The organism is Brevibacterium sp. AGC70, from assembly GCF_057334195.1.
Map to the genome: position 1 here is coordinate 152,754 of NZ_JBHFIH010000009.1, position 40,856 is coordinate 193,609.

At 62.9% G+C, this 40,856-nt stretch carries 39 protein-coding genes and 1 tRNA gene; 12 read left to right on the plus strand and 28 right to left on the minus strand.

The window, feature by feature from the left end:
* Positions 1–48 precede the first annotated feature (48 nt).
* Positions 49–831 (minus strand): polyprenol monophosphomannose synthase, encoded by a 783-nt coding sequence (locus ACE03M_RS06140; protein ID WP_485933349.1) that lies wholly within the window; start codon positions 829–831, stop codon positions 49–51.
* A 284-nt stretch (positions 832–1,115) separates the two neighbouring features.
* Complete coding sequence (locus ACE03M_RS06145) at positions 1,116–2,069, minus strand: metal-dependent hydrolase (RefSeq protein WP_485933350.1); 954 nt, start codon at positions 2,067–2,069, stop codon at positions 1,116–1,118.
* A gap of 77 nt (positions 2,070–2,146) precedes the next feature.
* Here ACE03M_RS06145 and ACE03M_RS06150 point away from each other — a divergent pair, with 77 nt between their 5' ends.
* Positions 2,147–3,862 (plus strand): 5'-3' exonuclease H3TH domain-containing protein, encoded by a 1,716-nt coding sequence (locus ACE03M_RS06150; protein WP_485933159.1) that lies wholly within the window; start codon positions 2,147–2,149, stop codon positions 3,860–3,862.
* A 42-nt stretch (positions 3,863–3,904) separates the two neighbouring features.
* A complete protein-coding gene (gene secA2, locus ACE03M_RS06155) occupies positions 3,905–6,166 on the plus strand; it encodes an accessory Sec system translocase SecA2 (RefSeq protein WP_485933160.1) in 2,262 nt (753 codons plus the stop codon).
* A 73-nt stretch (positions 6,167–6,239) separates the two neighbouring features.
* Here secA2 and ACE03M_RS06160 read toward each other — a convergent pair whose 3' ends face one another.
* From ACE03M_RS06160 to ACE03M_RS06180, 5 genes are all read right to left on the minus strand, one after another.
* A complete protein-coding gene (locus ACE03M_RS06160; protein WP_143921671.1) occupies positions 6,240–8,963 on the minus strand; it encodes a DEAD/DEAH box helicase in 2,724 nt (907 codons plus the stop codon).
* A 7-nt stretch (positions 8,964–8,970) separates the two neighbouring features.
* Positions 8,971–9,798, minus strand: coding sequence for a twin-arginine translocase subunit TatC (gene tatC / locus ACE03M_RS06165; RefSeq protein WP_485933161.1), 828 nt, complete (start codon positions 9,796–9,798; stop codon positions 8,971–8,973).
* Positions 9,795–10,076 carry a Sec-independent protein translocase subunit TatA gene (gene tatA, locus ACE03M_RS06170; RefSeq protein ID WP_143921672.1) on the minus strand — a complete coding sequence of 94 codons (282 nt, stop codon included), beginning with the start codon at positions 10,074–10,076 and terminating at the stop codon, positions 9,795–9,797. Before tatA ends, tatC begins: the two co-directional genes overlap by 4 nt.
* 99 nt (positions 10,077–10,175) lie before the next feature.
* Positions 10,176–11,063, minus strand: a complete 888-nt coding sequence (locus tag ACE03M_RS06175) for a WYL domain-containing transcriptional regulator (protein WP_143921673.1) — start codon at positions 11,061–11,063, stop codon at positions 10,176–10,178.
* Positions 11,047–12,069: a helix-turn-helix transcriptional regulator gene (locus tag ACE03M_RS06180; protein WP_485933162.1), complete on the minus strand. Its 1,023-nt coding sequence runs from the start codon at positions 12,067–12,069 to the stop codon at positions 11,047–11,049. The genes ACE03M_RS06175 and ACE03M_RS06180 overlap by 17 nt, the downstream gene beginning before the upstream one ends.
* A gap of 40 nt (positions 12,070–12,109) precedes the next feature.
* Between ACE03M_RS06180 and ACE03M_RS06185 the strand changes: the two genes are divergently transcribed.
* Positions 12,110–13,234, plus strand: coding sequence for a DUF3866 family protein (locus ACE03M_RS06185; protein ID WP_485933163.1), 1,125 nt, complete (start codon positions 12,110–12,112; stop codon positions 13,232–13,234).
* A gap of 29 nt (positions 13,235–13,263) precedes the next feature.
* On the opposite strand, the gene ACE03M_RS06190 is transcribed toward ACE03M_RS06185, so the two are convergent.
* The 7 genes from ACE03M_RS06190 to dop form a co-directional block, all read right to left on the minus strand.
* A complete protein-coding gene (locus ACE03M_RS06190; RefSeq protein ID WP_204235663.1) occupies positions 13,264–13,638 on the minus strand; it encodes an FKBP-type peptidyl-prolyl cis-trans isomerase in 375 nt (124 codons plus the stop codon).
* 61 nt (positions 13,639–13,699) lie between these two features.
* Positions 13,700–14,656 (minus strand): FKBP-type peptidyl-prolyl cis-trans isomerase, encoded by a 957-nt coding sequence (locus tag ACE03M_RS06195; protein WP_260848019.1) that lies wholly within the window; start codon positions 14,654–14,656, stop codon positions 13,700–13,702.
* A 36-nt stretch (positions 14,657–14,692) separates the two neighbouring features.
* Positions 14,693–16,096 (minus strand): Pup--protein ligase, encoded by a 1,404-nt coding sequence (gene pafA / locus ACE03M_RS06200; RefSeq protein ID WP_485933165.1) that lies wholly within the window; start codon positions 16,094–16,096, stop codon positions 14,693–14,695.
* The gene (prcA, locus tag ACE03M_RS06205; protein WP_143921677.1) at positions 16,096–16,785 is read right to left on the minus strand and encodes a proteasome subunit alpha; all 690 of its coding nucleotides are present in this window, start codon (positions 16,783–16,785) and stop codon (positions 16,096–16,098) included. Before prcA ends, pafA begins: the two co-directional genes overlap by 1 nt.
* A 13-nt stretch (positions 16,786–16,798) precedes the next feature.
* On the minus strand, positions 16,799–17,599 hold the full coding sequence (prcB, locus tag ACE03M_RS06210) for a proteasome subunit beta (RefSeq protein ID WP_485933166.1): 801 nt from the start codon (positions 17,597–17,599) through the stop codon (positions 16,799–16,801).
* 1 nt (position 17,600) lies between these two features.
* Positions 17,601–17,792, minus strand: coding sequence for a ubiquitin-like protein Pup (locus ACE03M_RS06215; protein WP_143921679.1), 192 nt, complete (start codon positions 17,790–17,792; stop codon positions 17,601–17,603).
* The gene (gene dop / locus ACE03M_RS06220) at positions 17,789–19,330 is read right to left on the minus strand and encodes a depupylase/deamidase Dop (RefSeq protein WP_485933167.1); all 1,542 of its coding nucleotides are present in this window, start codon (positions 19,328–19,330) and stop codon (positions 17,789–17,791) included. Before dop ends, ACE03M_RS06215 begins: the two co-directional genes overlap by 4 nt.
* Before the next feature lie 32 nt (positions 19,331–19,362).
* On the opposite strand from dop, the gene ACE03M_RS06225 reads away from it, so the two are divergent.
* Positions 19,363–19,755, plus strand: a complete 393-nt coding sequence (locus ACE03M_RS06225; RefSeq protein WP_143921681.1) for a DUF3054 domain-containing protein — start codon at positions 19,363–19,365, stop codon at positions 19,753–19,755.
* Between the two features lie 46 nt (positions 19,756–19,801).
* Here the strand turns inward: ACE03M_RS06225 and arc are convergent, their stop codons facing one another.
* The 3 genes from arc to ACE03M_RS06240 are packed head-to-tail and all read right to left on the minus strand — an operon-like array spanning position 19,802 to position 23,725.
* Complete coding sequence (gene arc / locus ACE03M_RS06230; RefSeq protein ID WP_143921682.1) at positions 19,802–21,454, minus strand: proteasome ATPase; 1,653 nt, start codon at positions 21,452–21,454, stop codon at positions 19,802–19,804.
* Positions 21,451–22,518: a tRNA (adenine-N1)-methyltransferase gene (locus ACE03M_RS06235; protein ID WP_485933168.1), complete on the minus strand. Its 1,068-nt coding sequence runs from the start codon at positions 22,516–22,518 to the stop codon at positions 21,451–21,453. The genes arc and ACE03M_RS06235 overlap by 4 nt, the downstream gene beginning before the upstream one ends.
* 46 nt (positions 22,519–22,564) lie before the next feature.
* Positions 22,565–23,725: a site-2 protease family protein gene (locus ACE03M_RS06240; RefSeq protein ID WP_143921684.1), complete on the minus strand. Its 1,161-nt coding sequence runs from the start codon at positions 23,723–23,725 to the stop codon at positions 22,565–22,567.
* Between the two features lie 106 nt (positions 23,726–23,831).
* Here ACE03M_RS06240 and ACE03M_RS06245 point away from each other — a divergent pair, with 106 nt between their 5' ends.
* Complete coding sequence (locus ACE03M_RS06245; protein WP_143921685.1) at positions 23,832–24,641, plus strand: RecB family exonuclease; 810 nt, start codon at positions 23,832–23,834, stop codon at positions 24,639–24,641.
* Here ACE03M_RS06245 and ACE03M_RS06250 read toward each other — a convergent pair.
* Positions 24,619–25,278: an HAD family hydrolase gene (locus tag ACE03M_RS06250; RefSeq protein ID WP_260848020.1), complete on the minus strand. Its 660-nt coding sequence runs from the start codon at positions 25,276–25,278 to the stop codon at positions 24,619–24,621. The two genes, ACE03M_RS06245 and ACE03M_RS06250, sit on opposite strands and share 23 nt — an antisense overlap.
* Before the next feature lie 22 nt (positions 25,279–25,300).
* On the opposite strand from ACE03M_RS06250, the gene ACE03M_RS06255 reads away from it, so the two are divergent.
* On the plus strand, positions 25,301–26,131 hold the full coding sequence (locus tag ACE03M_RS06255; protein WP_143921687.1) for a proteasome assembly chaperone family protein: 831 nt from the start codon (positions 25,301–25,303) through the stop codon (positions 26,129–26,131).
* Between the two features lie 11 nt (positions 26,132–26,142).
* On the opposite strand, the gene mshC is transcribed toward ACE03M_RS06255, so the two are convergent.
* From mshC to ACE03M_RS06270, 3 genes are read right to left on the minus strand one after another with little or no spacing between them, the layout of a single operon-like run.
* Positions 26,143–27,402 (minus strand): cysteine--1-D-myo-inosityl 2-amino-2-deoxy-alpha-D-glucopyranoside ligase, encoded by a 1,260-nt coding sequence (mshC, locus tag ACE03M_RS06260; RefSeq protein WP_143921688.1) that lies wholly within the window; start codon positions 27,400–27,402, stop codon positions 26,143–26,145.
* A gap of 60 nt (positions 27,403–27,462) precedes the next feature.
* Positions 27,463–28,275, minus strand: coding sequence for an SCO1664 family protein (locus tag ACE03M_RS06265; RefSeq protein WP_485933172.1), 813 nt, complete (start codon positions 28,273–28,275; stop codon positions 27,463–27,465).
* A 7-nt stretch (positions 28,276–28,282) separates the two neighbouring features.
* Positions 28,283–28,846 carry a DUF3090 domain-containing protein gene (locus tag ACE03M_RS06270; RefSeq protein WP_143921690.1) on the minus strand — a complete coding sequence of 188 codons (564 nt, stop codon included), beginning with the start codon at positions 28,844–28,846 and terminating at the stop codon, positions 28,283–28,285.
* 57 nt (positions 28,847–28,903) lie between these two features.
* On the opposite strand from ACE03M_RS06270, the gene ACE03M_RS06275 reads away from it, so the two are divergent.
* Complete coding sequence (locus tag ACE03M_RS06275; RefSeq protein ID WP_143921691.1) at positions 28,904–29,185, plus strand: hypothetical protein; 282 nt, start codon at positions 28,904–28,906, stop codon at positions 29,183–29,185.
* A 24-nt stretch (positions 29,186–29,209) separates the two neighbouring features.
* Here the strand turns inward: ACE03M_RS06275 and ACE03M_RS06280 are convergent, their stop codons facing one another.
* Positions 29,210–30,112 carry an aldo/keto reductase gene (locus tag ACE03M_RS06280; protein WP_143921692.1) on the minus strand — a complete coding sequence of 301 codons (903 nt, stop codon included), beginning with the start codon at positions 30,110–30,112 and terminating at the stop codon, positions 29,210–29,212.
* A 69-nt stretch (positions 30,113–30,181) separates the two neighbouring features.
* Between ACE03M_RS06280 and ACE03M_RS06285 the strand changes: the two genes are divergently transcribed.
* Positions 30,182–31,015 carry an undecaprenyl-diphosphate phosphatase gene (locus tag ACE03M_RS06285; RefSeq protein ID WP_485933173.1) on the plus strand — a complete coding sequence of 278 codons (834 nt, stop codon included), beginning with the start codon at positions 30,182–30,184 and terminating at the stop codon, positions 31,013–31,015.
* Positions 31,016–31,041: 26 nt separating this feature from the next.
* Here the strand turns inward: ACE03M_RS06285 and ACE03M_RS06290 are convergent, their stop codons facing one another.
* Positions 31,042–31,746 (minus strand): histidine phosphatase family protein, encoded by a 705-nt coding sequence (locus ACE03M_RS06290; RefSeq protein ID WP_143921694.1) that lies wholly within the window; start codon positions 31,744–31,746, stop codon positions 31,042–31,044.
* Positions 31,747–31,783: 37 nt separating this feature from the next.
* Here ACE03M_RS06290 and ACE03M_RS06295 point away from each other — a divergent pair, with 37 nt between their 5' ends.
* Both ACE03M_RS06295 and ACE03M_RS06300 read left to right on the plus strand, forming a co-directional pair.
* The gene (locus ACE03M_RS06295) at positions 31,784–31,987 is read left to right on the plus strand and encodes a DUF5703 family protein (protein WP_485933174.1); all 204 of its coding nucleotides are present in this window, start codon (positions 31,784–31,786) and stop codon (positions 31,985–31,987) included.
* Positions 31,988–31,997: 10 nt separating this feature from the next.
* Positions 31,998–32,975 (plus strand): DMT family transporter, encoded by a 978-nt coding sequence (locus ACE03M_RS06300; RefSeq protein ID WP_143921695.1) that lies wholly within the window; start codon positions 31,998–32,000, stop codon positions 32,973–32,975.
* On the opposite strand, the gene ACE03M_RS06305 is transcribed toward ACE03M_RS06300, so the two are convergent.
* The 5 genes from ACE03M_RS06305 to ACE03M_RS06325 all read right to left on the minus strand — a co-directional run bounded on the left by ACE03M_RS06305 (position 32,929) and on the right by ACE03M_RS06325 (position 38,093).
* Positions 32,929–34,236 carry a M20/M25/M40 family metallo-hydrolase gene (locus ACE03M_RS06305; protein ID WP_485933175.1) on the minus strand — a complete coding sequence of 436 codons (1,308 nt, stop codon included), beginning with the start codon at positions 34,234–34,236 and terminating at the stop codon, positions 32,929–32,931. The genes ACE03M_RS06300 and ACE03M_RS06305 overlap by 47 nt on opposite strands.
* 162 nt (positions 34,237–34,398) lie before the next feature.
* Positions 34,399–34,486: transfer RNA gene (locus ACE03M_RS06310), tRNA-Leu, on the minus strand.
* Positions 34,487–34,600: 114 nt separating this feature from the next.
* On the minus strand, positions 34,601–35,458 hold the full coding sequence (locus ACE03M_RS06315; RefSeq protein WP_485933177.1) for a MaoC family dehydratase: 858 nt from the start codon (positions 35,456–35,458) through the stop codon (positions 34,601–34,603).
* Positions 35,455–36,807 (minus strand): 3-oxoacyl-ACP reductase, encoded by a 1,353-nt coding sequence (locus ACE03M_RS06320; protein ID WP_485933178.1) that lies wholly within the window; start codon positions 36,805–36,807, stop codon positions 35,455–35,457. Before ACE03M_RS06320 ends, ACE03M_RS06315 begins: the two co-directional genes overlap by 4 nt.
* A complete protein-coding gene (locus tag ACE03M_RS06325) occupies positions 36,804–38,093 on the minus strand; it encodes an acetyl-CoA C-acetyltransferase (protein ID WP_485933179.1) in 1,290 nt (429 codons plus the stop codon). The genes ACE03M_RS06320 and ACE03M_RS06325 overlap by 4 nt, the downstream gene beginning before the upstream one ends.
* A gap of 58 nt (positions 38,094–38,151) precedes the next feature.
* Here ACE03M_RS06325 and ACE03M_RS06330 point away from each other — a divergent pair, with 58 nt between their 5' ends.
* Complete coding sequence (locus ACE03M_RS06330) at positions 38,152–38,739, plus strand: TetR/AcrR family transcriptional regulator (protein WP_143921699.1); 588 nt, start codon at positions 38,152–38,154, stop codon at positions 38,737–38,739.
* Positions 38,736–40,802: an acyl-CoA dehydrogenase family protein gene (locus ACE03M_RS06335; protein WP_485933180.1), complete on the plus strand. Its 2,067-nt coding sequence runs from the start codon at positions 38,736–38,738 to the stop codon at positions 40,800–40,802. The genes ACE03M_RS06330 and ACE03M_RS06335 overlap by 4 nt, the downstream gene beginning before the upstream one ends.
* Positions 40,803–40,856: the final 54 nt, after the last annotated feature.

Genomic DNA, 40,856 nt, shown 5'->3' on the forward strand with positions numbered 1-40,856 from the left:
CCCCCCCCCCCCCCCCCCCCCCCCCCTTCTTGACTGCCAGGAGCCGCCTCAGCGCCCCCAGGAAGTCGTCCTGCGAGCAGCGATTCGCTCGATGAAGTCTCGAGCCTGACGTCTGCGGCGCGTCAGCCCCCAACCGGCTACCTTGGTGAATGCCTCGGAGATGATCGATCCGCTCATCTTCGATTCGCCCAGTTCGCGTTCGACGAAGACGATGGGAACCTCGGCCACGCGGAATCCGGCCTCGACCGTGCGGTAGGTCATGTCGATCTGGAAGCAGTACCCCTGGGACTGCACTCCGGAGAGATCAAGACTCTGCAGCACCTCTCGCGAATATGCACGGAACCCTGCTGTCGCGTCCTTGACCCCGAGACCCATGACCGCATTGACGTAGATGTTGGCTCCGCGGGAGAGGAAGAAGCGGGAGCGAGGCCAGTCGACGATCACCCCACCCCGAACCCACCTCGAGCCGATGACGAGGTCGGCATGTCCCGCCTGGGCCACAGCCAGAAGTTGCCCGAGGTCCAGAGGGCGGTGAGATCCGTCGGCGTCGAACTCGCAGATGATGTCGTAATCGCGCTCCAGCGCCCATTCGAATCCGGCGATGTAGGCCATCCCCAGACCGGACTTCTCACTGCGATGCAGGACGTGCAGCCGTGGATCGGCGCGTGCCTGGTCATCGACCCAGTCACCGGTGCCGTCGGGTGAGCCGTCATCGACGACGAGAACGTCGACGTCGGGCTGATTCTCGAACAGACCGGCCAGTGTCACGGGAAGAGCGAGTCGTTCGTTGTAGGTCGGAATGACGACCAGAGTCTTAGAAACCACGGCCACAACGATACGCCGAGCGTGGCGGAATATATGAGTCGACACTCTCGCCTTCGGACCACGTTGGGAAACGAGTTATCTAATGACGAGAGTGCCGACTCCATCCCAGCTGCTGTGGAATGTCAACAACGAATCTAGTGGCTGTCGTGATCTTTGCAAAATCTCTCTGACCTGGGGTTACGTTCAAATCTCCAGGTCAGACGCAAGGCAGAATGATAAAAATACTTCGCTTCTCGGCGTGTCGTCTTGAATCTGGCGATCAGGGTCGACCGTCACCGCGTCGACGGGTTCTATGCATCCTCGCGGAGTGCGATGCGAGTCGGCAGCACGACGTCGGGTGAGAGTTCCGGCAGTCCGGGTGTGCCCGAACGCGGATCGGTGCTCCACGCGGCAACGCGTGCATCTGCGACCTGAACGACGAGTCGTTCGACCTGCCAGCGTACGAAGTCAGCGTCGGCTCCGGGGGCGAGGACTCCACCGTCTGGGTTGCCAGCGGCACGGTGAGCGAACCGGGTGGCTGCGTTGAACGCTGCGCGTGCTCCGATTCCGTTCTCGCCGACAACGGCCGAGCGCACAGCAGCCCACGGTGAGCCCTGTGAGTCCGTCCACGACACCTGGGCACCTGCCGACAGCAGCTGCGCCAAAGGCTGCGGCTGCGCGGGATCGAGAGTGATCGCGATGCCTGAGTAGCCCAGCGGCGTGATGAAGTCCTCAGTGACGCTGAAGTTCAGCAGCAGACGGTATCCGTTGCGCTGTGCCAGTGCGGCATGGTCGCGCACACGGTCAAGGACCTCGCCGAGGCGCTGGTTCGATTCGACCTGGATGTACAGTGCCGTCTCCGGCAACGTATCAAGGCGGAGGAAGTCGAGCGCAGCGATGCTCGCTCTGTCCGCGGTCGGGTCCGCCGCTGGAGCGGTCTCGGCGCTGATCTCGGGATACGCGACGATCCTCAGAGTACTGGGCGCGCGTTCACTGAAGTCCCGCACGGCCTCAGCGGTCCCGAGGACGTGCACATGGGTGAAACCGGACTCGACGAGCCGGTCACCGTCGGGAGCGCCCTCGCGAAGAGTCAGCCCCGCGTGAACGAAACCGGGGGTGAGGAAGTCCCCGTCGAGATTGATTGCGTCGGGCTCCGATGCAAGCGCTGCCTCATCGGAGCCGATGAACGAGACCTTTCCGTCCTTCGTGCCCAAGGCGGTCGCAAACGGGTCGACACTGCTGTATACATCTCCACCAAAGTACATAGTCACAGCCGATAGGCTACACCTCTGTGTCCGCGTCTTTGCACTCGAGTCAGGAGTGTCGGGTATCGTCAGCGAGTGTGAAGCCCTTGGTCCTGATCGATACGCCCGCCCTGTACTACCGTGCCTTCTACTCGGTCCCCGATTCGATCGTCAACGACGACGGCCAGCCGGTCAACGCCGTGCGCGGCGTCCTCGACGCGATCGCCCAGATGATTCGCCGATTCGACTCCCCGCGAGTTGTGGCGACCATGGACGCGGATTGGCGACCCGCCTTCCGAACCGCGATCATGCCCGAATACAAAGCGGCCCGGGTCAAAGATGCCGAAGCAGGCACTGAGATCCCACCCGAGCTGGCTGTGCAGCTGCCGATCATGACTCGCGTTCTTCAGTCCGCAGGAATCCCCATCGCCGAGGTGGACGGGACCGAAGCCGATGACGTGATCGCGACTATGGCCGCCCAGTCGCGCACCCCTGTGGTCATCGTCTCCCCCGATCGTGATCTGCTCGCACTCATCGATGAGGCCGCAGACGTCAGTGTGCTTCGACCGCGTAAGGGCGGAGAGTGGGAGGCCATCACCCAGGCAGATCTGCCCGAGGCCTATGGTGTGCCCGATGGAACCCGATACCGTGAGCTCGCCGCGTTGCGCGGCGATCCCTCGGACGGTCTGCCTGGCGCACCGGGGATCGGAGAGAAGACCGCCGCGACGCTGCTCGCGAACTTCGGTTCCCTCGCATCGGTCATCAAGGCCGCAAAGGCCGGTGTGAAGACCGGTGGTCTCAGCCCCAAACGAGCGGCCACGCTGATCGAAGAGGAGGACACGCTCTACAAGACCGTTGAGGTCATGCGGTGCCTGACCGACGTCGCGCATGGGCTCGATCTCGACTCCATACCCGGCGAGCTCGATCGCCCTGCGGTGGAGACAGCAGCCCGTGGTCAGAATATCCGCCGTTCGGTCGACAATCTCATCGCCGCCCTCGGCAGCGCCGACACAGAATCCGGCCCGAAGGCATCGGGACAATCCTTCCCCATGGCCACCGGCACAAGCACGATCACTCCGATCCAGGCGCCTGCTGCTCAGCCTGCGGCCGCGCCGGTTCCGAGCTTATCCGCCGCTGATTCCTGGTCGCAGTCGCGGCTGGTCGGTTTCGATCTCGAGACGACTGGTGTCGACCCGTCGACTGCCAGGATCGTGACTGCTGCATTCGTCGAATCCGTCGACAATTCACGCACCTGGCTCGCCGACCCCGGCGTCGAAATTCCCGAACCGGCGCGAGCTGTTCATGGAATCACCACCGAATTCGCCCAAGCCAACGGCGCTCCGGTGTCAGAGGTGATCGCCGAGCTCTGCACGGTCTTGTCGGATCTCAGATCTGAAGGCGCCGTCGTCGTCGGCCACAATATCGTCTATGACCTCAGCGTCATGGCGGCCGAAGTCAAACGCCATCAGCCCCATATCGACTTCGCGGCACTGCTGCCGACGATCGTCGATACATTTGTCCTGGACAAGCGCATCGAGCAGTTCCGTCGTGGCAAACGGACTCTCACGGAGACGGCCAAACGTTGGAAGGTAACCCTGCTCGACGCCCACGATGCCGCAGCGGATGCCCTTGCCGCCCTGGACATTTCCCGAGCGTTGGCCGAGAGCTCGGAGGAAATCGCGAATCTCACTCGGGCCGATATCATGACCGCCCAGGGCGACTGGAAACGCGCTCAGGCCGCTGACCTGCAGTCTTGGTTGCGCAGAAAGGGCAACGCCGAGGCCGTCGTCGATGGCTCCTGGCCCATGGCCTGAACGATAGAATCAATTGCGACCATCACTCGACGAAGGACGATAATGGGTTTCTTTTCACGACTGCTCAACCGACCCGGCGCACAGGCCGACAAAGCCACGGGATGGTTCGATAAGGCCGCTGACGATATGGCGGCCGCGAGTCGTGAGTGCGCGAAGATGGATGATAGCGAGCTGACAGAGGCCGCTGCCGACATCTTCACCTCAGGCTCCACGCAGGACAACCTCATTCGCTATTGTGCGTTGGCTCGTGAGGCTGCCGAACGGTCTCTCGACGAGCGCGCCTATGACACGCAGATCAAGGGCCTGGTGGGACTGCTGCAGGCGAATATCGTGCAGATGGCCACCGGTGAGGGCAAGACCCTCGTCGGCGCTCTCGCTGCGGCCGGTTATGCTCTGCAGGGTCGTCGAGTACACGTAGTCAGCGTCAACGACTACCTCGCTGTTCGCGACCGGACCTGGATGAAGCCCCTCTTCGACCTCCTCGGTGTTCAGTCAGCATCGATCTCCGGTACTCAGAGTGAGTCCGAGCGACGCGAGAGCTATGGTGCTGAGGTTCTCTATGCTTCCGTGACGGAGGTCGGCTTCGACGTGCTGCGCGATCGTTTCGTCACCGATGACGACCAGATTCGCGTCCCGGATCGTGATGTCGTCATCGTCGACGAAGCTGACTCTGTGCTCATCGACGAAGCACGTGTCCCCCTCGTCCTCGCCGGATCGGCCAGTGTCGAAGACGCCAACGCTGCGATCGCGGCACTCGTCGAGACCCTCGAGCCCGGCGTCGATTACGAGATCAGCCCGGATCATCAGGCGGTCTCGCTCACAGACGAGGGAATCAATCGCGTCGAAGCTGAACTCGATGTCGAGCTCTTCGGTGAAGACGCGTCCGATCTCGCCGCGGTCAACCTGGCCTTGTATGCGAAGTCCCTGGTCAAGCGTGATGTCGACTATCTCGTCGTCGACGGACGGGTCAAACTCATCTCGGCTTCCCGTGGGCGTGTGGCCGAACTGCAGCGTTGGCCAGACGGACTGCAGGCAGCGGTCGAGGCCAAGGAAGGCGTCGGCACCACTGAAAGCGGTGAGATCCTCGACCAGATGACCGTCGAAGAGCTCATCCACGGCTACGAGACCGTCTGCGGTATGACGGGAACCGCGTTGGCTGTCGGCGATGACCTGCGCGAGTTCTACAACCTTGAGATCGTCCCCGTCGACACGCACCTGCCCGTCATCCGCAACGACGAACCTGACAGGCTCTACACGTATCAGGAGTCGAAGGAACGCGCGATCGTCGACGAGGTCGCCGACAACCATGCCAAGGATCGTCCCGTGCTCATCGGCACCTCCTCGGTGGCGGAAAGCGAATCGCTGGCGGCTCGGCTGACCGAACGCGGGATCGATGTTGCGGTTCTCAATGCCAAGGACGATTCGCTCGAGGCTGAGGTCATCGCGGCTGCCGGTGCCCCCGGTGCGGTGACGGTGTCGACCCAGATGGCCGGACGCGGCACCGATATCCGCCTGGCCGATGACAGCGTTGCCGATGCCGGCGGGCTCTTGGTCATCGGTGCCGGACGATACCTGTCCTCACGTCTTGATGATCAGCTGCGCGGTCGCGCCGGACGTCAAGGCGATCCGGGAACATCCGTGTTCTTCACCAGCCTTGAAGATGAGCTGCTGACCCGTGTCCCGGAGATCCAACGTTTCGTCTCCGAAGGAGATGAGACCGGGTGGATCGAGTCGAAGCGGGCGCTGAGTCTCGTCGAACACGCCCAGCGCGTCGCTGAAGGTCAGAACACGGCACTGCATCGCGACACCTGGAAGTTCAATGAGCTCATGGCCAAGCAGCGTGACCTCGTCCTCGCTCGACGCCAAGAGCTGCGCGTCGATGATGAGGCCATCAACGAACTCAAGGGGCGCCTCGGCGATGTGGCGGAGGATCTGGCGGACGAGCATTCGCAGGAGCTCGTCGACGCGACGCTGCGCGAAGTGATGCTGTTCCATCTCGACGCACGCTGGGTCGACCACCTCGCCTTCCTCAACGATCTGCGTGAGGGCATCCATCTGCGCACCTTTGCACGTGAAAAGCCGCATGAGGCGTTCAACACGGAGTCCATCCGCGTCTTCTCCTCGTTCTGGTCCGACGTCATCGAGGATTCAGCGTCGACGGTCGAAGAGGCAGAGTTCACGGAGACCGGAATCGATCTGGAATCGCACGGGCTCAAGCGTCCGTCGTCGACGTGGACCTACCTGACCACGGAGAGCGCGTTCGGCTCCGACATCGAGAACATCGTCAAGAAGGTCAAGCGCTGAACCAGATCCTGCTGCTGAACCAGATTCTGTTGCTCAACCAGATCTCGCTGCTGAGTCCGGACCGATCTGCCGATCAGGAGTCGGCGACGACTCCACGGCGGATCGCTTCGATTGTCCGACGAATGCGCACCGCAGTCTCCGGTTCGGCCACCTCCGCGACCTGACCGAGCAGGTCAAGGCTCTGCTTGGCCCATCGGACGAAGTCTCCGGCTGCGATGTCCGTGCCGCGCAGGGAGTCGGCAAGGTTCTTGCCTTCAGTCCAGCGGTACATCGGCTTGAATAGTCCTCTGTCGGGTTCCTGCGTCGTGGACAGGGCGTGCTGCTCCTCAAGTTGGAACAGCTTGCGCCAGATCGTCACTGCTTCATCTCCGTTGACCTTGAGGTCGCGGCTCGGGGCACGCTCCGGATGGAGGGTGTCACCGCGCCGGGATTGGAAGACGAAGCACGAGGCGAATGCTGCAAGTTCAGGTTCGACGAGGTTGTCCCACAGTCCCGAGCGAATGGTCAGCGCCACCAGCAGGTCGCGCTCCCCGTAGATCCGACGCAGCATATCGGACTGTTCGGGATCAAAGCCCAGCGTGCGCAGGACATCCTGAACTCGTTCGAACACGAGAGCGATCGACGTCGTTCGGCCTTCGATCCGGGCGATGAGCGAATCGTTCTCCTTGACCAGTTTGGCTGCTCGGTTGGCCCACCGGGCGTGCATCTCGCGGTCCGGGCACTCGTGGCAGGGATGGGCTCGCAGCTGCGCGGTCATCTCCGACACACTCGAGCTGACACCAGAAGCACCGGGTGAGGATTCCCATCGGGCCCCTGGATCGACCTTGCCATCGTGTTTGGCATCGTTGAGGATGCCCAACAGCTGCCTCCGATCCCCCGCCTGCCGGTGATTGAACTTCTTCGGCACACGGACCCGGCCCTGCGCCGCCAGCGGTTCGGTCACCTCGTGGGGGCGCAGGTGCCAGACTTTGCCCTGTTCGGTCAGGACCGTCGGCAGCCGCGAACCTCCGTCGCGGGAGCTCATGGGCGCGATGATGACGGCAGTGCCCTCAACTCGCTTCGCGGGCAGGGTGACGACGTCGCCGACCTTGAGTGTACTCAGCGACTCGACGATCTCACGTTGCCGGTTCTTCGACTTGGTGCGAGTCTCCTGCTTCTCGGTATCGCTGATGGCCTGCCGCAGACGCGCATACTCGGCGAAGTCCCCGAGCTCGCACTGCATCGACTTCTCATAGGCTCCGATCGTCGCTTCGTTCTTCCGCACCTTCTTCGCCAGGCCCACGACGGCCTTGTCGGCCTGGAACTGTGCGAACGAGGTCTCAAGGACCTTCGCTGCCTCCGCCGAGCTCATCCGCGACAGCAGGTTCGCCGTCATGTTGTAGGTGGGTCCGAACGCAGAATTGAGCGCGTAGGAGCGGTTGGAGGCGAGTCCTGCGATCTCATTGACTTCGAAGCTGGGGTGCCAGATGACGACGGAGTGGCCGATCTTGTCGATGCCGCGGCGCCCGGCACGTCCGGTCAGCTGGGTGTACTCCCCCGGTGTGATCGAGACGTGGGCCTCACCGTTGAATTTCACGAGCTTCTCGAGGACGACCGTGCGTGCAGGCATGTTGATGCCCAGTGCCAGGGTTTCGGTGGCGAAGACGACCTTGATGATGCCCTGGGAGAAGAGTTCCTCGACGAGCTGTTTGAACTGTGGGATCATCCCCGCGTGGTGGGCGGCGACTCCCAGCAGAAGACCTTCCCTGAATGAGTGGAATCCGAGGATGCCAAGGTCCTCGCTGGCCAGCTCATCGCGCAGCTTTTCCAGTGCGGCATTGACGATGACCTTCTCTTCACGGGAGTTCAGGTCGAATCCCGAGGCCAGGTACTGCTCCACCGCCTCGTCGCAGGCATTTCGGGAGAAGATGAACATGATCGCCGGCAGCATCCCGGTCTCTGCCAGAGAGGACACGACCTGGGTTCGGCTGGGCCTGCGGAACCGGGCACGGGTGGCTCGTTCGCGCCTCGAGCGGGGCCCACCATGGGTCCGGGTGGCATGGTTGAGGGCGGGATCGATCCGGTCGGAGTCGTGGTGAGTGAACAGATCATACATACGGTGGCCGACGAGGACATGATTGACCAGCGGCACCGGACGGTGAGAGGTGGAGATGACGGTTGTGGGCCCACGCACCTCACGCAGCCATGCACCGAACTCCTCGACGTTGGACACGGTCGCCGACAGCGATACCATCTGCACCCGGTCCGGCAGGTGGATGATCACCTCTTCCCACACGGGTCCGCGGAAACGATCGGCGAGGTAGTGAACCTCGTCGAGGACGACGAATCCGAGGTCGGAGAGTCCCGACAGGTCGTTGTAGAGCATATTGCGCAGGACTTCTGTGGTCATGACGATGATCGGCGCATCACGCCGGATCGAGGTGTCACCAGTGAGCAGCCCGACGTTGTCGACACCATGGACTTCCATGAGGTCGTTGAACTTCTGGTTGCTCAGCGCCTTGATCGGGGTGGTGTAGAAGACCCGTTTGCCTTCGTCCCTAGCCAGCTCGACAGCGAATTCCGCAATCAGAGTCTTGCCGGCACCGGTGGGCGCAGTGACGAGGACGTCCTTGCCTTCCTGCAGTTGCGTGCACGCCTCGAGCTGGAAGTCGTCGAGTTCGAAGTCGGTCCTGGCCGCGAACCGCCCCAAGGGGGTCTGCGCCTTCTTCGTCCTATCTCGATAGTCGGCATAGGCCGCCGCAGGACTCAATGGCTCAGTATCTGCCGAGGGGTCGAGCGGGCTCACGGATTCAGTCATGCTTCTCTCAGTCAATCGGTTCGTCGGGGTCGACCCACAGGCCCTGCGCGATGAGCCTCTTCTTACGTCTCCGGTCGCTGAACACGCAGATCACCCATGCCGCACAGAACAGCGTCATCATCGGAATCACGAGGAAGAACATCGACATTGCGTCGGGAGTGGGGGTGGCGATGGCCGCGAACAGGAACACGATCATCACGATCACCCGCCAGGATTTCTGGATCCGTGCGGCCGAGAGGATGCCCATCATGTTGAGTCCGACCATGAGCACCGGAAGAACGAACGCCAGACCGAAGACCACGATGATGACCATCACGAAGCTCAGGTAGTCCTGCGCCGGGATGATGTTCGTACCACCAGCCGGGGTGAACGATGTCAGCGCCTTGACTGCATTGGGAAGGGCGAAGAAGGCCATGGTCGATCCCGCGAGGAACAGTGGAATCGCAGCACCGAGGAAGCCGAGCGAGTAGAGCTTCTCCTTCTTCGTCAGCCCCGGAACGATGAATGCCCAGACTTCGTAGAGCCAGATCGGGCAGGACAGGAAGATGCCGATGAAGAACGACAGTTTGATCTTCAGATCGAACGGGGAGGCGACTCCTGCGAAGTTGATCTCAGCCGTCCGGTCGCCCGAGGCACGGATGCCACGAATCGGCTCCTGCAGAATGTCGAGGACCGGATCGTAGAGGAACCATCCGGCGACGGCACCGAGGGCGATCGCGATCGCCGCGACAAGGAGACGATTCCGGAGCTCGATGAGGTGCCCGACAACGGGCATCTTCCGCTCAGGGTTCTTCTTACGTGCCGAAGACGATCGCCGGTCGTGCTGCTCTTTCACGTCTCGCGAGACTGCGGATCCTGCTTTTCCTGTGCAGGGTGCTCAGGCTTTCGGGCAGCCTCCGCGGTCGACGAGGTGTCGTTCTCCCCTGCCTCGCGGTTGAGCTCGCCAGGTTCGGTCTTCTTGGGCTCGTCATCATCACGGAGGTCCTTGACCTCTGACTTGAAGATCTTCATCGACTGACCCAGGCTTCTGGCCAGCGCCGGCAGCTTGGGTGCGCCGAAAATGATCACGATGATGAGGATCACGATCGCGATCTGCACGAAACTCGGTTTCATGGGGACTCCTTGACTATTGTCTGCTCTGAAAGATTCTACGCCGTGTGGCTGTGCCTTTCATCCTCGCCGCACGGCTGGGGCGATGTGTCACGACCGGCCTCAGCCCAGCCGCGTCAGTGCGGCGTCCACTGCTTCACTGTCGTCGATGTCGGTGATGACGTCGGCATGGCACAGCAGGAATCGACTCAACCAGTCCACGGAGTGGACCAGGAATCTGATTCGCACACTAGGCTCACCATTGGCGAAGTATTCACGCTCGCTCAACTCGAGTTCATCCGCGAGCCATGCGCCCGCTGCCGACAGCGTCATGGTGACTTCCCGTGGACTCGACTGCGCGGTGCTGACGGTCAGCGGCGGATGTGCAGCCGGAATCCAGGAGCGAATGCTGCTCAGGGCAAAACGGCGAGGAGCCTGAGCGGCATAGCACCAGGCATCCAGGTACCAGTCCGCCCCGGGCACCAGCCTGCTGGGGGCGATGATCCGCCGGGTCAGTTCATCTCGGGAACCGACGTAGTAGTCGATCTCGACCGCCGCTTCCGTAGCGATCGCCTGTTTGAGGAACGCCATGAGCTCTTCGTCCGCGGGGATCGGGCTGACCTCGACAGGTGTGTGGAGGTTCTCCCCCGCAGCCAGGCGCAGCTTCGACGCTGCCGTGCGCACCGCCTCGGTGTCGAGCCCGGGCAGGGTGTCGATGAGTTCGAGGGCCAGGACGAGGACTCCCGCCTCTTCGGCGCTGAGTCGGACAGGGACGGAGACCTCTTCAGCATTGGAGATGTAGATCTTCCCGCCCTCCCAGCTGGCGTCGATGAGGTCATCGGGCATGTGGCCGGGGCGACCTGTCACGAACAGGAGCTGCAGGTCATCGATGAGAGTGTCCGAATCGATGTTGAAATAGTCCGCCGTCTCCTCAAGGTCGGCCCCCGGATGGGCATCGAGATACGGGACCAGGCTGAGCAGCCGGGTGAGTCGTTCACGCGCTGAGGACATTACGACCTCCGAGTCGTTCGAGGGACTCTCTGACTGCGTGCCGTCGGTCCTCGACAGCCTGGGCCAGTTCGACCGGGGAGAGCACCTCGACGGCGGTGCCGAAACTCACGATCTCTGCGGCCAGGGATACGGCATCGGTGAACTCGATGATCACGGCATCATCCTCCGTGCGCACCTGTCGTCGGCGCAGCGGGTCCGCACGGTGGGCGCGGATGCGCAGCTTCGCCTCGGCGACGACCGCCATCTCCGTGCTCGAGCTCAGTGCCACATGTGGGGCGAAGTCAGCGGGGATGTCATAGTCGCCAGGGTCCCGTCCGCCGAGCTTCGCCAGTTTGCCCTCGACCCGGGAGAGTCGGAACGTGCGCTGGGCCTGCCGGTCGATGTCGTGGCCCAGCAGGTAGACCCGGTCACCGCGGCTGAGCAGCGCGTAGGGTTCGAGCTTGACCTTACGAGGGCTCTGCCCGGGCTTGTGGTACTTGAAGCTGATCGCCTCACGGGCGTTTATGTGGTGGAGGGCTGTGGCGAAGTTCGCACTGCCCAGCTTTCGTGCCGCAGGCCCCTGATTGGCTTCGACATGCCCAGGTCCTGCCTCGGTGAGGTCGATGCCCAGGGCGCGCAGCTTCGTCAGCGCCTGCGCACTGGACTCACCGAGTTCGGTGTCGGACCAGAACTGTGCGGCAACCGCCACAGCAGCCGCTTCGGAGGGAGTGAGCTCTACGTCATCCATCGCGTAGTCATCGGCGGAGATCCGGTAGCCCGTCTCTCCCACATCTGAATAGGCGTCATGTTCGGCGCGAGTGGCGATCGTGATCCCCATATGCCGCAGAAGCTCCTTGTCGCGGGAGAACTTGCGGTCGAAGGCGATGTCATCAAGTCCCGCGTAGCCGTCGATGGCACTCATCAGGGTCTTCCGCGAGACCCATCCGCGGGCGGCTCTCAGAGCGATCAGCAGGTTCATCAGACGTTCCGTCTGCTGCCTCTGTCTGCTGGGGCGGGGTGTATTCACGATTCCACCGTAACCTAATGCGGGCGATAGTCTTAAGACCATGATTCATTGGCGCAGAGGAACCGTGACCACGATTCGCTCCACCCGGCCAGGATACACAGAGGTCGAGGCCGATATTGACCAGGCGCTGCCGGGCACGACGATCACCAGCATCAAGGCGGTCGCCTATACCGAGGCCGTCGGACATCCGCAGGTCGGGGACACGGTCCTGCTCAATGTCTCGGCTCTGGCCAAACGCTTGGGCACCGGAGGTTTCGGTCTCGTCGTGGCTCTGCCCGATGCACTGCCGACCGACCCGCCCGAGAGGCCAGGGCATCTGGTCAAGGACCGCTACTCCCCCCTGCAGACGATGGTCCTCGGCGTCGACGATCAGGAATCTGAACACCATGAGACCCTGGCCAGGGAAGAGTCTCTGGGTGGGATGCCTGTGCTCGTCGCGGATCTGCATTCGGCACTTCCCGCCATCATCGCCGGCATCCGCACGGTCAATCCCGAACTTCGCATCGCCTATGTCCTCAGCGACGGTGCGGCTCTGCCCGCCAGCTTCTCCCAGGCCGCGGCCGGGCTGAAGGACGCAGGCTGGCTGCACGGAACCATCAGCACCGGCCAATCCTGGGGCGCCGATCTTGAGGCTGTGACGATTCACACGGGTCTGCTCGCCGCCAGGCATGTCCTCGGTGCAGATATCGCCATCGTCGCGCAGGGACCGGGAAATCTGGGAACCGGAACCAAATACGGATATTCCGGCCTCGTCACCGGTGAGCACCTCAATGCGGCCGCTCTGCTGAATGGGACCCCTGTCGGTGTCCTGCGCATGTCCAATGCAGATGCCCGCGGCAGGCATTTCGGAGTCTCCCATCATTCTCTGACCTCTCTGGCCGAGATCGCCCGCCCCGGGATGACGATTCCGGTCCCGGACTTCTCCACCCTCGCCGAGGCTGACCGTCGTGAGATGGACACCGACCCTTCCGTCGTGGCCGAGGTCGCAGCCGCACAGTTGCCGATGCTGCACATGCATGATCAGGTCAGTGTCAGCCTGGAGGGCCTGTGGGTAGGCCTCAAGTCCTCGCCGGTGGGCCTGTCGACGATGGGACGAAAACTGCCCGCCGATGCAGCAGCATTTCTCGCTGCTGCCGCGGCGGGCAGATTGGCTGCCGAGAGCTGAGCCTCGGCAGCCGATTCACTGCTGGCGTCTCAGCGCACGTTCTCCAGATCGCAGACGAAGATCAGGGATTCGCCGGGCTTGATGACGCCGCCGGCGCCCTGGTCGCCGTAGGCCAGGTGCGGAGGAATCTGCAGGGTGCGCCTGCCTCCGACCTTCATGCCCTGGATGCCCTGGTCCCAACCGGAGATGACCATGCCGGAGCCGAGGCGGAACTCGAGCGGGGTGCCGCGGTTGTAGGAGGCGTCGAACTCTTCACCGGTCGAATGGGCGATGCCGACGTAGTTCACGCTCACGGTGTTGCCGGGACCAGCCTCGGCGCCGTCACCGATGATGTCATCGACGATGACCAGCTCGGTCGGAGCCTCAGTCCCGGGGAAATCGACGACTGGTTTCTGCTTGCTCATGGTGTCTCCTTAAGTCGTAGTTCTGTGGTGTCTGTGTTCTCAGCCGTGAGCCGAGACGTCCTCAGCCTTGGGCCGAGAGGACGTCGATGACGAATACGAGGGAGGCATTGCCCGGAATGTTCGGCGGGCTGCCCTGTTCTCCGTATCCCTTGTCGGGTGGGATGACGAGGACGATCTGGCTGCCGACCTTTGCACCGACAAGGCCTTCGTTCCAACCATCGATGACCTGAGCCTGGCCGACGGGGTCGACGGCGAAGGGTCCGCGTCCATCCTGCCAGCTTGAGTCGAAGTACTTCGAATTGTCGTCCCAGAGCCAACCGGAGTAGTGCACGGCCACGCTCTGGCCCTCCTTGACCTTCGGTCCTTCACCTTCGATCGTCGTATACGATTCGAGTTCCTTCGGAGCCTTGCCCTTCGGCTTCGAGATCGAGGGTTCACCGTTGTCGGCCCATTTCACCGTCACGGGGTTCTTCGACTGATCGACCTTCTTGCCTTCGGCGCGGGTCAGGGGCTTAGTCGTCTTCTCAATGTCGATGACGTAGACAAGGGTCTGCGCCGGCTGGCCCTCCTGCGCACTGCCGTTGAGCGACATGAGCACGCGCGATCCGACCTTCGTGTCCAAGAGTGCACTGTAGAGCTGCTCCGAGATCTGGCTCTTGTCCATCGGGAACCCGGCCGGTGACTTCGAATCGTAGCTCGACTCGATCTGCTTTCCGGTCGTGCCCGAGACCAGGGTCATCTGTGCGGTTACCTGCTCACCGTCTGCGACCTTGTCGCCCTTGCCCTCGCTGATGACGGTGTCTCCGGTCTTGTCGACGACCAGGGGTGCGTCGAAGCTGACCTTCGGCTTCTCACCTACTTTGCCTTCGACCGTGATGTCGTCGAGGCTGGTCGACTTCGCGTCCTCGGCCGAGACTGAGGGTGGGGCGCTTGTCGTGTCCTCCGCCTCCTCGCCCTGTCCGCAGGCGGACAGCAGAAGTGTGGCGGCCGCGATGACGGCGAGCACTTTGGTGCGCACGTGGTTCCTTTCGTTCAAGACCAGATCACTGAGATCTTACAGGCCCGCGATGAGAGCTTCAGCCTGTGGGTGCGTGGACTCGAAGGGGTTCTTCAGCGCCACGGCACGGCCGGATTCGTCGTTGAGTCGCAGATGCACCCAGTCGACGGTGTAGTCACGGCGTGCGGCATGGGCGGCACGGACGAATTCTCCGCGGATGGCTGCCCGGGTGGACGCCGGAGGGACGTCTTTCGCCTTTTCGCGTGCTTCGGGCGTGACCAGGTTCTTCGCCAAACCTGTGCGTTCCAGCTTGGGAAACAGACCGGTGTCGGGTGTGATGTCGTGATAGGCGATGTCGAGGCGAGTGATCCGCGGATCCGTGAGATCGTCGATGCCGCGGGCCATCGCCCGGTCGATGAGCGTCTTCTTCATCACCCAATCGATCTCGTGGTCGACTGCGGAGAAGTCCTGGGCTGCAATCGCCTCGAGCATCCGGGTCCACAGGTCGATGACGTATTCGGCCATCCCATCGTCGCCGAGGCTGTGGTCTCCCTTCTGCACGAGGACCTGAGCACGGTCGCGGTAGTCGGTGAGCAGGTTCAGCGGTGTGATCGTCGTCCCGTCCGTGCGCTCGAGCTGCACCGACCCGGTGAGGTCCCTGGCAACGAGGCGGATGTCGCGCACGGCGTGGCGCAGACCGTGTTCCGGGATGCGTGCACCCTGTTCGATGAGGTCGAGCATGAGCACGGCCGAGCCGATCTTGAGCGCCGAGGTGGCTGTCGACATCGAGGAATCACCGACGATGACATGGAGACGACGATATTTCTCCGCATCTGCGTGCGGTTCGTCTCGAGCGTTGATGATCGGGCGTGAACGGGTCGTGGCCGAGGACAGTCCCTCCCACATCACATCAGAACGTGCCGAGAGTCCGAACATCATGTCTGCTCGGTTCGCCTCGACGTCGGGCTGGAAGGACGACTGTGCGGGGATGATGGCACCGGCGCCCACCAGCAGCTGTCTGGAGACGAGGAAGGGAAGCAGCACCGTGGTCAGACGGTTGAAATCGAGATTGCGGCGGATGAGGAAGTTCTCATGGGAGCCGTAGGAGTTCCCCGCCGCATCTGTGTTGTTCTTGACCATGTGGATGCGGCCGCCGAGTCCATCGGCTTCGATGCTCGTCTGTGCCTGATTCAGCAGGTCGATCATCAAGGACTCACCCGCGCGGTCCTGTGTGAGCAGATCGCTGAGATTATCGCATTCGGCGGTGGCATATTCGGGGTGGGAGCCGACGTCGAGGTAGAGCCGGGAACCGTTGGGCAGGAACACGTTCGAGGAACGTCCCCATTCGACGATGGGTCGAAACAGATAGCGTGCGATCTCCTCCGGACCGATGCGTCGGTCACCCTCTCCTGCCGAATGGGCAAGCCCGTATTCGGTCTCGAGTCCGTAGATTCTGGCCATCAGTCCTCCCGCAGCTGCGCCATCATGGCGTCACTGAGTCGCTTGAATGTACGGTGTCCACTCGCATTCCGGTCGAGCACGGCTGCCTCGAGGTCCTGGGTCGGCACTGTGCCGGATGCTGCGGTGGCAAGAGCGCGCACACCATGGTCGAAGACCTCTCGCAGCGGCAGCACCGAGGTGGACAGGTCCTTCAGCGTTGCTGTGATGTCATCGGCCTGTCCCCCGATCGCCACATGTTCGGTCTCATCGATCACGGAGCCGTCGTAGCTGAGCCGGTAGAGCTGATCGGTCTCGGCGGTGAGTCCGAGTTCAGCGACGACGAGTTCGACTTCGAAGGGCTTCGACTCCGTCGTGAAGACCCCGGCCAGCGTCTGCGCGTATGCGTTCGTCAGCCCCCGCGCGGTGACATCGCTGCGGTGGTAGGAATATCCTCGCAGGTCCGCGTACCTCACACCGGCTTGGCGCATCGTCTCGAACTCGTTGTATTTGCCGACTGCGGCGAAGCCGATGCGGTCGTAGATCTCGGCGATCTTGTGCAGCGTCGGAGAAGGATTCTCTGCCAAAAGGAGGATGCCTTCGTCGTAGCGCAGCACCACGACCGACCGACCCCGGGCAATGCCCTTGCGGGCGAAGTCGGCCCGGTCCTTCATCAGCTGCTCGGGTGAGACGTAGAACGGTGCCTGGCTCATGGGCGTGCCTCATTCATGACTGTGCCTTTCTGGTCCGACGATCGCTGACCTCAGTGGCAATCGACATCACGTCGGCCGAAGGGATCTCGACGATCCCGTGCTCAAGGTCGACGGTGAAGATCGTCGGAGCGATCTGCCTGACGAAATCAGGGCCACCGGTGGCCGAGTCATCATCAGAGGCATCGAAGAGGGCTTCAACAGCCACCGAGATCGCAGCATCGGTATGAAGGTCGGGCCGCCACAGCTTCTTCAGCGCCCCACGTGCGTAGCCGGATCCGGAGCCGATCGAATGGAATCGATGCTCTTCGTATTTGCCGCCGGTGACGTCGAAGCTGAAGATCTGCCCGGCGGGAGTCGCTTCGTCGACGCCGGCGAAGAGCGGAACAACAGACAACCCCTGCATGGCCAAGCTCAGGTTTCCGCGCAGCATCGATGCCAGACGGTTGGCCTTGCCTCCCAACGACAGGCGTGCACCTTCGATCTTCTCGTAGTGTTCGAGTTCGAGCTGGTAGAGACGGATGAGATCGAGCGCGAGTCCCGCGGTTCCGGCGATGCCGATGACCGAGAAATCGTCGGCTGGTCGCACCTTCTCCATGGAGTGGGAGGCGATCATGTTCCCGATCGTCGCGCGCCGATCTCCTGCCATGAGGATGCCCGTGGCGGTGCGGAAGCAGATGATCGTCGTGCCCTCCGGAGCCAGATGCCCCAGATCATGCCCGACCGTGGTCGGCAGCGCTTCGGGTGCCACGGCTCGGGCGAGTTCGATGAACGAATTGCTCGTCGAACTCAGAAATGCAGGAGAGAATCCTGACATCTCATTGGCCGCCCTTCTGGACGAAGTTGCGCACGAACTCCTCTGCGTTCGATTCGAGGACTCCGTCGATCTCATCGAGGATCGAATCCACGTTCTGTGTGTTGATCTGACCTTGCACGGCCTCCGGCGGTTCGGCGGGTGGTTCTCCCCCGCCGGCCGAATGGTCTCTCTGAACCTGTTCCTGCGAACTCATTTCGCACCTCTTTCATCGTTCGTCGTTTTCAGTCTATCCACTCCCAGTGCCTGCAGCAGTGCCTGTGAGTCGTGCACTTCAGCCAGTCTGACCTCGAGGAGTTCACGGTTGCCTTTGAGTGGTTCGCTCATCGGCAGACGCACGATTCCGTACTCTCCGGCGTCGAGGACGAGCGAGTCCCAGCTCGCTGCCACCAGCGAGTCCGAGAATCGAGTCACGGCCAGTGATCTCAGGTAGGCCCGGGTTCCGTCGGGCGCGGAGACTACGGCCTTCTCGACTTCACCATCGGTCGTCAGCCGGCGGATCCGTCCGGCTTTCTCAAGCTTGTAGAACAGACCCTTCTCGGGCCTAACGTCGTGGTACTGGACGTCGATGAGCGCGAGCTTCGGATGGTCCCAGTCAAGGTTCTCCTTCTTCCGGTAGCCTTCGAGCAGCACCCATTTGGCAATCCAGTCGATGGAGTCGGACAGGCTGCGTGGGTCGTTGGCCAAGCCGTCGAGGAATCGCTTCCATTCGCTGAGAACCTCGGTGGTGTCCGCGTCATCGCCGGCGTGTTCGAAGCAGGCCGAGTAGTAGGTGTCCTGGATCTCGAGAGCCGTCATCGAGGTGCCGTCGGACATGGGCAGCTTCGTGCTCAGACTCAGATCATGGCTGACATCCCACAGGGCCTGCATCGGATCTGCGAGTTCGAGCTTGGGGACGAGTCCTGCCTCGATGAGGCCGAGCACGAGGGAGGTCGACCCGAATCTGACCAGCGTGGCCGGCTCGGCCATTGTGGCATCGCCGATGATGACGTGCAGCCGACGATATTTGGCCGGATCGGCGTGGGGTTCGTCGCGGGTGTTGACGATGGGCCTGCGCAGGGTGGTCTCGAGTCCCACCTGCGCTTCGAAGAAGTCAGCGCGGGAGGAGATCTGGAAGCCCGCAGTCTCACCTTCGCGTCCGATGCCCACGCGTCCGGACCCGCAGAGAATCTGCCTGCTGACGAAGAACGGGATCAATCCGGAGACGAGGTCGTCGAAATCCACTGCCCGATCAACGAGGTAGTTCTCGTGGGTGCCGTAGGAGGACCCCTTCGAATCGGTGTTGTTCTTGTAGAGGTTGACGGGTTCGTCCGTGGCCTCCAGGCTGCGCACCGAGGCCAACGCCACCATGTCTCCCGCACGATCGAAGGTGACGAGATCACGCGGAGTCAGCACCTCCGGTGAAGAGTATTCGGGGTGGGCATGGTCCACGTAGTAGCGGGCGCCGTTCTCGGTCACGACATTGGCGAGGTATTGTGCTTCCACGGATTCCTGGGGCATGTGGGTGAGCTGGGAGATGTCGGCGTCGGCGACGTTCATGAAGAAGCCGCGTGCGTCCGCGAGTGGCGATTCGGTGGCGAAGTCCCAGAAGTTCTGTGAGGACTTCAGTCCGCGCGGCCCCGCATAGGCGTCGACGACACGCGCCGAGTCACGCATCGGATTCGCTCCCGGATTGCCCGGTCGGCTCAGTCCGAACTCGGTTTCGGAACCCATCACACGGTGGACACTGAGCATCTGAACTCCCTCTAACGTTTAGACTCGGGGACGTGGCTGCGAAGAAATCTCATCTCCCGATCGCGTTGATCGTCGACCTCATCCTGGTTGTCCTATTCACCATCATCGGTCATTACACACATTCTCATAATTTCGATCCCCAGGGGCTCCTGACCACAGCGTGGCCGTTCCTGGCCGGACTGGGCATCGCCTGGCTGCTGTCGGCTGTCTGGGACCGTCCGATTGCGCCACTGGCGACGGGAACTGCAGTGTGGGCGATCACTGTGCTGGCAGGCATGGTCCTCCGTGCACTCACGGGCGCGGGAACACAAGGAGCATTCATCGTCGTCGCTGCCACCCTCAACCTCATCACCCTGGTCGGATGGCGGCTCATCGCCACGGCCGTGACCGGCGGCAGCACCAGCCCACGCCGACGCCGCCGCTGATCCGTAACCGCCGCTGATCCGTACCGGAAAGGACCGGAGAACCAGTTCAGACCAGGTCTGAGTTCGGGTACACCTCGGCGATATCCCTCTCCAGCGGAACCACAGGCGCTCCACGCGTCGTATCCAGATGCATCATCCGCAGATGTGTCACCCGCTCGCCCTTGCGACCGGAGATCCGCGCCCACTCGTCGGGGTTCGTCGTATTGGGCAGATCCTCGTGCTCGCTGAATTCCTCAGCGATGGCCTCTTCGAAGTGCTTCGGCTGAAGACCGCGCTCACCGGTCTCCAGAAGCGATTTGATCGCACTCTTCTTGGCCCGGTCCACGATGTTGTGGATCATGGCTCCAGAGGCGAAGTCCGCGAAGTGGAGAACTTCTTTCGTAGCGTCGGCATAGGTGACCTCGACGAATTCGTTCTCCGGTGACAGTGCATACATGCGGTCGACGCAGAACGAGATCAGGGCCGACACCCCCTCGGCGGGGGTCTCATGACCGGTCTGCACGCTTGCATGCAGGGGCAGTTCTGCGGTGAGGTACTTCTCGAAGATGTCGCGAGCCGCATCGGCATCGGGACGTTCGATGCGGATCTTCACATCCAGGCGTCCCGGACGCAGGATTGCGGGGTCGATGAGGTCTTCGCGGTTCGATGCGCCGATCACGATGACGTTGTCGAGCTGTTCGACACCGTCGATTTCGGTCAGCAGCTGCGGCACGATTGTCGTCTCGACGTCCGAGGACTTGCCGGTACCGCGGGTGCGGAACAGCGACTCCATTTCGTCGAAGAAGACGACGACGGGGAATCCTGCCGACGCTTTCTCCCTGGCCCGGGCGAAGATGAGACGAAGCTGACGTTCGGTCTCGCCGACGTATTTGTCTAGCAGCTCCGGGCCCTTGATGTTGAGGAAGTAGGTCTTGCGGGACTGACCGGCACCGGTCCGGTCGGCCAGAGAATTGGCCACGGCCTTCGCGATCAGGGTCTTGCCACAGCCGGGAGGGCCGTAGAGCAGGATGCCCTTCGGCGGTTTGAGACCATGCTCGGTGTAGAGCTGCGGGTGCTCGAAGGGCAGTTCCACCGCGTCCTTGATCTGGCCGATCTGATCGGCCAATCCACCGATGTCGGAGTAGGTGATGTCCGGGACCTCTTCGAGCAGAAGCGAAGAGACCTCCGGCTTCTCAACGACCTCAAGGGCATAGTGTGTGCGGGAATCGACGACCACGGCATCGCCGACGCGCAGGCCGGCATCGACGAGGTCCTCGCCGAGGATGAAGACCTGTTCGTCGTCGCCGGGAGCACCGACGAGGATCCGGGTGTCGTCGACGAATTCGCGTACATTGACGACGGAGCCGACCGAGGCGAAGGACCCGGTCCCGATGATGACAAGACCTTCCGAGAGCAGAACATCGGCACCGGCGCGCAGGTGTGCCGGCTCCACCTCGGGTCCGACGGCGACGCGCATTCTGCGGCCGCCGACGATGACGTCGGCGCTCAGCCCCGATTCACCGAGAGCGATGAGTGTGCCCCAGTTGTTGGGCGGCTCCGTCAGTCGACGGGCCTCCTCCTTGATCCGGTTCAGCTCATCGCGTGCTGTACGCAGGGTCTTCGACAGGGCTTCATTGCGTTTCCCGGCGCTGAAGAGCTGTTGGCGCAATGACGCAGTGTCCTCGCGCAGTCGTTTGACTTCGGTCGTGGTTTCGGTCATTGGTCCTCCTTCGACCCGGGGGTGTTCGAGGCTTGGCTGGCTGGCTCTCGGTCGTTGGCTTCGGGGGTCGTCGGTTCTTGGTTCAACCGTTTTCCCGCCTCACGCATGACGCGGCGCAGCTTCTTTCCCTGCGCGACTCTGGCTCCGACTGCTTCATCGGTGACTTCCGGCTTTGTCCAGGCATCGACGTCTTCGGTCGATGCCGGGGTGCCCTGTGGTCGCTTCTTCTTCTCCAGCGGAGCCACTCCTGGTGCCATGCGGCGGGCGATGACCAGGAAACCGGTATGCGCGATCATCCGGTGGTCGGGCCGTACTGCAAGCCCATCCACATGCCACCCTCGGACCATGGCCTCCATGGACTGCGGTTCGCTGAAGCAGTCTGTGGCACGCAGGGCTTCGACGAAACGGGAGAGCTGAGGGACGGTCGCAACGTAGGCGATGACGACTCCCCCGGGTGCCAGCGCGGTGGCGACTGCATCCAGTGTGTTCCATGGCGTGAGCATGTCGAGGACGACCCGGTCGACGGTGCCCGCCTCGTAGGAGTGCGGCAGCTCATCGGAGAGATCTCCCACCGTGACCGACCAGTTCTCGGGTCGACCATCGAAGAAGTCTGCGATGTTTCCGGCTGCGATGGTGGCGAATTCCTCGCGGAGTTCGAACGAGTGGAGCCTGCCTGTGGGGCCGACTGCCCGCAGCAGAGCCATCGACAGTGCCCCGGAACCGACGCCGGCTTCTACGACCACTGCACCGGGGAAGATATCGCCGAGGGTGACGATGAGTCCCGAGTCCTTGGGATAGACCACCGCTGCCCCGCGGGGCATGGACAGGACGAAGTCCTCGTAGCGCGGACGGAAGACCTGGAAGTCGATGCCCCCGGTGTTCGCCACGATGATTCCCTCGGTGCGACCGATGATGGCATCGTGTTCGATGAGTCCCTTGTGGGTGTGGAACAGCTCTCCGGGAGCCAGCACGATCGTGTGCATTCGGCCCTTGGGGTCGGTGAGCTGAATCTTCTCACCGGTCTTCAGGGCCCGGTCGGGTTCGGTATGGCTTGCCTCAGTCATGATGCGTCCACTCTACGCTGATGACAAGTATCTCAGCACACCCGGTTCAGGCTGCGAGCAGCTCGTCGAAGAATTCCTGCAGATCGATGACGCCGACGAGAGTGTTCTCATCCATGACCAGGCTGAACTGCGCCTTGGGGCGATGAGTCAGGGACTCAAGCAGGTGCGGTGCCGTGATGTCCTTAGGGACTCCGATCCACCCGGCCAGTGGCCTGGCCACTTCGCCTGCTGGGACCTGGTCCAGCGACTCGGCCAGACGACCGGCTGCCGCATGCCTGTCGACGAGCCCGTAGGGCAGGCCCTTCTGGTCGAGGACGACGATGAGGGTGCGTTCCTTTGCATTGCCCAGCGTGTTCGCATAGTCGAGTGTGTCGGCCAGATCCGCGTCCCAGGTTGCTGCGATGGCAGGCTGGATGACCTGCGAGAGGTCGTAGGTCTCCATCTTCCGTGCTCGCTTCGCATGAGTCGCGGCGTCCCCTGCGGAGAACCACAGCATGATGGCGATGAGCGACATCCACGCCACGGTCAGCGGGTCGGGGCGCTCACCTGCCAGCAGCGGTGTGATGACGGACCAGCCGATGAAGCCGACTGCGATGACTCGACCGACCCAGCTGGCGACGATCGTTCCCAGGTACTGCGAGCCTGTCAGGCGCCACATCAGGGCTTGCAGCGCCCACCCGCCGTCCAGCGGAATTCCGGGCAGGAGGTTGATGGCACCGAGTGCGACGTTCGCGAATGTCACTGCGATGAGCAGGAGCCATGGAACCGAAGTCGGCGAGACCGCGCTCAGACACCACCAGCCCAACAGGGCCAAGACTATGTTGACGATCGGACCGACGATGGAGATGACGAAGCTGGTCAGCGCGGCCTTGTCACGCGGATTCTCCGCCTGAGGTTCGAACCTGGTGAACCCGCCCCAGATATTGAGCTCGATCGCGGCGACCTTGAGTCCATAGAACTGTCCGGCGACACCGTGCGCCAGTTCGTGGAGGAAGACCGAACCGAACAGCAGAACCGCATACGCGAACGCGACGAACCAGGCCCAGACACCGAGGTCGGGCCGGACGGTATTCACCCACGGGGCGAACAGAATCGTGATCACGAAAGCGGCGAGGAACCATGACCAGGCCAGGATCACCGGGGCGCCGAGAACAGTGCCCAGGCGCAAGCCCGAAGAGGCACCAGTCTGGTGTTTTTTCGCGGCCATCGATGGAGTTCCTCTAGCTTGGGGTCGGGTTCACTCAGCCTATCAGCGACAGGCTCGCCACCGCGGTCTCACGCGTCGTGTCAGACCAAGTCGTTACAGTGGTGACATGGCCGAGCTGATCAGTCTTTCGCCCTCACGGGCCAACGACTTCGTACAATGTCCCTTGAAATTTCGTTTCCGCAGCATCGACAAGCTTCCGGAACCGCCTTCGCAGGCCGCTTTCAGAGGGACCGTCGTCCATTCCGTCCTTGAGAAGCTCTTCGAACTTCCCGCGGCACAGCGGACGCAGGATGTCGCCGAGGCCCTGCTTCGTCCCAGCTGGGACGAGCTCGTCGAGAAGGACCCAACTGTGCTCGAGATCTTCGGCGATGAAGGCGAGAAGGAGACATTCTTCACAACTGCGGGCAAGCTGCTGCAGTCTTACTTCAGGCTCGAGTTCCCGGAGCACCTCGAGCCCGATGAGACGGAGAAGTACGTGCGCACGCGGCTCGACAACGGCCTCGAGCTGCGGGGCTTCATCGACCGCGTCGATGTCGCACCGGGAGGTGAGAAGCGTCTGGTCGACTACAAGACCGGAAAGCAGCCCAAGCCCCAGTACGGCAGGGAGGCCCATTTCCAGATGGGCTTCTACGCCCTCGTCGAGTATCGCCTCACGGGTGAGCTCGTGCACACGCTCCAGCTCATGTACCTGGGGTCGCAGAGCATCCTCAAGTCTCACCCCACGATGAGTGACATCGAACGCACCCAGTTCGAGATCGAGTCGATCTGGAAGGACATCATCGCCTCCGCCGAGGCCGACCGCTGGCGCCCGAAGAAGTCACCACTGTGTAACTGGTGCACGTTCAAACCGCTGTGCCCCGCGTGGGGCAACACTCCCCCGCCGACCCCGGAGATCACACGGATTGTCGGGACGTGAGTTCTCTCAGGTCAGCAATTCCGCGCCCTTCGAGGCTCGACCACAGGATCCGGCCAGGACGCTCCTCGAGCGCCACCAGATGGGGAATGCCGATGGCGATTGTGCCTGCTGCTTCTGCGCTGGCGAGTCCGGGTTTCGAATCCTCGAGCGCCACACAGGCTCCCGGGTCGAGCTCAAGCAGCGCCGCTCCCTTGAGATAGGGCTCTGGATCGGGTTTTCCGGCGGTGACCTCGTCCCCGGAGATGAGGCCGACGAAGCTGCCGTCCGGGCATGCCGAGATGACCGCCTCGGCGAGTCGCCGGTAGGACATCGTGACCATCACACAGGGAATGCCAGCGGTGACGATCGCAGCGAGGAATTCGAGAGCTCCAGGACGAAACGGCACTGCTTCCTCGATCTTCGCTACGACCTGGTCGAGAAGGGTGTCGACGATGACGGCGGCCGGAAGGTCGAGTCCAGCATCCTGCATCATGGCGGCGGAGGTGAGAAGGTCGTTGCCCACGAACTCCAGACCCTGCTCTTCGCTCCAGCTGATGCCGTGCGCGTTCATCAGTTCGGTCTCGGCTCTGATCCAATACGGTTCCGTATCAACCAGAGTTCCGTCCATGTCCCAGAGGACTGCGGCAGGATTCGTCATGATTCCAGCGTAATCTTGAAGCATGAGTTTTCTTCCATCAGGGTCCGGGGCACTCGTGTTCATCGCCTTCGAAGGACAGGACGCGGATGCCTCCGAGGCCGCCAGTTCACTGGTCAAGGATCTCATCGAGTCATGGCGACTGGACGAGAGTGAGATCTTGGACACCGACGGATTCTACGAGTTCAGATTCTCAGAGCCTGAGATCGTTCGGGACGAAACGGGCCGCGCCACGATCGCGTGGCCGGGAATAGAAGTCCACCGGGGGCAGCATCTGGGCACGCCGGTCACCGTCATCCAGGGACATGAGCCGGGACTGAAGTGGCGCGAATTCCTCTCGCTCATCCTGTCCGAGGTCACCGCCGAGGATTGCGTGGTCCTGCTCGGAGGTCTGCACGCGGAGGTCCCCCATACGCGTCCTCTGCCTGTCGTCGCGAACACAGAGGATGCAGTGCTCGCCGCAGATCTGAACATCGACGTCAACGGCTATGCGGGACCGATCGGCATCCTCGGCCTCCTCGGCGTCGAATGCGACAGGCGTGGACGCCACGCGATCAACCTATGGGTCGGTGTGCCCGACTATCTCACCGACTCCCCTTCGCCCAAGGCTGAATTGGCCCTGGCGTCAGCGGTGGAGAAGTACACGGGACTCGAGATCGATATTCCCATCCTCGAGGAGGAGAGCCGCGCATGGGAGCTCGGCGCCGATGAGTTGGTCGCCAACAACCCGCACCTCGTCGAGCTGCTCAAGGGACTCGAACAGCTCAACGATTCCACGGAGCTGCCCGAAGCCAGCGGCGATGCGATCGCCGCCGAGTTCGAACGCTACCTGCGCAAACGGGGTCGCGAGAAGTAGAGGGCTTAGGCTCAGCTGTGCAGATCGAGGCCGAGCAGGGCATCGACGGCGTCCGCGACCCGGTCACCGCACACCGGTGCGGTCTCGGCAGCGGGTGAGTCCGCATAGTGCTCGGCCCACTCGTCGAGGATTCCCAACGCACGGGGGCTGTCGAGATCATCGGCCAGAGACTCACGCAGCAGACCGATGATGTGTCCGCGCAGTCCCTCCCGGCATTCGGCTTCGCACATTGCCGCATGCTTCCACGCCCGCAGTCGCGCCGAGGCGGACTCGAGCAGCTCGTCGGTGAAGATCCAGTCGCTGCGGTAGTGGTTGGACAGCAGCACTGTGCGAATGACCATCGGGTCGACGCCCTGTTCGCGCAGCTTCGAGACGAGGACCAGGTTGCCCTTGGACTTGCTCATCTTCTCGCCCTGGTAGCCGACCATGCCTGTGTGCATATAGGTCCGAGCCAGCGGTGTCTGCTTCCACGCCGCTGCGTGAGCTGCGCTCATCTCGTGATGTGGAAACACCAGGTCGCTGCCGCCGCCCTGAACGTCGACGGGCAGTCCCGCGTAGTTGTTGGCGATGACGGTGCATTCGATGTGCCAGCCCGGTCGTCCCGGCCCGAGTTTCCCGCCGTCCCAGGACGGTTCGCCCTCGCGTGCGGCCTTCCACAGCAGAGGATCGATCTGATTGTCTTTGCCCGGTGTGTCCGGGTCGCCGCCGCGCTCGGCAGAGAGCTTGGCCATCGTGGCCCGGTCATCGTGGCTGACGCTGCCGAAGGGCGGATTGATCGGAGTTGAGACGCGGTAGTACACGTCGCCGTTGTCGAGGGTGTATGCAGCCCGCGACTCGACGAGGTCCTCGACCGCTGCGACGATCTGGTCAACCGACTCCACGACGCCGATGTAGTTCTGCGGCGGAAGCACGCGCAACGCCGTCATGTCTTCGCGGAACAGCTCGATCTGCGACTCTGCGAGTTCACGCCAATCGACTCCGGTGGCGTTGGCCCGTTCGAGCAGAGGGTCATCGACATCGGTGGTGTTCTGCACATAGACGACGTCGAGCCCCGCATCGCGCCACACCCTGTTCAAGAGGTCGAAGGCGACATAGGTCGCCGCGTGACCAAGATGGGTGGCGTCGTACGGGGTGATTCCACATACATAGAGACCGGCCGCCTGGTCACGCCCTTTGAGTCTGCGTGGGCTCCGGGTGCCGGTGTCGAAGACTGTCGGCACCTTTCCGGAGCTGGTGAGGCGGGGTAGCTGAGGTTCGGACCATGACTTCACGGAGACCAGCCTAACCGAGTCATAGCAGAACGGCACCTCCGGTCTCAGGCCGTGCCGTCTCTAGATCGGCGGCCAGGGAATGACTGTCCGATCCTGCGGCGGATCGGGGAACGTTCCGGCCTCTCCCAGACGCTCCGCCCGGGCGCGCAGGCTCTCGATCTCTGTCTCTTCCAAGGATTCATCCAACACGGTCCGCAGCTCCGTGGGCATTCGGACCACCTCGTCGAGGGCGTCGATCTCTTCGACCCGGAATGACTGATGAGAGAAACCCCACAGCACGGTGCGCACCTTCTCCTCGGCGTGGAACGTCAGACCGTTGTCGATGCCGTAGGTGCCGATGCTGGCCGCACCGCTGCCCGGCAGGTAGCTGCCGGTGATGATGTGGCCGGCCTTCCGGTCGGCGTTGTTCGCGAGGAGGTCGAAGAAGGCGATCGCCCGCAGCCCCTCCCGTGCGTCATGGGACAGCACCAGATCGGTGCCGTCCTCGGTTCGCAGGGCGAACATCGGAGTGTGCTCGGCAGGGATGCCGTCGACTTCGGTGAGGGCGACGGCGTCATCGTCCCCGGAGTCCTCGACATAGGCCTGGAGCGACCCTGGCCCCGCTCCCAGGTCTCCCCGCAGGACGGTCGGCGGAACCACGTTCAAGTCGAGGTGAGCGCTCAGCCGGTAGGACGCCACTTCGCGCAGCGAGAGGGTGTGCGGTGGGAAGTCCGCCAGCGGTCGCTCTCCCGATACCGGCTTGTAGACGGCTTTGAAGTGGGTGCCTGCGTGGTCGACGACCACGAGGCGGGTGTCGTTGCTGGCCCGCGGGATCGCTCCCATAACGGTGCAGGTGCCCTGTTCCAGGGCCTGCCGGGCGAAGGCTTCGTGCATGAGTCTCTTAAACGCGGGCGATGCCGTTGGCACGGGGGCACAGGTGCCCTTCGGGCTCCAGCGGCAGCGAGCAGAAGGGGCAGTCGCCGCGACCAGCGGAGACGACCTGGTCGGCCCGGCGGGCGAACTCGCGGGAGCCGGCGGCGTCGAGAACGATGCGCAGCACCTCTCGCTCGACCTCATCGTCATCCGGTTCTGCTGAGGTGCCCGTCTGAGCATCCTCCTCGGTGAGTTCGAAGCATTCGACCACAAGCTCATGGGCGACCGTGTCCCAACCCAGGCTCATGGTGCCGACCCGGAATTCAGGTTCGATCGGGACGTTGAGTCCGGCGTTGTCGATGCGTTCGTCGATCGCAGACTGCGGCACTCGCGCCGCGGGATCCTTGACCATGACCATATCGAGAAGTTCGGTGACGCGATCGGCGAGGATTTCGACCTGCTCCTTCTCGACCACCACTGTGGTCAGCGAAGTTCCGGATTTCGCCTGTAAGAGGAACGTTCGCTCGCCGGGCAGACCGATCGTGCCGACGACGAATCGATCTGGGGTGGGGTGGTCGTACAAAGCTGCCATGCCTTCAGCCTAGTTCAAAGACTTACATGTCCGACTTCCCTGGGATACATTTGAGTCATGAGCACTGATCCTCGTGAGGCCCTGGACGCATTCCTCGAAGCAGTGGGTGAACACTTCGCTGCATCCGCACACCGCAATGGAGACCAAGACCCCCGTGTCGAAGCCGCCTACATGGCCTTGGCCGACGCCTTCGAAATCTATGAGGACGCGATCTACACCGCGTACGACGAGGTCACTCCGTTTGAGCTCTTCGACGATGTCGAAGACGCCAAGGAGGATGACGAGGACAACGAACTCGACGGTGACTTCGCCATCGACGAGGACGACGAAGACGACTGAATCAGGTACGAACCGGCCGCGACCTCAGGAGATCTGGTCGAGGACCTCTGCGATCTCGGGTTCGAGTTCGATTTCACTGCTGAGCAGCTGAGCCATCTGCTCAGGGGTGCGGGCCGAGACCAATGATGAGGCGACTCCCTGGTACCTGTTGAACGCCAGCGCGATGTCTGTCGTCGTCACTCCCAATGCCGCAGCCGCCTTGCGGACTCCTGCCAGCACCCGCGTCGCTCGTTCATCGAGATAGGCCCCGACATAGTCGGTGAGTTCACCCACCGCGAAGCGTGAGTCCTGTGGGGTGCCGCGCCGATACTTGTCGCTCAGCACTCCCCTGCCCAGGCCGGCACCGGCGATGAGTCCCACGCCTGCGTAGTTCGCAGCCGGCAGAAGATCGTGCTCTGCCTCCCGGTTGAGCAGGGAGTATTCCGCGATCGCGCAGGAGATCGGCAGACCTGCTCCGCGCATCTCCGCCAACTCCCAGCCGGCATGGTGGGACACGCCGACGTAGCGGATCTTGCCCAACGTCAGCAGGGTATCGATCGCCGAGGCGGTCTCTGCCCTGTCCACCTCAGCATCGAAGACATCGAGGATGAGCATGTCAATGTGGGAACGTCCGGTGGCACTGAGCAGGGCATCGACCTGATTGAGGATCCGAGCCCTGCCCAGACCCACCTCGATGTGGGATGACTCACTCATGGACACGCCCACTCGGGCAAGCAACACGATCTGCTCAGGAAGACTCAGCTGAGACACCACCTGAGCCGCGTGGACTCCCGAACTGGGAAGCTCGATGAGGTTCCCACCAGCGCCGACGTACTCATCGACGAGTCGCTGTGCGACTGCGGCGTCGACTCGGTGTCCCCACTCGAATGTGCCGAGACCCACATCGCTGACTTCAAGACCGGTTCTGCCGAGGCGTTGATGCTTCATGATTGTTGAGGTTACCTGATTCGGCGACTACCGTGGTTTCGTTCCCATCCCACTTTCTCAAGGAGACGCATGTACGACTGGCTGGTCGCAGCTGTGCTTGGAATCGTTCAGGCACTGACAGAATTTCTGCCGATCTCGTCCTCAGCGCATGTGCGCATCGTCGGTGAGTTCATGTTGCCGGGCCAGGATCCTGGCGCGTTCTTCACCGCGATCATCCAGATCGGCACCGAGGCAGCTGTCGTCGTGTACTTCTGGCGCGACATCGTCTCCATCATCTCCAAATGGTGCAAGGCGCTGGTCGGCAAGCACGACCGCAAGGACCCTGAAGTCCGGCTCGGCTGGCTGATCATCGTCGGTTCGATTCCGATCGTCATCCTCGGTCTGCTGTTCCAGGACGCCATCGAGGGTGCACTGCGCAGCTTGTGGATCACCGCAACCATGCTCATCGTCTTCGGACTCGTCATCGGCCTCGCCGACTGGGTGGGCAAGAGGGAACGCACCCTTGAGGACATGAGCTGGGGCCAGGGCATCGCCTACGGATTCGCCCAGGCGCTGGCGCTCATCCCGGGTGTCTCACGCTCCGGCGGTACGATCATGGCCGGGCGCTTCATGGGCTTCGACCGTCCTGCCGCTGCCCGCTACTCGTTCCTGCTCGCCATTCCAGCGGTCTTGGGGTCCGGCTTCTACAGTGTCTTCCAGACGCTCGGCAGCACGGACACGGTCATCGGCTGGGGACCGACAATCCTGGCCACCATCATCGCCTTCGGACTGGGACTCCTCGTCATCCACTGGTTCCTCGGCTACGTGAAGACCAAGTCCTTCGCGATCTTCGTCTGGTACCGCGTGGCACTGGGCATCGTGCTCTACATCCTGCTGGGCACGGGAGTCCTCGCCGCCACGTGATCGGCGCTGGCTGGCTCGGTTGAGCGTCAGCGCAGTCCGCCGCCGCCGGGTGCGCTCCCCTCGGAGAGCCCAGCGGCGGTGACCGACATCGCCGTCAGCACCGGCCGTGGCCCCGAGAAGTCGATGACGGTGAAGGAGCCCGGGGCAACGCTGATGCGCTGGAAATCATCGAGGGGCATCGCCAACGCATCGGCAATGATCGCCTTGATGATGTCGCCGTGGGAGACCAGCATCGCCCAACGATCGGCTCTGCCCCCACGATCCTCTGTGCTGCGGCTGCGCTCTTCCTCGTCGCTGCGTTCTTCTGTGCGGAGCTCGTCGACGACGGTTCTCACTTGTGACACGGCACGGTCGGCCGCCTCGGCGATGGATTCCCCACCGGGGAAACGCGCCTGCGATGCCCGTTCGACGACGGTCTTCCACAGCTCTTCGCTGCCGAGTTCCTTCAGGCTCCGACCGGTCCATTCGCCGTAGTCGAGTTCGATGAGGTCATCGACGGCGGCAACAGAATCGGCGGTGACCGCAGACGCCGCGATCTGAGCCGTCTGCTCACATCGCATGAGGGGCGAATGCAGCAGGCGGGAGAAGTGTCGCTGGGGAAGCATCCGCAGGGTGTCGCGAAGGGCGCTGACACCCTGATCGGTCAGCGACACGCCGGGAGCGCGTCCGGCGAGGATCCCTGCCGTATTCGCACTGGAGACGCCGTGCCGGAGGAGAACGATGACGGGCATGTGACCAACACTAGCCCAGATCGTTTACAGTGGGCCTATGAAGCGTCAGCGTCCCAGCATGGCCTATAAGTTTCGCAAGGTCTCGTTCTCCAGAGAAACACCGCGATCTGTCAGTCTCCAGGAACTCAATGACGAGGCGGAGTACGGCAAATGGGAGCTCGCACGGACCCGGATCTCCGTGGGAGGCACCAAGACCGTCTGGCTGCGTCGTAAGATCATGCCTCTGACGTTGAGCAGCTGACACCGGCACTGTGAAGTCACCCGCTGCGCTCCTCCCTGTCCTCTTCGCCGGCCTCGTCACCATCGTGGCCGGCGGTGCCATGTCCCTCCAAGGTCGTGCCAACGGCCTGCTCGGTCCGATCCTGGGTCACTCTGTCTTCGCCGCACTCGTCTCGTTCATCATCGGGCTCATCCTCGTGGGCACGACTCTGCTGTGCTCCTCCCGGTCTCGGGCCAGCGCCAGAATTCTGATCCGACTTCTCCGCACTCACGCGATGCCCTGGTGGATGCTGCTCGGCGGTCTCAGCGGCGGCCTCGTCGTCATCGCTCAGGCATCCACCGTGCCGATCATGGGTGTCGCGATGTTCACCATGGCCTTCGTCTCCGGCCAGGTGACCGGTGGTCTCGCCGTCGATTCCACACGCCTGCCACCGGGCGGGAGGCAGCGCCTGACGTTTCTCCGGGTCTTCGGGGTCCTCGTCGTCATCGCCGCCCTGGTCTACGGCGCGTCAGAGCGACTCAACCTGGGAGTGCCTCTCTGGGCCCTGCTGCTGCCCTTCGTCTCTGGTGCCCTGACCTCCGTCCAGCAGGCGTTCAACGGGCGGATCAAAGCCGCCACAGGCTCGGTCATCGTCGCCACCACTGTGAACTTCGCCGTCGGCTTCCTCGCTCTGCTCGCGGCGGCTGGGGTCATCATGCTCTCCGGGGTGACCTGGGCAGGTTTTCCGACGGAGCCCACTCAGTGGTGGATGCTGCTCGGTGGGGCCTTCGGCGTCATCTTCATCGGGTTGACAGCGCTGACCGTGGCGAAGCTCGGCGTGCTGCTGCTCAGCCTGTTCTCGCTGTTCGGAAATCTCCTCGGCGCGCTCCTGCTCGATCTCCTGCTGCCCTTGCCCGGATCCCTGGTGAGCACCACAACGGTCATCAGTGCCGCCCTGGTGCTCCTCGGGATCGCGATTACGATTATGCCTTCATCAGGAAATCGCCCAGAACCCTCGCCCCGAACTTGAGTGCGGAGATCGGCACTCGCTCATCGACGCCGTGGAACATCGCCGGGAAGTCGAGGTCACCGGTCAGCTGCAGCGGCGCAAACCCGTAGCCGGTGATGCCCAGTTCTGCCATGGACTTATTGTCCGTTCCGCCCGACAGCGTATACGGCAGAACCTTCGCTGAGGGGTCGTCATCGAGCAGGCTCTTGCGCATCTGTGCGACCAGCGGCGTGTCGAAGGGCGCTTCCAAAGCATCTCCCTCGTCATTGGCCTCGATGTCGATGCCCTCCCCCGCGAGCTCCTTGATCTTGAGCATCACATCCTCGTGCTGACCTGGCAGGGTCCGGCAGTCGACGTAGGCCGTGGCCGTGCCGGGGATGACGTTGTGCTTGTACCCGGCATTGAGGAATGACGGATTCGAGGTGTTCTGCAGGGTCGGGGCGACGAACTTCTCGACAGAGCCGAGTTCGGCCAGGAGCTCACCGATCGTATCGGCCCGGAATTCGATGCCGGTGATCTCCGCGACTCCTTCGAGGAGTTGCCTTGTTGCGACCGGGATCTCCTGCGGCCATGGATATTCGCCGATGCGGGCGATGGCTGCGGCAAGCCGGGTGACCGGGTTGTCATCATTGCGCTGGGAACCGTGACCCGCCGTGCCGTGGGCGATGAGGTTGAGCCAAGCGAGGCCTTTCTCTGCGGTCTGGACGAGGTACACGCGCTGGCCGCGGACATCGACGGAATAGCCGCCGACCTCGGAGATGGCCTCGGTGGCTCCCGCGAAGAGCTCCGGGTGGTTGCGGACCATATAGCGGGCGCCGTAGTTCCCACCCGCCTCCTCGTCGGCGAAGAAGGCGATGATGAGGTCTCGGCGCGGACGCAGACCCTGGCGGAGCATATCGCGGACGGCGGCGATGATCATCGCGTCCATGTCCTTCATGTCGACGGCTCCGCGCCCCCAGAGCAGCTCGTCCTTGATGACACCGGCGAAGGGGTCGACGCTCCAGTCCTCTGCCGCAGCCGGAACCACATCGGTGTGGCCATGGACGACGAGCGCGCCCGCCTCGGGATCAGTTCCCTTGATCCGGGCGACGAGGGAGGCCCTGCCCGGTTCGGATTCGACGATCGTCGACGTCAGTCCTACCTCGTCGAACCAGCCTGCGATGAGATCCGCGGCCGGCCGTTCGGGGTTGGCCTTGTTGCCTCCCCAATTCTGTGTGTCGATGCGAATGAGCTGCTGGCACAGAGAAGTGACCTCGGCCTCGGCGGCGCTGAAATCGTACACGGTGTCTCCCGTCGGATAGGTGCAAAGATGCTGACGTGATCCACGTTATAACAACTGTCGCAGTCCGACCCATGGTGTCCGCCGATCGTGATTTCCGGGCCAACAGCAGGAGTGAATGAGAAATGGCCTCCGGATCAGATCCGGAGGCCATTTCCTCTGTTGTGCGCGAAGGGGGACTTGAACCCCCACGCCCGATAAGTTGGGCACTAGCACCTCAAGCTAGCGCGTCTACCAATTCCGCCACTCGCGCTGGCAACAGAGATTACTTTACACGCGACTTTCGGCCGCGCAAAATCAGATCGGCTGATTGTGACGCACGGCACTCAACTGATTCTGCTGAGGTCCCACCGGCGCTTGCACAGGCTCATTCACCGAGTTCTGAGACCTCTGAGAGGATGTGCGGTTTGCCGGATTTGAGATCGAAGACGGCGAACTTCGCGGCCTCGCGCCTCTGGCCCTCGGTGATGGCGAAGCCAACGGTCGACGGCAGCAGCACGGGCTTGGCGAACGACACATCCCATCGGTAGGACCCGAGCCTCGTATCGACTGCGGACAGGGCGCGCGAGGCACCGTACATTCCGTGGGCGATGAGGCGCGGGAAGCCGAAGCCCTTCGCCGCCAATCCGTTGAGGTGGATCGGGTTGTAGTCACCCGAGGCGTGAGCATAGCGCTGGCCGATGATCGGGTCGAGTCGCCACAGTGCGCTCGGGGTGGGAGCAGTGAACTCCTCCCGCGGCGGCTGTGGCTTCGCTTCTGCATTGGGCAGCTTCTTGCCCTTAGCCAGATAGGTCGTGGTCTCCCGCATGCGCAGCGCACCCTCAACCTTCGCCTCGACGATGACCTCGATCGTGGTTCCGGCCGCATGCTGGTAGGGACCGGCCAACTCCACATGGAAGTCGACGCTGTCACCGATATGCACGGCGCCGAAGCTGTCGATCCTGTTGTGGATGTGGACCATGCCCATCATCGGCAGCGGCACCTCGGGGTCGCCGAGCAGTTGCATGCTCAGCGGGAACGCGAGGACGTGAAGGTAGCCCGGGTGGACGGTGTTGCCCAGCCCGGCACCGATGACGGTGGTGAAACCGGCGTAGGCATCGGCCTCGATCGGCATGCTGCGATCCAGGGCGCGGCTTGGCAGGTCCGGGCTCGTGCGTGTGCCCAGCGGCAGAGCCTTGAGCACGGCCTTGGCATAGAGCGGAAGCATCGAATCCTTCGCCATCATGCACCCACCATGTTCTGGCCGCACACCCGCAGCGTCAGACCATTGATCCCACGAGCCCCCGCCGAGGCGAGGAATCCGATGGTCTCGGCCACGTCGACGGGCTGTCCGCCCTGCTGAAGACTGGATAGCCTGCGGGCAACCTGCCTGGTCAGGGCTGGCATCTTGGCCGTCATATCGGTTTCGATGAAGCCGGGAGCCACAGCATTGATCGTTCCTCCGCGCTGCGCGAAGTCCGGCGCCGAGGCGGCGGTGAGTCCGATGACTCCGGCTTTCGAAGTTGCGTAGTTCGTCTGCCCGCGGTTGCCTGCGATCCCCGAGGTCGAGGCCAGCGACACGACCTGGGCGCCCTCGGCGAAGAGGCCCTCAGCCTGCAGGTGGGCGTTGATGCGGGCCTGGGAGGCGATGTTGACGGCGATGACGGAATCCCAGCGGGAGGCATCCATATTCGCCAGCATCTTGTCCCGGGTGATTCCGGCATTGTGGACGAGGATGTCGACGGGGCCACCGACTGCCTCGGCGATCTTCTCCGCCGCGGTCTCCGCGGTGATGTCGAGCTGGAGCGATCTGCCGCCGACTTCGTTCATCACCTCAGCCAGAGCCTGCCCGGCCTGCGGCATGTCGACGCCGATGAGCTGTGCACCGTCACGGGCAAGGTTGCGCGCAATCGCAGCACCGATACCACGAGCGGCACCGGTCACGACTGCGGTGCGTCCTGCCAGCGGGCCCGCTTCACCGGTGGAGAGGAATTCCTTCATCCCCATCGGGGTGCCGGCCTGCGTCGAGACGGTGATGAACTGGCCCGAGACATAGGCTGATTTGCCAGAGAGGAGGAACCAGAGTGCGGTGGACACCGAGGGTGCCTGCACGTCGACGCCGTCGAGGAGGATCCCGTTGGCGGTGGCTCCTCTGCGCATCTCGTGAGCTAGGGACCGTGTCAGGCTGGTGATCCCCTGAGTCGCGGCTGCGAGTTCCGGGCTCTGCTGCTGCGGGTTCGGGGCAGCAGAGATCGTGATGACGCGTCCGCAGCGGGCCAGTGAACGCAGCGCAGTTCCGACCTCGAGCACGGTCGCCGACAGGTCGGCGGGCGCGGTGGCTTCGTCGAAGACTGCGATGATGGCTCGCAGGGACTCCCCCGAGTTTGCGTGGCGTCGAACCTCGAGGCCGTTGTCCAACAGCAGGTCAGCCAGCTTCTGCGCCTCGGGTCCGGCGCCGAGTACGAGCACCGGCTTCCGACGGTAGTCCGCCGGAGTTGAGTCGAAGCGGTGCAGTTCGACCGGCTGCGGCAGGCCCAGTGTCTTCGCGACCTGTTTCAGTGGGCCGTTGACCAAGTCCAGGTAGGTGTCTTTCATGCTGCCTCCACAATCGCAGTGAGTCCCTGGCCGCCTGCAGCGCAGATCGAAACCAGCGACCTCTTCTTGCCGGTGAGCTTGAGGTACTTCGCGGTGGAGGCGATGATGCGCCCACCGGTCGCCGCGAACGGGTGTCCGGCGGCGAGGCTTGAGCCGAGCGGATTGAGCTTGGCCCGGTCGATGCTGCCCAGGGCCCCGTCGAGACCGGCCTTGTTTCGGCAGAACTCCTCAGACTCCCACGCTGCCAGATGAGCAAGCACTGTCGAGGCGAAGGCTTCGTGGATTTCGAAGACGTCGAAGTCTTCGAATGTCAGACCGTTACGGGCCAGCAGACGAGGAACCGCGTAAGCGGGGGCCATGAGCAGCCCTTCGGAACCGTCAACGAAGTCGACGGCGGCCACTTCGGCATCGACGAGTCGAGCCAGCGGGGTGTATCCGTGTTCGTTCGCCCAATCTTCACTGCCCAACAGCACCGAGGAGGCGCCGTCAGTGAGTGGAGTCGAGTTGCCCGCAGTCATCGTTGCCGGGGTCTTCAGGTTGCGACCGAAGACCGGCGCCAGCTTCGCCAGCGATTCGACGCTCGAATCCGGGCGCAGGTTCGTATCGCGACTCACGCCGAGGTAGGGAGTCGAGAGATCATCGAAGAAGCCCTCGTCCCAGGCCTGGGCCAGGTTGCGGTGCGAGGCCGCCGCGAGTGCGTCCTGAGCCTCGCGAGTGATCTGCCACTCGGCTGTGGTGATTGCCTGATGCTCGCCCATACTCATACCTGTGCGAGGTTCACCCGTTGAGGGAGCCTGCGGGGCAAGGTATGCCGGACGAATCTGAGCGGCGATCTTGGCCCTCTGGGCCAGCGTCTTCGCCCGCGAGAGTTCGAGCAGAATCTCACGCATCGAATCATTGACGACGATGGGGGCATCCGAGGTCGAGTCGACGCCCGAGGCGATACCCGACTCGAGCTGACCCGCATTGATCTTGTTGTTGAGGCTGACGACGGTCTCAAGACCGGTCGCGCAGGCCTGCCCGACATCGAAGGCCGGGGTAGTCGGCGATAGGGCAGAACCGAGAACGGCCTCGCGAGTCAGGTTGAAGTCCTTCGAGTGTTTGAGGACTGCGCCTCCGGCGACTTCGCCGATGCGTTCTCCGGCGAGCCCGAAGCGAGCGACGAGACCATCAATGGTGCTGGTGAGCATATCGAGATTGCTGGCCTTCGAATACTGCTTGTTCGAGCGAGCGAACGGAATGCGGTTGCCGCCAAGGATGACGGCGCGCTGGGTGGGAGTGGACATTTGCACCTCCGGTATATGGATTTAACTGCTACCGACAGTACCTGATACTGTCTGTCATATGAAATCGCTCACAGATGGTCGTTCCACCCGGTGGCAGCAGCATCGCGACCTCAGACGCCGTGAACTGCTGCGCGCGGTCCGGCATGTCGTCGACGAGCACGGAGACGAACTGTCGATGGAGCAGATTTCGGAATACTCGGGAACGACGAAGTCGGTGCTCTACCGGTATTTCACGGATCGTGCCGGACTGCAGGCGGCAATGGGCGAATGGGCGATGGATGTCATCTCCAAATCACTCGATGACGCAACAGCAGCCTCGGCGCAGGATGCACTGACGGAGATGATTCACGCCTTCGTCGCGCTCGCTGCAGAGTCACCGAACATCTACCGATTCTGCGATACCGCGGTCAATCGCTTCGCCCCCACAGAGACTGGTGGCTTCTTCAATTCCATCGCCGGCCTTCTGGCCGAGCGGCTCGGTCTCGGAGGATCACAGGGGCAGCTGTGGGCAGCGGGTGCAATTGGCTTCGTGCGCGCTGCAACCGAAAACTGGCTGACCGACCCCAGCCGCCCCGATGAATTCGCCACCGCAATCAGTCAATGGCTCTGGGCCTCGCTGCCCGCAAAACTAGGAGTAGACGAATGAAGCTTTCCCTTGATCCACAGGCGATCAACACCGCACTCGACGGACAGTGGGCCGAGGCTCGACGTCAGGGGCGCACCCTGGCACTCGAAGAGATCACCCATGAAGACCCGGCCGATGACCTTGAGACCACACGAGCGAAGACGCTCGCCGGGGTGAAGCTCATGGCTGACACCGGACTGCCGATGGTGGCCCTGCCACCGTCACTCGGCGGACGCAATAAGCATGCGACCAATATCGCCAGCTTCGAGGAGACCGTCACCGCCTCCCCCAGTCTCCAGGTCAAGGCAGGAGTCCAGTTCGGACTCTTCGGCGGAGCGATCCTGCACCTGGGCAACCCCGAGCAGCACGATGCGTGGTTGGTCGCAGCACAGAAGGGCGAACTTCTGGGATCCTTCGCAATGACGGAGATCGGACACGGCTCCGATGTGGCCGCGGTCGGCACCACGGCGACCTATGAGGCCGAGAAGGAAGAGTTCGTCATCAACACGCCCTTCCGTGCCGCGACCAAGGAATACATCGGAAATGCCGCCCGTGATGCACGTGCCGCGGTCGTCTTCGCCCAGCTCATCACCAATGGGGTCAACCATGGTGTCCATGCGTTCTTCGTGCCGATCCGAGATGAGAGCGGCACTATCCTGTCGGGCATCAGCATCGAAGATGACGGCTACAAGGGCGGGCTCAAGGGCGTCGACAACGGCCGGATCGTCTTCGAGCAGGTCCGCATTCCTCGATTCAATCTTCTCGATCGCTACGGCGCTGTGAATCCCGCAGGCGACTACACCTCCCCCATCGACTCCCCCGGACGTCGCTTCTTCACGATGCTCGGAACCCTCGTCCAGGGCCGTGTCTCCCTCGACGGTGCGGCCATCGTGGCCTCGAAGCTGGCGCTCGACATCGCCGTGCGGTACGGACTCGAACGCAAGCAGTTCACCTCCGTCGACGACATCAACGAGACCACCCTGCTGGACTATCAGCAGCACCAGCGCCGCCTTATGCCGGCCATCGCCTCGGTCTACGCCTCGACCTTCGCCCACGAGAAGCTGCTCACCTCGTTCGAGGAAGTCTTCTCCGGGGCCGACGAGAGTGAGGAGAATCGGGCTCTGCTCGAAACCCGAGCCGCAGCGTTCAAAGCCGACACGACATGGATGGCCCTCGATGTCATCCAAGAGGCCAGGGAAGCCTGCGGCGGCGCCGGCTACATGGCCGAGAACCGCCTCGTGGGACTGCGCGCCGACCTCGACATCTACGCCACATTCGAGGGCGACAACACGGTGCTCCTGCAGCTGGCAGCCAAGCGCCTCCTCGGCGACTATGCAAAGGAATTCGCGAACATCGACGTCGGCGGGGCCGCCCGCTACATCGGCACCCAGGCGGCCGAGCACACGCTCTACCGCACCGGACTGGCCAATGCGGGACTCGCCATCTCCGACGTATTCACCCCCAACCTCGGCGATAAGCGGATCCGCTCCGGACGCCTGCAGCGTTCGCTTCTCGAGACCAGGCTCGAAGTCATGGTCTCCGGACTGGCCCAGGCTCTGCGTCCAGCGATGAAGATGTCAGCCGCCGATGCCGCGGACCTGTTCAACTCCAATCAGCATGAGTTCATCGAAATGGCCCGCGCCTACGTCGAGTTGGAGAAATGGAAGGCCCTCGATGAGGCGATGAGGGAGCAGCAGGACCCGGACCAGAACAAGCTGTTCCGACGTCTGCGCGACACCTACGGTCTCAGCCTCATCGAGAAGCATGTTGGCTGGCACCTCATGTACGGTCGTCTGCCGATGCTGCGTGCTCGTCAGCTCAACGAGACGCTGAACCGCCTGTGCGAGAAGCTGTCTGCCAATGCCTTGGATCTGGTGGACGCATTCGGCTACGGCGACGATCACCGCCGTGCCACGATCTCGACCGGAGTCGAGGCTGAGCGACAGGACGAGGCCGCCGACTACTACCGTCACTCCCGTGCGCAGGAGGACTATGCGGTGCCGGAGAAGCAGCTGCGCAAGGCAGAGAAGGCTGCGCGGAAGGCAGCTGAGAAGGACGGCCGCAAGGTGAAGGCTGGAAAGTAGAAGTCCTGACGGGCAGTAGTCCTGACAGGTAAGTGAGAGGGGGGGGGGGGGGGG

Bases quoted from the DNA above. Each gene is read 5' to 3' on its own strand.
- ACE03M_RS06145 (WP_485933350.1), bottom strand. From the start codon at position 2,069: ATGTACTTTGGTGGAGATGTATACAGCAGTGTCGACCCGTTTGCGACC.
- secA2 (WP_485933160.1), top strand. From the start codon at position 3,905: ATGGGTTTCTTTTCACGACTGCTCAACCGACCCGGCGCACAGGCCGAC.
- ACE03M_RS06160 (WP_143921671.1), bottom strand. From the start codon at position 8,963: ATGACTGAATCCGTGAGCCCGCTCGACCCCTCGGCAGATACTGAGCCA.
- tatA (WP_143921672.1), bottom strand. From the start codon at position 10,076: ATGAAACCGAGTTTCGTGCAGATCGCGATCGTGATCCTCATCATCGTG.
- ACE03M_RS06175 (WP_143921673.1), bottom strand. From the start codon at position 11,063: ATGTCCTCAGCGCGTGAACGACTCACCCGGCTGCTCAGCCTGGTCCCG.
- ACE03M_RS06185 (WP_485933163.1), top strand. From the start codon at position 12,110: ATGATTCATTGGCGCAGAGGAACCGTGACCACGATTCGCTCCACCCGG.
- ACE03M_RS06190 (WP_204235663.1), bottom strand. From the start codon at position 13,638: ATGAGCAAGCAGAAACCAGTCGTCGATTTCCCCGGGACTGAGGCTCCG.
- pafA (WP_485933165.1), bottom strand. From the start codon at position 16,096: ATGGCCAGAATCTACGGACTCGAGACCGAATACGGGCTTGCCCATTCG.
- prcA (WP_143921677.1), bottom strand. From the start codon at position 16,785: ATGAGCCAGGCACCGTTCTACGTCTCACCCGAGCAGCTGATGAAGGAC.
- prcB (WP_485933166.1), bottom strand. From the start codon at position 17,599: ATGTCAGGATTCTCTCCTGCATTTCTGAGTTCGACGAGCAATTCGTTC.
- ACE03M_RS06215 (WP_143921679.1), bottom strand. From the start codon at position 17,792: ATGAGTTCGCAGGAACAGGTTCAGAGAGACCATTCGGCCGGCGGGGGA.
- dop (WP_485933167.1), bottom strand. From the start codon at position 19,330: ATGCTCAGTGTCCACCGTGTGATGGGTTCCGAAACCGAGTTCGGACTG.
- arc (WP_143921682.1), bottom strand. From the start codon at position 21,454: ATGACCGAAACCACGACCGAAGTCAAACGACTGCGCGAGGACACTGCG.
- ACE03M_RS06235 (WP_485933168.1), bottom strand. From the start codon at position 22,518: ATGACTGAGGCAAGCCATACCGAACCCGACCGGGCCCTGAAGACCGGT.
- ACE03M_RS06240 (WP_143921684.1), bottom strand. From the start codon at position 23,725: ATGGCCGCGAAAAAACACCAGACTGGTGCCTCTTCGGGCTTGCGCCTG.
- ACE03M_RS06245 (WP_143921685.1), top strand. From the start codon at position 23,832: ATGGCCGAGCTGATCAGTCTTTCGCCCTCACGGGCCAACGACTTCGTA.
- ACE03M_RS06250 (WP_260848020.1), bottom strand. From the start codon at position 25,278: ATGACGAATCCTGCCGCAGTCCTCTGGGACATGGACGGAACTCTGGTT.
- ACE03M_RS06255 (WP_143921687.1), top strand. From the start codon at position 25,301: ATGAGTTTTCTTCCATCAGGGTCCGGGGCACTCGTGTTCATCGCCTTC.
- ACE03M_RS06265 (WP_485933172.1), bottom strand. From the start codon at position 28,275: ATGCACGAAGCCTTCGCCCGGCAGGCCCTGGAACAGGGCACCTGCACC.
- ACE03M_RS06270 (WP_143921690.1), bottom strand. From the start codon at position 28,846: ATGGCAGCTTTGTACGACCACCCCACCCCAGATCGATTCGTCGTCGGC.
- ACE03M_RS06275 (WP_143921691.1), top strand. From the start codon at position 28,904: ATGAGCACTGATCCTCGTGAGGCCCTGGACGCATTCCTCGAAGCAGTG.
- ACE03M_RS06280 (WP_143921692.1), bottom strand. From the start codon at position 30,112: ATGAAGCATCAACGCCTCGGCAGAACCGGTCTTGAAGTCAGCGATGTG.
- ACE03M_RS06285 (WP_485933173.1), top strand. From the start codon at position 30,182: ATGTACGACTGGCTGGTCGCAGCTGTGCTTGGAATCGTTCAGGCACTG.
- ACE03M_RS06290 (WP_143921694.1), bottom strand. From the start codon at position 31,746: ATGCCCGTCATCGTTCTCCTCCGGCACGGCGTCTCCAGTGCGAATACG.
- ACE03M_RS06295 (WP_485933174.1), top strand. From the start codon at position 31,784: ATGAAGCGTCAGCGTCCCAGCATGGCCTATAAGTTTCGCAAGGTCTCG.
- ACE03M_RS06315 (WP_485933177.1), bottom strand. From the start codon at position 35,458: ATGATGGCGAAGGATTCGATGCTTCCGCTCTATGCCAAGGCCGTGCTC.
- ACE03M_RS06320 (WP_485933178.1), bottom strand. From the start codon at position 36,807: ATGAAAGACACCTACCTGGACTTGGTCAACGGCCCACTGAAACAGGTC.
- ACE03M_RS06325 (WP_485933179.1), bottom strand. From the start codon at position 38,093: ATGTCCACTCCCACCCAGCGCGCCGTCATCCTTGGCGGCAACCGCATT.
- ACE03M_RS06330 (WP_143921699.1), top strand. From the start codon at position 38,152: ATGAAATCGCTCACAGATGGTCGTTCCACCCGGTGGCAGCAGCATCGC.
- ACE03M_RS06335 (WP_485933180.1), top strand. From the start codon at position 38,736: ATGAAGCTTTCCCTTGATCCACAGGCGATCAACACCGCACTCGACGGA.